The following is a 57671-nucleotide window of genomic DNA, read 5'->3' as shown; positions in this document are numbered from 1 at the left end:
AATAATTTGCTAAAAACAATCCATCCCGCCGATCAGCTTGACATTGCTTGTGCTACCTGGCCCCTAATGATTGCCACCTACGAATATTCATCTGGACAAAATGAAAATCGGGAACAAGCCTACATCGAGGGTCCAAATCGCGCTCCTGATTTTTCAAATAATAGTTATCTTTAAAATTGCCCTTCAAGTGAAAGATTGCTTTTAAATGGTCATCTGCATTTATAATTAGGGCTTAAATTATTTCTTTTTTAAAAAAGCCAACACACTACTGGCATGTTCATCACCTTTAAGCATACCTTTAAATTTGAATACTACTTTTCCATCCAGGCCTACTAAAAACGTTTCTCTACCGGTTAAAAACATTACGTCCTTAACACCAAACATTTTTAAAACTTCATTATTTGGATCACTCAAAAGGGTAAATGGCAAATTATGGTGTTTCTTAAAATCGGCATGACTTTGCAGGCTTCCAGAATTTATTCCGATAATTATAGCATCAGTTGATTTAAATTCTTCGTAACTATCCCTAAATGCACAGGCTTCTTTAGTGCAAACACTACTTTCGTCTTTCGGGTAAAAATAAATTACCAGTTTTTTCTTTCCGATATAATTGCTAACCTTAAAATCTTTCCCGGCATCATCTTTCAGTATAAAATCAGGAATTTTACTTCCTACCTCTATCCGTTGGGTTTTCATTTGTGCTTTTTCCTGAGCTTGAGTGGCTATACATACAATGCATATAAAGGTTAATACAAGGGTTGTTATCTTCGTTTTCATAAATTTATTAGGGTTTATAGTTACATACGTTAAATTATACCAAATGGATGGCAGTTTTCTGCACGAATCTATCCAATAATACTTTACAAATTTTATTACTTTTGGCTTAATCTGATTGATATGAAATTAACCTCTTTTCTTTACTTGATGGTTTTGTTAACTGCATTAAATGCTAAAAGCGTTGCACAAAACAAACTTGAATCTTCTTCATTTATTACATTTAATAATTTTAGCAGCAATACAGCCGAAAAACTGACCAAAAATGAGCCGGTAACTGTTGCATTTTTAGGTGGATCGATTACCAATATGGAAGGCTGGCGCGGTTTGGTATGCAATTACCTCAGCACAACCTATCCTCAAAACAAATTTAAATTTATTAACGCAGGTATCCCATCATTAGGAAGTTTACCCCATGCTTTCCGCTTGCAGCGCGATGTGTTGGATAGTGGAAAAGTAGACCTGTTATTTGTAGAATCGGCAGTGAATGACCATGTGAATGGAACACCGGAACAAACCCAAAAACGGGCGTTAGAAGGCATAATCAGACACACTTTAAGTAAAAATCCAAAAACCGATATTGTACTGATGGCATTTGCCGATGAAAATAAAAACGAAGATTTTAATAAAGGTACAATCCCCGCTGAAGTAAAAATACATAGCGATTTGGCCGAATATTATCATTTGCCATTTATTAACCTCGCTTTAGAAGTAGATAAACGCATAGCCAACGGAGAATTTACCTGGAAAAATGATTTTAAGGATCTTCATCCATCACCATTTGGCCAACAACTTTATTTTAACACGATAAAAACCTTTCTCGAAGAAAACCAGAAAAACACTAAAAAAGCATCAGCAGGGATTCCCAAAATCATTGATAAATTTGCATATACCAAAGGGCAGTATCTAAACATTACTGCTGCCGGAAATTTAAATACGTTTAACATCAATAAAAACTGGAAACCCAATGATGGCATCGATACCAGAACCGGTTTTGTAAATATCCCTGTTTTAGAAAGCACCACCAGAAACAGCACTTTCGATTTGGTTTTTAAAGGTAATGCGGTCGGAATTGCAGTATTATCTGGTCCCGATGCCGGCGCACTGCACTATCGGATAGATAATGGTGCTGAAAAAATGGTCGATCTTTACACCCAATGGAGTTCGGGCTTGCATTTACCTTGGTACCTGCTACTTGCCGATCAATTAGGGGCTGGCGAACACAAGTTAAGCATTCGCATCAGCGATATGCATAACCAAAAATCAACAGGTTACGCCTGCCGCATTGCCTACTTTTTAGTGAACGCTAATTAATTGCATTAAAACTTTCCATCCTTCGCGAATAGCAATCCAAAACCATTTAAAATGCAAATTTACAACCTGCATTAAATTCATTTAATCAAAATAGTTAATCGTTTTAGTAAAATCAGATTCCAATCAAACATTATCAATTTCCATTTGCTTATATAAACAAAAAACATCTCATGAAAAACATTAAATTAATTATCCCTGCTCTTTTATTATTGTTTTCTGCCTGTAGCGAAGCCACCAGAAATACAGCCAACAGCAAAAGCGAAAATGGTACAACTCAAAATGAAAGCGATTCATTGGTAGCTAAAATCAAAGTAAACGGAAACGTAACGCCCGGCGATCCATTATTATTAAGATTTGTGGTATACAATAATACAACCGCCACCAAAAGTTTTTGTATTTGGCATACGCCGTTTGAACCGCTAACGAGCAGTTACCTAAGTATAACCAATGAGAAAGGCGAAGAAGCGCAATACAAAGGCGCAATGGCTAAAAGGGTAATGCCACCTCCGGCCTCGAGCTATGCCAAGGTAAACCCTGGTGATAGCCTTGTAGGAAACGCTGATTTATTAAAAGCTTACGACCTAAAAAAAGGATCAAGCTATAAAGTAACCTACACTGGCGGCAACATTAGCGGATTGGTTTCTACAGATACTGTGATCTTTATTTATAACGAACTGCGTTAGCTAAGGATTTTTTGTTCAAGGATAGTAATTGAGGTTATTCTACACCCTTTTTTGTCGCATTAGCACTTTTGCACTTGTAAAAGTTAACATAACTTTACATATACAATTTAAACAAACAAAACATGGAAAATAGAACTTCAATTACTGTTGAAACCACTGTAAATGCGCCTGTAGAAAAAGTATGGGAATTTTGGAACAACCCTGATCATATTACTAAATGGAGTTTTGCCTCACCTGAGTGGCATACTCCATATTCGGAAAACGATTTAAAAGTTGGTGGTAAATTTAAAAGTACCATGGCTGCAAAAGATGGTAGCATGAGTTTTGATTTCGGCGGAACGTACACCACAGTTGATACCAACAAAAAAATAGAATATACGCTTGAGGATGGTAGAACTGTGAGCATTATTTTTGATGCATTAAGTGAACAAACCAGGATTACTGAAACTTTCGACGCTGAATCTACCAATCCTGTTGAAATGCAGCGTGGAGGATGGCAGGCCATACTTGATAACTTTAAAAGCTATACAGAACAGTAAAGCATATTCAGTACTTTTTGTAACATGTTATTAATATCAGTTTATAAGATTTCTCCACTACTGTCGAAAAGGACGAAATTTCACATCAAATTTGGTTCTTCTGCAAGCTATTACTAACGAACTCCGGTATAGCGGTCGGCATTGCGAGGCACGAAGCAATCTTTCTAGTAAGGAAGCAAAATCGTCATCCCGACCGAAGCACCGCGAAGTGGAGTGATCTTTAAACAATGTTTTCATTTCTAGAAAGGCCGATAAAATCACAATTTGCTTTTTGCGCCCATTAAAGCCTAATGTGGTTATGTTGAGTATGTAAAAACACGATTATATTCTATTTAACCTTTCGAAATAATTTACAACTTTGCTTAAGTAACAATTCGATGATTATTTGATTCGCATAATTTTTGATTTGAACCGAATACTTTGATATTGCTGCCATAATTTACATTTGCCGTGTAAATTATACACTATGCATCGTATATCTTTATTTTGTTTATCGTTATCACTTTTTTTTAGTTCCCCTTTCAGTGTAAGCGCACAAACGCTGAGTTTAAAACAGGCTGTAAACACCGCTTTAATTAATTATGGCACCATTAAAGCCAAAAATAATTATGCTAATGCATCAAAATCCTCCATCCAGCAGGCACGAAGAGAATATCTGCCAAATTTCAGCCTGAGTGCGCAACAGGATTATGGAACCATAAATGGCCAAAATGGTCCACAATATGGTTTAGGTGGCTTAGGAACTGCCTCATCTGGACCAGCTTTAGACAAACAAAATTGGAAAGCTGCCTTCGGCGGGTTGTACCTTGCGAATGTTAACTGGGATTTCTTCACTTTCGGAAAAATCAGAGAACGCATCAAAATTGCTGATGCTGCTTATCAAAGAGACAAAAATGACCTGGAACAGGAAAAGTTTCAACAAGAAATCCGTGTTTCTGCTGCATATCTTAATTTATTGGCCGCACAACGGTTAACCAGATCACAACAAAACAACCTCAATAGAGCAATTACTTTTAAAAATACTGCAGTAATCAGGGCTAAAAATGGCTTAATTGCTGGCGTTGATTCTTCTTTTGCAAAAGCAGAGGTTTCTAATGCGAAAATTGCGCTCACAAAAGCAAAAGATCTGGAACAGGAACAGGCCAACCGCTTAGGTGTTTTAATGGGCGTAACCGCAACATCCTATGATGTAGATACAGCCTCCATTACGCGAATACCTAACAATCTGCTCCAGGATACAGTCATCAAAACTTCGCATCCCCTGTTAAAGTTTTACCAGAACCGCGTGGATGTTAGTCAGCAACAGGTTAGCTATTTCAAAAAATTATACTATCCAACATTTACTTTCTTTGGTGTAATGCAGGGCAGAGGATCAGGCTTTGGCTCCGGCTATGCGCTAGATCAAACTGCTTATTCTACCGGTTATGCTGATGGCATTAATCCTACACGTGGAAACTATTTGATTGGCATAGGAATGACGTGGAATCTCTCTACATTACTTAAAAACCGACCGCAGGTACGGGCACAGGAATACATCAGTCAGGGTTTAAAAGAAGAATACAACATGGTTGATCAACAATTGAAAGCACAACTGGCCCTTGCAGAAACCAAACTCGCAAATGCCCTGGCGAATTACCGCGAAGCACCTATCCAGGTAAAAGCAGCATCTGATGCATACCTGCAAAAAAATACGCTTTACAAAAATGGATTAACTACACTGGTTGACCTTACACAGGCATTATTTACCTTAAACCGTGCAGAAACCGATCGCGATATTGCATTTACCAATGTTTGGCAGGCCTTGCTTTTAAAATCGGCAGCATTGGGCAATTATGACATATTTATCAATGAATTTTAATCTGGCTATATAAATGAACTTAATACGTTTCGCACTTCGCAAACCCATATCCATCCTGGTTTTAGTAGCAGGATTGTTCTTTTTCGGTATCGGGGCCATCAACCAGATTAAAGTTGATATTCTTCCACAAATGAACCTTCCGGTGATTTACATTGCCCACCCTTTTGGCGGTTACACACCCGACCAAATGGAAGCTTATTTTGGTAAACAATACGTTAATATTTTACTTTTCGCAAACGGTATCAAAAGCATCGAAACCAAAAACACGCAAGGTTTAATGTTGATGAAATTAACCTATTACGAAGGCACCAATATGGCTCAGGCCGCAGCAGAGTTAAGTGCACTTTCTACCAGGGCACAGGCCATTTTCCCGCCAGGCTCGCAACCGCCTTTCGTTATCCGTTTCGATGCCTCTTCTCTTCCCGTTGGACAGTTGGTATTAAGCAGCCCTATCCGTACCAATAATGAATTGCAGGATTTAGCCAATACCTATGTTCGCCCTAGTTTTTCGGCCATTCCGGGCTTGCTTTCTCCTGCTCCTTTCGGTGGTAGCCCCCGAACGATAGAGATAAACGTTAACCCTTCACTGCTACGTTCGCATAACTTAACGGTAGATCAGGTGGTGGAGGCCATTAGGTTAAACAACCAGACTGCGCCTTCAGGAAATGTAAGAATAGGTGATAAAAACTACCTTACCCCTACCAATTACACCATAAAAAAGGTTAAAGAGTTCGAAAACATTCCTTTATTTAAAGGCAGCGTACAAAATCTGCAACTGCGCGATGTGGCTACAGTGAAAGATGGGGCCGATTTAGTGGCCGGTTATGCCTTAATCAATGGCAAACGTTCGGTATATTTAAGTATTGCCAAATCTGGCGATGCATCAACCTGGGAAGTGGTTAAAAATTTAAAGAAAAATTTACCAAACATCCAAAGTTCCTTACCCGAAGATGTTAAGCTTTCTTATGAGTTTGATCAATCTGTTTATGTAATTAATGCGGTAAAAAGCTTAATCAGCGAGGGCGCAATTGGTGCAATATTAACCGGATTGATGGTTTTACTTTTCCTGGGCGATAAACGCGCTGCCTTAATTGTAATCTTAACAATCCCAACATCAATCATTGCCGGGGTGTTGTTCCTAAAGTTATTCGGACAAACAATTAACATCATGACGTTGAGCGGATTAGCTTTAGCTATTGGCATTTTGGTTGATGAATCTACAGTGACCATAGAAAATATCCACCAGCATTTTGATATGGGAAAACCCAAGGCACTGGCCATTTGGGATGCCTGTAAGGAAATTGCTTTCCCTAAATTATTGATTCTGTTCTGTATCCTTGCCGTATTTGCACCTGCTTTTACGATGACGGGAATTCCTGGTGCATTATTTTTACCATTGGCATTGGCAATTGGCTTTTCAATGGTGGTTTCCTTCTTGTTATCGCAAACTTTTGTGCCGATTATGGCCAACTGGCTTATGGTGGCACATCAAAAAAAAGGAAATGAAAACCATCCCGGCATTACACAGGATGAAGCTGATTTTAACGCAACAGGCATTACACTCGAATCGGAAAAAGATACCCTTAACCAGAAAAAGGTTTTGGTAGCACGTGAAGATTTTAGTGGCAACGGTAAAATTGGTTTCTTCGATAAATTCAGAAACCGTTTTATGCGTTTCCTTGATCGCATATTGCCACATAGAAAACCAGTGGTATTGGCTTATTTAGTGATCATTATTGGTCTGGCTGCATTATTATTGGTTAATATTGGTCGCGATGTTTTACCAAGAGTAAACTCAAGCCAATTTCAGTTGCGTTTGCGTGCACCAGATGGAACCCGTTTAGAACGTACGGAAGAAAAAGCAAATGTAGTATTGGCAGAGCTGAAAAAAATGGTTGGCGAAGAGCATATGGGCATTTCTTCAGTGTATGTTGGGCAGCACCCGGCGCAATTTTCGGTAAACCCAATTTACCAGTTTATGGCTGGTCCGCATGAAGCTGTTTTCCAGGTAAGCTTAAAGGATTTTGAGGAAGACATGGACGATTTTAAAGATCAGTTCAGGGCGAAAATTAAACAGGTATTACCTGATGTTAAGCTTTCTTTTGAACCGATAGAATTAACAGATAAAGTATTGAGCCAGGGCTCTCCCACCCCTGTAGAGGTACGCATTGCCGGTAAAAACAAAAAACTGAATGAAAAATATGCAAATAAAATTTTAGCAGAACTGAAGCAGATCCCCTACATGAGGGATGTTCAGATTGCGCAACCCATTAAATACCCGTCATTAAATATCGATATCGACAGAACGCGTGCTGCACAAATCGGAGTAGATATGGCTGATATTTCGCGATCATTAATTGCCTCAACTTCATCATCACGTTATACAGATAAAAACATATGGCTGGATGAAAAAGCCGCCTTACCATACAGCGTACAGGTACAGGTACCGCTTAACCAAATGACGAGCAAGGATGATATCGGAGAAATTCCTTTATTAAAAAACTCGGCCAGACCTGTACTAAGCGATGTAGCGAAAATTACACCCGATACCACTGCTGGTGAAAATGACAACATCGGTGCCATGCCTTTTCTATCAGTTACGGCAAACCTTTACCATACCGATTTAGGTGCAGCCTCAAAAGATGTAGAAAAAGCCATTAAAAACGTTGGCGAACTGCCGCGGGGATTAAAAGTTAACGCCATAGGGTTAAGTAAAGTTTTAACCGATACGTTAGACAGTTTGCAATCGGGCCTATTTGTGGCCATTGTAGTAATTTTTCTGATGTTGGCAGCCAATTTCCAGTCGTTTAAAGTGCCTTTGGTCATTTTAGCTACAGTACCGGCCGTAATTTTAGGTTCATTATTACTTTTAACCATCACCGGATCAACCTTAAACTTACAATCTTACATGGGAATTATCATGTCGGTTGGGGTATCTATTGCCAATGCGGTGCTATTGATTACCAATGCCGAACAACTGAGAAAACACAATGGTAATGCGCTCGAATCTGCACGCGAAGCCGCAGCATTACGTTTACGGCCGATTATAATGACGAGTATTGCGATGATTGCAGGGATGTTACCAATGGCAATTGGCCATGGAGAAGGTGGTGGAGCTGTTTCACCTCTTGGAAGGGCAGTTATAGGTGGGTTGTTGGCCTCAACATTCGCAGTATTAATTATCTTGCCACTGGTATTTGCATGGGTTCAAGGTAAACAGACTACCAATTCAATATCGCTCGATCCGGAAGACGAAGAAAGCATCCATTACATTAAAGGTTTACAAGAAAACGAATAAATCATCATCAACAAATGAATACGAAGATATTTTCAACAGGATTAATAAGTTCAGGATTATTAATGTTAACAGCTATTTATGGCTGCGGGCACTCAGAATCGAAAGTAGCACCCAAGAAGGAAAAAGAGGCAGCTATTGCAACTTTCGACCTTAAAAAGGGAAAGCTATCAACCAAATTGAGTTTACCAGGAGAACTAATTGCTTTACAACAGGTTGATTTATATGCTAAAGTAAGCAGTTTTGTAAAAAGCTTGAAGGTAGATATTGGATCAGAAGTTAGTAAGGGCCAGTTGTTGATGACTTTAGAAGCACCAGAAATGACCTCGCAACTTGCCGCAACTCAATCGAGAATAAAAGCACAGGAAGCCATTTATACAGCAAGCAAAGCCAATTACAACCGTTTGTACGAAACCAGTAAAACACCTGGTACGATTTCTACCAACGATTTGGATCAGGCTTTGGCCAAAAAGAATGCTGATTTAGCTCAACTCGAAGCAGCCAAAGCGGCCTATAAAGAAGTGGGCTCCGTGCAGGATTATTTAACAATCAGGGCACCTTTCAGTGGAATTATTTCTGCCAGAAATGTAAATTTAGGTGCCTATGTGGGCCCAACAGGCAAGGGTTCTGATTTGCCGCTGTTTACTTTACAAGATCAGAAAAACTTGCGTTTAGCGGTTTCCATTCCTGAGGTTTATACAGGTTATTTAAAAGCAGGAGATGAAATCAGTTTTACGGTTAAATCTTTGCCAAGTCAAATTTTTAAAGCAAAAGTGAAACGTTTATCAGGTGCTTTAGATCTCCGCCTTCGCTCTGAACGTATTGAAATGGATGTTCCAAATGCATCAAAAGTTTTATTGCCAGGTATGGTGGCCGAAGTAAATATTCCGCTTCCCGCCAATGCAAGTACTTTTATTATCTCCAAAAAAGCCTTGTTAGATACCAGCGAAGGATTATTTGTATTAAAAGCAGCAGATAATAAGGCGGTTAAAGTAGCTGTTAAAAAAGGCAGAGAAACGGATGATCAGGTTGAAGTTTTTGGGGATTTGGCAGAAGGTGACAAATTAGTTGCAGAACCTACGGAAGAAATGCATGAAGGAACGCTGATTAAACCCTAACTTTACGTATTAAGCACTTAAGTTATGTTATCAAAAAATCAAGAGCTTTCTACCCTTCAAAAAAAGGAAACCCTGGAAGATTTTTATAATAAATTAAAAATCACCCGTCCGGAAATTCCTACGCCAAGTTTAGGAATGATTAACGACATTGGCCATTTCAATGTTTTTAACCGCGGTACCGTTTGTACCAATGTACCATCAGCTTTTAGCCGGAGGGATTTCTATAAAATTTCATTAATCATTGGCAACGGGATTTTGCATTACCCTGATGCACAGATCGAAATTAAAGGCAGGGCGCTATTATTTACCAACCCGAATATCCCGTATTCATGGGAAAGTACTTCGCCAAAGCCTGCTGGTTTTTTCTGCTTGTTTACTGAAAATTTTATCCATAACCGCAACGAAACCCTTCGCGATTCTTTGTTATGGCGCATTAACGATAGTCCCGTAATACATATTGATGAGGAGCAGGAAATAACCTTAAGGGATATATTTACCAAAATGATGAAAGAAATGGATGGTGATTACATCCATAAATATGATTTATTGAGAAATTATGTTCAATTGATTGTACATGAGGCTTTAAAAGTAAAACCACAGGATGCTGTTTTCAAACAGAACACCGCCTCGGCAAGGTTAACTTCATTATTTCTTGAATTACTGGAAAGGCAGTTCCCCATTGGTTCTACAGAGCATATTCTGGAGTTAAAAACAGCTCATGATTTCGCCTGCCGCTTATTGGTACATGTAAATCATTTAAATCATGCAGTAAAAGAAGTAACAGGAAAAACCACTTCAGAGCATATTTCGAGGAGGATTGCAACTGAGGCTGTAGCTCTATTGAAACATACAGAGTGGAATATTGCACAGATTGCTTATTGTTTGGGTTTTGAATACCCGGCCAATTTTAACATATTTTTCAAACGCCAGATGCAGTGTACCCCGAAAGGTTTTCGGGCCAATTAAATTGCAAATGAGTTAAACTTTTAAACTAGTCGTTTAAATATCCAAAGCGCCAATCCTACAACGAGGAAATGGCGCTTTTTTATTTTATAATTTTAACGCGGTGTAAAGCAATTCCGAATCTTGTATTGGAAATCTATCCATTTAATTTTAAATTTTTATCAATAATGATCTCAAAAAAAAAAGCTGAAACATGTTCAGCACCACGCTGCTAAGGTTGGTAAAGTAGTCTTATTTAATGATTAGGAAGTCGTTTCTAACATTTATATTTGAAACCCCAAACGCGCTACTTATGCAAAACATTTTCCCCGCACAATACTCCACATTATCAGCAACTGCTTTAAAAGATTATTTAATTGAAGCTTATCATTTACAGCCCGATACAACCTGTAAGCTTTTGATTAGAAATGTAAGTGATGCGTATATCCTGGAAAATAAGAACAAAAAATACATCTTCAAAATTTACCGTGATGTACACAGAAAGCTGAACCAAATTGAAGCAGAAGTAGAACTGCTCAATATTTTAAAAGCAAATGGAAATTCGGTTTCTTACCCTATAAAAGATGTAAATGGTAAACAGATTCAGCAGTTTGATGCCATTGAAGGGATACGGAACGGCATACTTTTTTCTTTTGCTGAAGGAAAGGTTATTTTAGATCTTGAATCAACACAGCTCATTCAATTGGGAAAGGATATAGCCAAACTGCATCAAAGTACCTCTTCAATCAAGCTCCATAATCCACGTCCGGTATTCAATTTTGAAACTACCTTAGCCGGGCCATTGCAAACTTTAAAACCTCACTTTGCAGAAATGCCTGTAGAATTTAAATACCTTTCTGATGTTGCTGATAGAGTGGTAAAAAAATTCGAAGAATTTGACACATCCAAGTTCAGTTATGGTTATTGCCATTACGATCTCTTCCCTAAAAATTTCCATTTTGATGAAGCAGGGAACATTACATTTTTTGATTTCGATTTTGCGGGTGAAGGTTATTTGATCAATGATTTAATGACTTTCCTTAACCATTATTTCTTCCATCAACTGAATAACCTGATCGCTAAAGAACAGGCTGAAAAGGATTTTGAAGTTTTTTTAAATGCCTACCAACAAGTGAGGCCCTTAACTGATGATGAGTTAAAAGCCATTCCTTTCCTCGGCATTACCTTTCATATTTTCTTTTTAAAATTCTTTTACGACAACTATGATGATTGGTCGAATACTTTTTTAACGCCCAGATATACCAAACACCGCGTAGCAATGATTAAAAAATGGGAAGAAATGTATTGTAACTTTTAGGCAATGCGGCTAAAATCTCAACTCCCTTGTTTATCTTGTAAAGTAAATCAAAATCAATAAGATGGATCAGAAAATAATCAACCTGTATGATGAGTATACCCATAGTCAGATCGGCAGAAAAGATTTTATGAAAAAATTGGCTGTTCTTGCGGGCAGCACAGCACTTGCAATGACTATTTTGCCAATGCTCGAAAATAATTATGCTTCAGCTGCAGATTTCCAAAGTGATGATATTGAAGTTGAAAACATTACCTATCCAGGCATTGATGTTGATATGAAAGCGGTTTTAGCCAAACCAAAGGAAAAAAAGAACTTAGGCTGCGTACTGGTAATACACGAAAACCGCGGGTTAAACCCACATATTATTGACGTAACAAAACGTGTGGCTGCAGAAGGTTTCTTAGCTCTTGGAGTAGATGCACTTTCTCCATTGGGCGGTACACCTGCCGATGAAGATAAAGGCCGCGAACTGATAGGTAAGTTAGATCCTGAAAAAAACTTGCAGAACTATTTAAAAGGACTGGAATACTTACGCAATAGAAAAGATGGAAACGGTAAAGTAGGCTGTGTGGGTTTCTGTTGGGGCGGTGGAATGGCAAATAAATTAGCCGTTAACGATCCCAAATTGCAAGCTGCCGTTGCTTACTATGGCGCACAGCCAAATGCTGCCGATGTTCAGAAAATTAAAGCCAGTGTAATGCTACACTATGGTGGTTTGGATGAACGCATTAATGCAGGAATACCAGCTTATGAGCAAGCCTTAAAGGAAAATAAAATTGATTATAAAATATACATTTATGATGGTGTAAACCATGCATTTAACAATAACACCTCACCTACCCGATACAATGAAGCTGCAGCAAAACTGGCCTGGAGTAGAACAATTGAGTTGTTTAAACATAAGTTGGCGGTATTGACGAGGTAATTGTCGCATCTTAGAGAAAAGAAGTCAAGTTTTAAAAACTTGACTTCTTAATACCTTAACTTTTCTATTTAAGAAGATAACAAATTAAACACTTAAATAGCAATAAGCTTTTTACAAGCGGCGGTATTTCTTAATGATTGATGCAGAGACCATTCATTCACAGCCCCGATTGTAAGTAAAGCCCGGAACGAAGCATGATTGAGGACTTGGAGTAAAAGCGGGATAGTATTTTACCAAGCACCACTGGTTTTGCGCTTCAAAAAATACTGAAGTTATTAATCGCTTTAATTAGCAGGATAGCCCCTGAAATCAATTCAGTGTGACGAAAAAAATAATGATTGATTCCTTTGGCTAGGAATTAACCCTTAAAACAAATCCGTTTTAAGCATCGTTTTTAAAATATTTGATTGTACGTCGAAATTATTGAGGTGATTTAAGAAATTAATATCCGAAATTTTATGATAACTGTCTTCCAGTAAATTAACAACTTCTTTTGGGATAGCCGTTTTCAACACCGCAGCATTACTTTGCAGTTTATCGTTTTTATACTGCAGCTCCTGTACAATCCTTTCTCTTTCAGAAAGATTTGTAGACTTATCCAAATCGTTTAAAATGGTTAAATCGCAGAACAAAAACAGGTTCCTGCTCGGAAAAAACAGGTAATAACTATCTATATCCAAAAACTTATAAATTTCAATTACCAGCTCACCAGATTTTAATCCGATATAAAATTCAGTTCGAAAATCATATTTACACAACTTTCCCATCAGTTTTTTCTCAATAGTTGCATACACATTGGTATACACCTGCTTATCCTGAAAATTAATCAGTTTAGAAAATTGATCGGTGGTGAGATCGAAATAAAAATCGTTGGCGTATTTAGAACTAAAAACGTTAATGTTTTTTGAAAAAGGGAAATCAGCGCTTAAATCGGACAGTACACTAAATAATTTTCGCAGTGATAAATTAACTTTAAGCGATTGTCTTTGTTTATCCTGCTGGAAACTTTTCTGATCAACAAGTGCACTCGCCATACGATCAATCAGCTCCTCGTTCAGGTCGATTTCATCGTAAATGAGCGAAACATTTTTCTCATTGCTCTTTTTGATCTTTTTAAGCAGTTCGATTACACTATCGGTAAACTGAAGGTGAAAAAGATCTAATTTTTCAACCTCAAGTTCATCATTATTGGCAAAAAGCTGATGAATAACCTGGCTCCTTAAGTAGATTTTATAAATCACTTCATCATCAAAAAACACAGAGAGCAACTGTAAACGGTTGATCTCTGCGCTTGATTTTTTGAGAATATTTAAGCGGTATTCATCCATAGATTAAATTAGTTCACCCGCGTAACGTTCTTTTTCAACTCTGTTTCCAAAGTTTTAAGTTCGCCATCCAACACACGTCTGCTTTGTGCACCTGCCTCATGAATTTGCTTCACTTCATTTAGCGTTTCAATTAGTGATGATGTGGTACGTTTAAGGGTTTCCAAAGATACCACAGTTTTTTCATTTTCTTTGGCTACATCGATACTGTTCTGTTTCAGCATCTCTGCATTTTTTTGCAAAATGGTATTCGTCGTGTCCGAAATCTTTTTTTGCATTTCTACATTGGCTTTTTGCCTTTGTAAAGCAACTGCAATGGTTAATTGGTTTTTCCACACCGGAATGGTTGTAGAAACAATCGACTGTGCCTTTTCTGCAATTGAAGTATTGTTATTTTGTACCACGCGGATTTGCGCCAGTGATTGCAACATAATAAAACGAACAATTTTCATATCGGCCAGTCGTTTATCCAAACGACTGATGAAATCCCTTAAATCGGCAATTTCATAATCCTGGTAATCAGCCGGCCTTCCTTCCATTTCAGCAAGCTTAATATTCAGTTCGTTGTATTTTAGCTGTCCGGCAATAATCAGTTCTTCCATCTGGTGGATGTAACCAACATTACTATCGAACATGGTTTGCAATGAACTGTTATCCTTAATTGAATTTAACCTTCCTGCTTTGATTTTGTTGGTAATTTTATCAATATTATTCACCACCACATCATACTTCTGAAAAAGTTTTTTTACATCAACAACCAAACTCTTTAAGAAAGGAATTTTGGAAATAAAACTCTTAAAACCACTTTGTTCGAGTTCAGAAACATCGATATAGTTCAGTTCGGTAAGCAGTTCGTTAATTAAACCGCCTACTTCGCCGCTATTGTAGGTACGTACAGACGATAAGAATTCGTTACTGTATTTCTCCATTGAGTTTTGGGCATCGCTTCCGTAATTCAGGATCGAATTAACATCTGATGGTTCTAACGATTTTCCAATCTCTTTATATTTAGTCGTTTCCTCGGAAGTTATCTTCTCAAGATCCACATTGCCCTCTTTATCCAGTTTTACCGGAGTAAGGGCTTGGGTAACGTTTGGGTTGGTTTCCATAGTTTGATCAATTATCGGCTTTGCAGCTTATAAATAATTTTGGGTTACGGTTTTAACGGTATCTTCCAGCTTTCTATCTTTGGTTGGTTCGCCTATGGCATTAAATTTCCATTCGCCGTTTTTCTTGTAAAAAACACCCATTACCATTGATACATGCCCTGCAAAATTAGCTCCGTGCGCAATATCAAATTTAGCAAAAACTTCGTTTACACGCTTGGTTGTACCTTCATAAATGCGGATGGACGCAAATGGAATGCTCCCAAAATCGTGACCTCTAAAACTGTTCAATACAAAGGCAACATAAGCAACGTTTGCATCCAGTTGAGAAAAATCGAGCGTGATGATCTCATTATCCAAACCATCATCACCACCCATATCGCCTGTTAAATCGTCGCCGCTATGTTTTACCGAACCATTTTTAGATTTAAGGTTGCCAAAGTAAACCACCTCTAAAAGTTGTTTATTTTCGTTATATAATGCACAGCTTCCATCTAAATCTACGGCTTCTTTTGAAGATCCGAAACCGAATAAGCCCTTCTTTTCAATAGCACCCCAGTTAATGCCTACACAAACATTTTGAAGTTTGCTCCCGTTGCTTTTTTCCAGACTGATGCGCTGTCCTTTTTCAAGATTGATTGCCATAATATTATTGATATTTGTTTAAATAATCCTGTAAACCACCTTTCATACCTACGCCAACTGCTTCAAACTTCCATTTGCCTTCACGTTTGTAAATCCGACCAAACTCTACCGCTGTTTCGATAGAAAAATCTTCTTCCAACTCATATTTTAAGATTACTTCGTTGGTTACCGCATCAAAAATACGGATGAATGAATTTCTTACCTGACCGAAGTTTTGTCTTCTGCTTTCTGCCTCATGGATCGTTACCACAATACAGATTTCATTTACTTTAGCATCTGTTTTGGTTAAATCAATTTTGATCTGCTCATCATCGCCATCACCATCACCGGTTAAGTTATCGCCAGTATGTTCAACCGAACCATCCGGAGAAATCAGGTTGTTATAGAATACAAAGTTCTCATCAGAAACCAGTTTCTTCTGATCGTTTAATATAAAAATCGAGGCATCTAAATCGAATGCAGAACCTGTAGAAGAGCTGTTGGTATCCCAACCCAAACCTATTGTAAATTTAGGAGCATCGATATTTTCTCTTTGCCCCTTTTGCAAATTAATAGCCATATTTAAATTAATTTATAATTATTGTTTTTGATATAGTCTTTTATAAGATGTAAATTTTTAGAATAAGCTTCTATCGTATGGTAATTATTACCTAAAGACAGATCATAAAGCTGATTAATAAAATCAGTGCTCCTACGTTCTAAAAAGATGGTAAAACTGCTCGAAGTACTGTTTAAAATGTATTTCACAATGCGGGTATTGAAACTGAAACTTCCACCATCAATTATTTCTTCAAGGTCGAATATAGATTTGATCTGATGGTAGTTGAGGAAATTTTCTACATTGGGATGGATATTTTTATTCACCAGTTCGGCAAAATAAAGCATGTGCATTTCGTTTTTTAAGCCATAGGCTTTCGCCATTTTTAAAATCATGCGTTCATGGCTTCCGGTAATCCGGATATCATCCAGAAACAAAAGTGTTTTACCTGCCAGAAATTCCTTATCAATATGGAAAGAATCATTTCCGATTAGCGAAAGGCGTTCTTCGGCACTTAATTCACCATAATCTTCTTTGTAAGTAATGGTGCGGTGCACTTTCGTTTCCTGTACGGCCAAACCTCCATTTTCGACCAGCCAACGGTTAAGCTGGCAAACGAAATAGTTTTTCATGGCAAAAGTTGCCGTTGGAATAAAGCTGTAAGGACTGGAAATTACCACAATCTGATCGGTAATTAGGTTATCGGCGAGGTAATACCTGATAAAACCATCGGCTAGATCTTTCCCGAAAGAACGGGCAACCAGATCATCGCCAAATTTAAAGCGGCTATAATCATCTGGATTAAAGCCAAAATCGACGGTATTGTCAATTTTATGGAGTGAGAAATTAAACGGTATCATAGAGTAGGTTTGAGATAGATAGGTTGTTGGAATTGATCAGCATGCTGTTTATACCCATGGCTTCTGCCCCGCGTACATCTGCATAAGGGTTATCACCAACATGGATAACCTCTGTTAATAATAATTCAGGGTGTTTTTCCCTGTCGATGGTATCCAGCATCAACTGAAAAAAGCCAGCGCTGGGTTTCGACATGCGCACTTCATCAGAATATAGCTGAAAATCGATAAAGGCATCAATGCCTAAATGTTTAATTACTTTTTTTAAGGTTTTACCTTTAATAAAACCGGTGTTACTGAGTATGTTGGTAGAGCTTTCGCCCGATTCTTTAATTTTAGCAAGCACATCCAAACAATCGCTGCAATAGAGTTTGGGCATGTGGTTAAACACAATCTGTTCCATATCATGATCGAGCATTTTCAGGTCTATATCTCGAAAGTTGTAATCGTAATCATTGATTATACTGATGATCATTAGATACATTTCATCAGCATCAACATTTTTCCCTGCTTTTTCATTTATGGCATTCACCATTAAATCTACCTGCCGGAACGTAATGGCAATTTCATCAAGGGTTTTATGCTTGCCGTTATAATTCCTGTAAAAATACTGTACCCGTTCCTGCTTGTACGTTGGATTAGATTTAATCAGCGTTAACCAAAGATCGAATGAGTAATGTTTGTAAAAAGCCATCGCACCTTGTTTTCTAATCCGTTTTATAAATACTAAGCTTTAAGTACTAAGATTTATCCAATACTTCTTCTGCATCTTCCGAAATGATGATGTCGCTTTTATGCTTTTTAGGAAAGTTGAACAAAAGCGATGTTATTACTGGTATAATGAATATGGCTACTGTAAAAATAGACACGAAAAGATCTGTTTTTTCACCTTCTATAGCATGCGAAACAGGAGATTCGGGATAAAAATGTGTAAATAAAGATGAGGTAAGTTTAACACCAAGAACCCCGATTACTATAAAAGCAACTGTTTCTAAAAAGGTAAACTTCTCCATTAGTTTTACAAATGCCTGCGCTACAAAACGCATGGCAAGGATACCGATAAAAACACCGATATAAATTAACCAGATATGATCGGTAAAAGCAACCGCAGCAAAAACATTATCAATTGAGAAGGCTAAATCCATTACTTCTACCAGCGCAACGGTTGCCCAAAAAGTACCAACCAACCCAACGGTAGATTTATAAATCCAGCTTTTACTTTTATCTACTTCCTCTTCTTCCTCGTTCTTTTTGCTGCTCTTTTTTCTAAAATAATCGAAGGCCAGGTACAACAGGTATAAACCACCAAGTGGTTTCAACCACCAGATTTTTACCAGCCATGCCGCGAGGAATAAACAGATCCCCCTGAAAACATATGCACCAATAATACCATACTTTAAAGCCTTTTCTCTTTGCGACTTTGGCAAATCCATTACCATGGTAGCCAAAACTGCTGCATTATCAACCGAGAGCAAACTCTCAATCACAATTAAGTTTAAGATAATTAATAATCCGGCCTGTATATCGTCACCTAAAATCGTGTGCAAAAAATCCATTGAGTGAGTGTGTTTTTTAAATTAAAGTTTTAGTTAGACAACAAAGAAACAAAATTTTATCATTTCCGCTGTCTCATTCAGTTTTATTTATTGAATCGTTTTACGGATTAGATACTTAATCGATAAAACTGTTACGTACAGGATTGAAATTTATTAACGGGTTTACGCCAAATTTCACAACCTTTCGCCACCCTGAATCTATTTATTAGCAGTTTTTATTGTTTTAAAGGTCTGATAACTACTTCGTGGTCAGCGTCTTTCTTGCTAAAAGATGCTGAAATAAGTTTAGCAGGACGATGAGGTGAAATAAAAATGAATTTGTTATGCACCCCTTATCAATCAGTGGTTAACTGATAAATAGCACCCTTTTCTCCGGCCAGTAATACTACATTACCTTTTTTTGCTTTTTGAACGGCATTAAAGCTTTTATCAGCAATATGTTTCCAGTTTAAACCGCCATCCGTAGAAATATCGGTACCGGATGTACCTGTGGCAATTAATGTTTTCGCAGTGATGTAGCTTACGGCAGAACGAAAGCCCAAAACCGGACTAACGGGCTTATGCCAGGTTTTACCACCATCGTTACTTAAAAGTACATTATTTGCATTTTCCTTAACTTTAATATAATTGCCGCCTACAATAATACCTTTTTTCGCATTAAAAAAATCGATAGAGAAAGGTCCTGTACTTTTTTCGCCCTGTAAAATAGGACATTTAAATACCTGCCAGTTTTGACCATAATCAGGAGAGAAATAGATATTAGAAACCGTTCCGCCGGTGGCAATCCAGGTTTTACCATCTGCTAATGTTTTAATGGTAGTACCACTGGCCGCAAAACTCGCTTCGCCTTTGGCCATTTGGCTTTTTAGGTTTGCAGAAATATCCTGCCAGGTTTTACCCGCATCTATGGTTTTAAGCAATTGCAGTTTATCATTTATCGGATCACCGAAGATTATACCCTTGTTTTTCTCCCAAAAACTTACTCCATCCAAAAATATGGCAGAATCGACGTTTTTATAGTTTTCTGTCCAGGTTTCGCCCCCATCTGTTGTTTTAAGAATATAAGCTGGTGATGCAATACCTACGATAACAGCATTTTGCGCATCAAAAGCTTCAATATCCCTGAAATCGATTTTCTCATAACCTTTTGGTTTTATCCATTTCCAGGTGGTTCCGCCATCGGTAGTTTTACCCACCGAGCCGTTGCTCCCACTAACCCAGGCAACCTGATCTGAAACAACACTTAAGCCACGTATACTGGTTTTGGCACTTTCATTCAATGGTTTTATCGAATACGACTGTGCGGCGCAAAAAAAAGGTGCCAATAAAAGGCACCATAAAATTTTCTTCATCTATATATTATTTAACCCGTCTGAAAGTTTCCGATCTGCCTAAAAGTGAAATGCCTACATAACCACGGATGTTTAGTACGTCAGCACTTTTTAACGTCATGTTGCAGCTATAAGTTTTACCACTTTTCGGGTCATATATTGTTCCATCAGTCCATTTACCATCATCGTAAACAAAATCTTTAAGGATTTCGAGATTTAACAAAGCACGTTTCTGTAAACTGGCATCAGGGTTTTTAATATCCAGTTTTGGTTTACCATTGATATTAGGTTCCTTTATCCATGCCAGTTTTCCGAAAAACTTATCGCCTTTTTTATAGATTTCAATCTGTCCTTCTCCTGATGGATTAAGCCATTTGCCTACAATCGCATCTTTATTTTGTGCAAAGGCAGAAAATGATACCGCTACAAAGAGCAGCATTAAAAATGGTAACTTTCTCATATTTTTATTTCTAGTTAGTTTTTAAAGATAATTAATTAAGCTTTATATCGAAACACTAAATAAAGAGAAAAAGTATAAGAAAGTTTTAAAAACCCAAATTTACTTAGAAATGATTGGTAAATACTTAGCCCTGTAAGCATAAAACAGGAATAAGTTAAAGAGTAGCATTACTGCAACCATTGGTAATTGTTTCGGACCTAAAAATGCATGGTAAAGAAAAATGTTTAAGGTAACCGGAAAAATAAGGAGTGCAGCTAAAGGCGCAGTACGGCCAATAAGTAAGAGTACCCCACCTATTAACTCTGTAACCTTAATTAAGGGCATTAAATAAACTGAGGCCATTACCCCAGACATAAATGTGCTTTGTGCGGCCGACATTGCCGGAGCATCTTTAGGCATTAAATGGAGAAAAAAGCTTACGGATGCAAAAAGATACATGGCGCCCAAAAGAACGCGAACAATAATAACTGCAATTTTCATGGTGCTTAAAATTTTGGTTTATATAATTAAAAATAATAATTTATTAGATTATTTTATTAGTGCTTTGCTCAGGATAGTTAATTGGTTCATCAAGTCGAAAAGTCTAAATAAGCTAACTCTTTCATTAGATTCTGAAACAAGTTCAGGAGGACGATATATAATGAATGAACAATGCTATGGTTTAGTGCCAATTATTTATGAACCATAAACGAAGAGCCATGAACTATTAACCATTGACTATGAACCATTGACTATCAGCTATGAACTATCAACCATGAACCATTAACTATGAGCCATTGACTATGATTCATCTGCAAAATAATTAGGACTCAAGACTTCCGACTCAAGACTATTTATAATCATAATTCACCATCCACTGAATACCGAATTTATCAGTTGCCATACCAAACAGTGCGCCCCAGAAAGTTTTTTCCAAAGCCATGGTTACCTTTCCACCAGCAGAAAGGCCATCGAATAGGCGTTTTGCTTCTTCTTCGCTTTGTGCATCAACTGATAATGAAATACCAGTTCCAAAAGTAGCTGCCGGCATTGGGTCGGTGATATCTGTTCCCATTAAAATGTTGCCACCAATTGGTAAAGCGATATGCATTAATTTTTCCTGATCGCCAATTGGCATACCTTCACATCCGGGCGAATCTTTATAGCGTTGCACCACCGCAAACTCGCCTCCAAATACTGATTTATAAAAGTTAAATGCCTCTTCGGTATTGCCATTAAAGTTTAAATACGTGTTTACTGTTGCCATTGTTTTGTTGTTTTATCTTGTTAAGACTGGTTATTTATTATTTGTTTAATTGTTACACTAGTTGTTACCCTGAGGGATAATATATTTTATCAAATCAATATAAATGACAGGAGATAATGTTGGTAAATCGCTTCAAAGTATCGTCATCCATTAGCTATAGGATGCAAGAAGGAACGACGAAGCAATCTTTCATGTTTGGTAACCCAGCGATAAAGATTGCTTTACTGTAGTCCGTTAATAGTAGCGTAGTCGAACGGCTGCTTATCATAAGATTCTTCGCTACATCCAATCTATCACATCTAAATGAACAAGTACGGTTACGATACTAGCTTCGTCAACTTAATATCCATCCAGTCCACCCATTTTGTACCGTCAAACTGCTCCCAGGTACCTTCAATCGTATTGTGTTTGAAATTCCCTTTAAAACGTTCCTTATCAGCAAATATTAAAATGATATCATCAAAAATTTTAAGCGTAGCTATTGAAATATTTCCTTCATTATCGAAGGATTGTGACCTGAATACATCTTCCATGTCATCATAAAGCATAATCTCCAATGCCTGTACCTGCCTTTTACCGAACACTACCTCCACCCGATGAGTTAAGAAAAAACCTCCTTCAATCCATTCGTAAGTATCTGTTCCGGTAATTACTTCACCTGTTTTTGTTAAACCATCTGTTTTCCATTTACCAATATAAGGATTTAGCAGATCGAGTTTATTGTTTCTAACCATTTAGTTAAGTGAATTAACGGCAAGCTTTTGGTAAATATTCTTTAACTGGTGCACATGCCGCTGGGTATGATAAATTACAAAATAAACAGCCTCTAACCGTGTAAGATAACCATAGCCGGGCAATTTGTACGAAGCACAGGTTTTGGTTAAATCCAACCCGGTTACCGCATTAGATATTCCTGCTCTGATCTGCTTTAAATTTTGCAGTAATGCCAACTGGTTGTAAGCTTTATCTTCAGGGTAGATCTCTTTTGGCGAATTATACTTTACATTAAAATTTAAAAAATCCTTCTTTATTTCCGCTACCAATAAATCGGCAGGCTTATCTGTTTCTGTTACCGGACCATTAATTACCTGTAAAAATCCATTGTTAGCTAAAACGAGGTGCTCTGCCAACTGCCCTGCAGACCAGCTGCCTGCATAAGGGATTTGGTTAATTAAATTTTCTTCAAATTCCGAAAAAACACGCTCCAATGTCAATAATGTTTCACTGGTTTCATTCAATACCTTTTCCATAATTACATATAATTCATTCCAGCGTAGCCCAATAACCTGCGCCACAAAGCAATCTGCCCGATACAGTTGGCCTCGCGGTAGGTGGTAAAACCAATCATTTCAAACAGCGTAATTTCCATCCCGGGCATACTCAGTTTCTCTTCTAATTTTTCATCTGTAGCCTGGGTTAAAGCATCTTGCAATTGCGGCGAAATGCTTTTCCAATCTCTAATAAGTGCTTCCAATGATGGATAATCAGCATCATCAACAATGCCTTTGTTATTGGCAAAAAGTTCGTCGGTTATGGATGGCAGGTTGATACCGAATGATTTAGCGAGGAAATAACGGCCCTGCACAATACTCCCTGTAATCCACGCAATATGGTTGGCATTGGTATCCAATCTTTTTTGCTTATCCTTTTCCGCTATGCCATCAAGCGCCCTTAATAAAAAATCTGTATGCATTTCGTACAGCACTATAAAGCCATACATTCTGCTACTTGTTGGGGTGGTTTTCATATCGTTTATATTTAGCTGATGAAAGTAAAATAAAGTTAAAGCTAAATGCAGCTGCACAGCGTTGCCGTAAAAGTCAATCTTAAGGGGCATTTCAGACAAATTTTATATATTTACGATACCTAAATTTTTAACCAAATGATACAAGTAGGTGTTTTACTGCCCAAAAACTTCCGTTTATTAAGCATAGCGGCCATTTTAGACGTATTTGATACCGTTAACGGATTTTACAGGAAAGACGATCTTGAAATTCCATTTAACATTAGTTTAATCACATTAGATGATAAAGATTACCGTTTTAGCGATCATCCATGCGTGCCTTTACAAAAAGCGACGAACCTTAACCTCATTCTTGTACCATCGTTTGCAACTAATGACATTAAAGATTGTATTGCTGTAAACAGTATATACATACCATGGTTAAATAAACAGCACCAGGCGGGGGCAGAAATTGCCACCTTTTGTACCGGTGCTTTCCTGCTTGCGGCATCCGGCTTGTTGGATGGCAAAGCAGCTACCACCCATGTTGATGCCTGCAGTGCATTTACCTCGGCTTTCCCATTGGTAAATTTAAAGGCCGATAAAACGGTAACGCAGGATGGCAGATTATTTACCAGCGGAGGTGCAACCTCCACCTTCCATTTATTGTTACATCTTTTACAGCTTCATTGTGGAAAGGACATGGCCGTTAAAGTGGCAAAAATTTTCGCCATCGATATGGACCGCGTAAACCAATTGTACTTTAGCACCTTTCAGCCTATCCGCCACCATAATGATGATCTGGTAGCTTCGGCGCAAGAAAAAATAGAAAACAATTACCAGGATGTAGCCACAATTGAAGAAATGATTAAAGATATTCCATCGAGCAGGCGGAATATTGTGCGCCGGTTTAAACAGGTAATTGGCATTACGCCTATCGAATACCTCCAGCAAACCCGAATAGAAGCGGCAAAAAAACTCCTGGAGCAAACTGCACAACAGATGACGGAGGTGATTTACAACTCTGGCTATAACGACCCCAAAGCGTTTCGAAAAGTGTTCAGAAAATCAGTTGGGATGACACCAACGCAGTACCGCGATAAATTTCAGGCAAGGTAAAAACAGATAATATTAGGCTGAGATGGCCGAATAACTATAAATGAATGTTTAACTATACAAATAGTTTTCAACATTAAAATAAAATATGTTAATAATTAACATAAAATAAATGCACCACCATGCATAATTTAAGATAACTTAACGTTATAATTACACTAACCAAATAACTATTTATATGAGCACATTCCTTTTAATCACCGCGGCATTTTATATTATTTCCTTTGGATTAATGTTATACTGCTATTTCTCCGCTGAACAGATTTCCAGTGAAGACGAAAATTTTTAATCAGTTCTATTTCCCGTCATCAAAATTAACGTCTCCCTTTAATTAAAATACATTTGGCTTTCTCACAGAAAGACAATAAACTGTATGGCCAAACTTAGTCCACGTTCTTCTTTAAAAAATAATTGATTATTTATTTGCGATCCACTTAATTAAGTAGGGTGCTGCACCAGTGTACCATAAAACTGCTGAGATTAAAAATATAGCAATCAGGATCCACAGAATTGGCCATCCTTCAAATTTATGCTTTGAAGCCGGGATATAAGACTCATCAAGTTTATTATGGTCATTGTCCATCCTTTCACCCCTTTTTTCTGGTTTCGGATTAGATATATTGCTCATAAAATATTTAGTTAGGAATGCAAACTTAAGCTATAAACCTATAAATCAAAAATTAGTTTTAACATAAGTATAATTTAATTTCAAAAAGAAATTGAAAAAACTCAGAAAGCTACACAAAACAGCCCTCATTTAGTCAAATACTAACAAAAGCCAAATTCTTTGCAATTATTTTAAATACAGTGATCAAAATATAGGCTAAAAACCTGTAGCATAGTGAAGTCAATTTATTAAAATAAGGCCTTCGGGTATTTTATTGTTTGGAAAATGCCTGCTGGTATTTTAACGGGGTTTTGCCAGTAATTTCGCGAAAGTATTTATGGAAACTGGTAAAGTTGTAAAAGCCGCAATCGTAACAGATTTCTTTTACCGTAAGGTCGTTTTCAATCAGCAGTTTGCAGGCTTGTCCCACCCTGATTTCGTTCAGAAACTGTGTATAGGTTTTTCTGCTTTTGGTTTTAAAAAACTTGCAAAAGGAGTTGGGACTGATTTTCGCCACGGCGGCAATTTCTTTCAGTTCGATTTTATTTTTGTAGTTGCTAATGGTGTAATTGTAAATAGATTGAATCCTGTCTTTTTCATTCTCCAGGAAATTTGGTTTAAAACCTAATGAAACCAGGATACTTTTCTCCTCACAGTTGGCTATTTCGGTTAAAACCTCCAACAGCTTGATGATGCGCATGGTACCTGTAGCCGCAATAATCTGCGGCATTAAAGCAGCGATCTTTGTTTTAGAGGCACCCTCCAGTTTAATTCCCTGTTTAGATTGTGCGATAACTTTTTTGAGTTCCTGATTCTCGGGAAGGTCTATAAATTCCTTTCCCAAAAAATCTTCTTTAAAATGGATCGCATATACATCAACGGATTCATCGGTTGTTTGCTCAAAAAACTCAGGATCGAAACGCCAGTAATGCGGCAAATTGCTCCCAAGTAAAACAACATCGCCATCACTAAAATTTTTAATGCTATCACCGATAAACTGCGTGCCCCTACCCTTTTTGATGTAGATTAATTCCAAAGCAGAATGGTAATGCCACAGGTTGTTTACATCGGGCATAATATCTCTTCGAGCACTAAAAGAATCTACCGTATTGGTAGATACATTAAGTAAATGCGGTTTCATAAATTCTTAAAAAATCAATCTAATATGCAGTAATATTTCGCAATGTATAAAATTGAGACAATATCATTTAATAATTAGATCATAAAGTTAAATTTTTATTAGCACTTATCGGCTTAATTTGTAAAGCAACATCTCACCATCCTAGGCAGATTTTGCTTAACCAATACCATAACCAAATCAAATATGAGCCACACCACATCAACAAATTTTAAAGTCTCTGATGTACCAAAGAATGGTAAAGGATACTTATTTCCATTAATTTTGGTTACCAGCCTTTTTTTCTTTTGGGGCTTTGTACACAATCTCGATCCGGTATTAATTCCGCATTTGCGTAAAGCTTTCCAATTGAATGTTTTCGAATCTACATTGGTCGATTCTTCGGTGTTTATCGCTTATTTTCTTTTGGCCTTGCCTGCAGGTTACATCATGCGGAAGTATGGTTATAAAAGCGGTATCATATTGGGGTTGGTATTGTTTGCAATTGGTTGTTTATTGTTTATACCCGCGGCAAATACGGCACAATACATCTTTTTTTTAGGTGCCCTTTTTGTAATTGCATGCGGTTTAACCTTTTTAGAAACAGCAGCAAACCCTTACGTTACAGTATTGGGACCGCCAGAAACAGCTACACAGCGTTTAAACTTTTCACAATCTTTTAATGGTTTAGCAGCATTTTTAGCCCCTGTTTTAGGCGGCAAATTTATTTTTACCGAAGCTAAATACACTGATGCCGAACTGGCTAAACTGCTTCCTTTAGAAAAGCAGGCTTATGTGCTCGAAGAGGCTTCTACCGTGAAAGCACCCTATTTAATTTTAGGCATCCTGATTATTGTGGTTGCTGTGCTGTTTATTTTTACTAAACTGCCCGATATTAAAGAGGAGGAAACTGGAAATGAAAAAAGTTCTTTTGGCCATGTTTTAGGGCATAGGCATTTACGCTGGGCCATTATTGGGCAGTTTTTCTACGTTGGCGCACAGGTTTGCGTACTCAGTTTGTTCATCAGTTTTATCACATCATCTGCAGGAATCAGTCAGTACGAAGCGAAATGGTATGCCAGCGCGGCGGGATTAGCCTTTCTGCTGGGCAGATTTGCCGGTACGTTTTTTATGAGATTTGTTGCTCCCCACAAACTGTTAATGCTTTATGCCATCATCAGTGCAGCACTCACCCTGGTGTCCATTTTTGCAACCGGAATGATAACTGTGTATGCTCTAATTGGAGTAGCCTTTTTTATGTCGATCATGTTCCCTACCATATTCTCGTTGGGCATAGCAGGTTTAGGTAAAGATACCAAACTGGGTTCGTCGTTAATTGTAATGTCGATTGTTGGAGGAGCTTTTTTACCACCGGTATTGGGTTTAATATCAGATGCCACACACAACATACAATACGGCTACCTGGTACCTTTCGTTTGTTTTTTAGTGGTATTTTATTTTGGATGGAAAGGCTGGAAACCCAATCATATAGAAAAAGAAATAAGTATAGAAGTATAAGTAACGATGAAAAAATTAGTCATTAAGATTAACAGTGCAGATAATGTTTTGGTTGCGTTACAGGATTTGCCAGCACAAACCACAATAGTTTACGATGGGCATACCTACATAACCGTTGAAGAGATTGCAGCAAAGCATAAATTTTTTATGCAGGATATGAAAGCGGGTGATGAGGTTATAATGTATGGTGTTTTGGTAGGTAAGGTTCAGTTTGATGTGAAAGCAGGCATGCGGATGAATGTAGAAAATACCAAGCATGCTGCCGAACCCTTTGCGTATCGCAATGTTAATTTTATATGGGAAGCACCCGATGTAAGCAAGTATGCGCAAAGGAGTTTTAATGGCTATCACCGCAAAAACGGAGCTGTTGGTACAGCAAACTACTGGCTTTTCATTCCAACGGTGTTTTGCGAAAACAGAAACCTTGATATCATAAAGGAATCGTTATATAGCGAATTGGGTTATGCTGTGGATGCTCAATACAAATCATACACACACAAACTCGTTCAGGCCTTCGAAAATGGAGAAGACATTAACAACATCAGCTTTGAGCCTAAGGTAAACAGCGCCAACCGCACTTTTAAAAATGTAGACGGGATTAAATTCCTCACCCATAATGGCGGTTGTGGCGGTACCCGGCAAGATTCGGATACGTTGAGCAAGCTATTGGCCGCTTATGCCAACCACCCAAATGTAGCGGGCATTACCGTTTTAAGCTTGGGCTGCCAGCATTTACAGGTTGCAGACTTTAAACGTGATCTTTTTGCGCTTGACCCTCATTTTGATAAACCTCTTTTAACTTTTGAGCAGCAAAAAGCACAAAGTGAAGAACAATTGATTCAAAATTCGATAAAAAGTACCTTTGAAGGATTAATGTTTATTAACCAGCAGAAACGCGAAGCAGCACCTTTAAGCAAATTATGTGTAGGTGTAAAATGCGGTGGCAGCGATGGATTCAGCGGAATTTCTGCCAATCCTGCCGTTGGTTATTGCGCCGATTTATTGGTAGGCTTGGGCGCGAAAGTTTTGTCTGCAGAATTTCCTGAGTTGTGTGGTGTAGAGCAAGAGATGATCGATAGATCTGTAGATCGACCAACGGCAGAGAAATTTATCCGCTTAATGACAGAATATGACGATTTAGCGCATAAAGTTGGTTCGGGTTTCTACATGAACCCTTCTCCGGGTAATATTAAAGATGGTTTAATTACCGATGCAATAAAATCGGCTGGTGCTGCACGTAAAGCAGGTTCTTCGCCAGTTGTAGCTGTTTTGGATTATACTGAACCGGCAACCAAGCCTGGCTTAAGTTTGGTTTGTACACCCGGCAATGATGTGGAGGCCACCACCGGAAAAGCAGCCGCAGGCGCAACTTTAATTTTGTTTACGACTGGCTTAGGTACTCCAACAGGAAATCCGGTTTGCCCTACCATTAAAGTGGCAACAAATTCAATTTTGGCCAAACGCATGAGCGATATTATCGATATTGATACCGGCGCAATTATAAATGGGGAGAAAACCATTAACGAAATGGGGGAAGATATTTTAGAATACTGTATCAAAGTGGCCAGTGGTGAAGAAATCCCTAAAGCAGTACAACTCAATCAGGATGATTTTATTCCATGGAAAAGGGGTGTAAGCCTTTAGGTGATGGATAAGATCTTCGATATAATCTCAAAAGATTCATTGCTTATTTAAGTGAACGAATGTCATCATAAGCGTAGTCTAAGATCAATCTTTTATGGTTACTGAATAATAGTCTTCAATTACGCTCAAACTGACAATCATGACCTTCTTGCTATTAAATAGAACAACAAAACATTAACCAAATATGAATTTAAATTTAGACGGAAAAATAATACTTGTAAGCGGTGGTGCAAAAGGAATTGGTGCTGCTATTGTTAAGGCTTTGGCCATTGAGAAGGCGTTTCCAATCGTCATCGGCAGAAATGAGGATGATAATCAAAAAATGCTTCAAGAGGTTAAAGATTTAGGTTTAACAGCCGATTATTTCACCGCAGAACTTACCGCGCCCGAAAGCTGTAAAACTATTGTTGATGCTGTTTTATCAAAATACAACAGAATTGATGGTTTGGTGAACAATGCCGGTGTTAACGACGGTGTGGGCCTTGAAAACGGAACCTATGAAGCCTTTATGGAATCGCTGCATAAAAACGTAGTACATTATTATTTACTGGCCAAACATGCCTTGCCTGCACTAAAAGTAAGCAAAGGTGCTATCTTAAACATCGGGAGTAAAACTGCAGAAACCGGTCAGGGCGGAACTTCTGGTTATGCTGCATCCAACGGTGCCCGCAATGCGCTCACCCGCGAATGGGCGGTAGAATTATTGCAATTTAGCATTCGCGTTAATGCCATTATCGTTGCCGAAGCCTGGACTCCGCTATATGAAAAATGGATCGGTTCTTTCGAAAACCGGAATGAAAAACTGAAAAGCATTACCGATAAAATCCCATTCGAAAATAGAATGACAACCGTTGATGAAATTGCAAATACCGCTGTGTTTCTGTTGTCTGATAAATCAAGTCATACCACTGGCCAATTGATTCATGTAGATGGCGGTTATGTACATTTGGATAGGGCTTTGTTGTAAAAATCTCTCGGTCTGTGTTCTCACAGGCCGAAATGAAAATAAAGTTTAATGGTCTGTGAGGACACAGACCATGGATTTAACTACGAATTTATATTTATTTCATGCTTCCTCGGTCTGTGTCCCCACAGACCGAAATAAAAATAAAGTTAATGGTCTGTGAGGACACAAACCATGGATTTAACTACGGATTTATATTTAATTCATGCTTCCTCGGTCTGTGTCCCCACAGACCGAAATGAAAAACAAAGTTTAATGTTCTGTGAGGACACAGACCATGGATTTAACTACGGATTTATATTTAATTCATGCTTCCTCGGTCTGTGTCCCCACAGACCGAAATGAAAATAAAGTTAATGGACTGTGAGGACACAGACCATGGATTTAACTACGGATTTATATATTTCATGCTTCCTCGGTCTGTGTCCCCACAGACCGAAATGAAAATTAAGTTTAATGGTCTGTGAGGACACAGGCCATGGGTTTCCGTAAATAATCAAGTTGGGAATGAAACGTAACTAGCTAAGGAATATATTACTTTCTCTTCCTTTCTTCCAGGTAAACATACCATAAAAGCATAGTGGCGATGGTTCGGTAAGGTTTAAACTGATCAGCAGCAGCCAATACCTCATCTTTACTTGTACCCGCCGCCAGGCCCTTTACTTTTTTCAAAGCATTAACCGCTGCCAAATCACCTATCGGAAAAACATCGGTGTGGTGGAGCATAAAAATCAGGTAAATATCCACTGTCCAATCGCCGATTCCTTTAATTGTTTTGAGCTTGCTCCGGATGCTATAATCATCCATCTTTTCCAGTTCGCTTAATGATAATGATCCGCTGAGGAGGCTTTCAGCCAAATGGCGGACATAAACTGTTTTTTGTCTGCTAAAATAACAGTCTCTCAACTCCGGGTCGGTGAGTAATAAGAGCTTTGCTGGCGTAGGCTCACCTATTTTCTCTTTTAATTTATTTAGCGTAGCCAATGCGGAAGCCAAAGAAACCTGTTGTTCTAAAATGATATGTACCAACGATTCAAAGGTATTGGCCCTCGACCAAAATGGAGGATAACCATACTGATCTAAAATGGCTTGCAGATCTGCATCTCTGTTGGCCGTTAAATCGCAAAGTTGGTGGAAGTTGGCTTGATCAAAAGTTTCGAACATGAAAGTGATTTTATTCAAATTAAAAGCAAGAGTCAATTTACCACCGCCAACAAGTTAGCCTTAACAGCCAGTTGCCACAGATAGCGTTTGCAAGCTACATATAACTAAGAATTGTATATTTAGATGTATATCTAATAAATAAACGCCTTGCAAAATATTGCAAGGCGTTTATTTTTGGTACCCTCTCGGAGGAATACTTTGAACACTTAAGTGCTTTCTTACAAGTCCTCGGGCCAATTGTTGATGACTTAAAGAGCAAGCGATTTATATAAAAATCTAGTTTTTCTAAAAAGTGGCAACCGTTGTACTAAAAATTTAGAACACAAAAACTTGGCAAATATGAATGAGAGTAGTTTTGCTATTTTTCGATGACAAGGATGAACCAATGAATTCGACTGGAGATTTCGCTAGGATTAATCAAGTCATTTTGGAACCTAAGTGCACAAACCAATTAATTTAAGCCCTTTCCGCCAATTCAGTAAAATACAGGCAAACAAGACTTTAAAACAATTTTATTTCTGGTAAGACGGGGTCAATGTACACAGGTTTATTCACCAAGGATTGAAAGACAAAAATCGAGGCGTTTTGAAAGAAAATCTTGATTCCCTGAAACAGAAATTCTTTACCTATCGCTACTTCTTGCTCCCATACTCCAGTTCTGATTTACTGAACTAAAGCTTTAATAACTCTGTTTTTTTTTGAAATCAGTTGGACTCATTCCGTACTTACTTTTGAATAGTGTTGAAAAATATGTGGGTGAAGATATACCTATTTTGAATGCAATTTCCGAAATTGAAAGATCTTCATTAGCTAATAAATAACTTGCCTTTTTTAACCGTCGATTTAAAATATAGTCTGTGATGCTACAATTTAATAGCGCCTTAACCTTTCGGTAAAGCTGGATTCTCGATATGCCAATCATCTGGGCAAGCTTATCCACACTAAGTTTCTCATCACCAAGGTGATGTTCCACAAATCCTGCAAAATCATTTAGAAATTTTTTATCAAGAATGCTTAAAAATGTTTTTTTATCATTTCCAGAGCTGATATCGCTTACATAATGCTCTTTTAACAACATACGGTTCGAGAGCAGATTTTTTACGTTAGCCAAAAGGTAATCGAAATGAAAAGGTTTGGTCATATAGAGATCCGCCATGCTATTGATTCCATCTATCTGCTGCTCCGGACTTCCCTGAGCAGTTAACAAAATAAGCGGGATGTGAGAAGTTCGGAGATCTGTCTTGATTTTTTTTGCGATTTCCTTTCCCGACATGCCAGGTATTATCACATCAGAAATTATGATATCGGGGATTTTCTCAAAGGCTTCATTAAGTCCCTGGTTCCCCGTACTCGCTGTATATACCTCATAATGGTTTGAAAATTTCTCCACTAGATACTTTAATAAATCTGAATTATCTTCAATAATCAATATGGAATATTCCTTGATATATTCGGCTATGGGATTAACCTCTCTATCTTCTACGACCAAATCTTCTGTGATGAAAACTTTCACCTGTTCGGTTAATGAAGTGATGCGGTCTGCCTCTTCTAACACAGAAACCTCAGCAGGTAGCTGATTACCATACGGCATTGTTATTGTAAATGTACTACCTTGCCATTTGCTACTCTGAACATCAATAATACCACCGTGCAAATGCACCAGCTCCCGAGTGAGGGAAAGCCCAAGACCGGAGCCTCGTGACTCGCTTGTATTAGATTGATAAAACTGATCCCAGACTTGTAGCAATTCCTCCTGGGTCATTCCAGTTCCATTGTCAGCAACTGAAATGATGAAATGATCATCATCAGTAATCAAGTTCACGTTAATCCTTCCATGAGCGGGCGTAAATTTTAATGCATTACTTAGGAGATTAAGGATGATCTTGTCGAATATATTTAGATCAAAGTTGGCGATAACATCAGTTTTTGGGGCTGAAAACTTCAGGGTGATGTCTTTTTTCTGCGCTCCGTACCTGAAGCTTTCTACGATTTCATTTAAGAAAGACTGAACACTATTTGAGGTTGGATGAACATGGAATTTTTGATGCTCTAGCTTTCGATAATCAATGAGTTCGTTAATTAGTTTTAGCAATCGATATGCATTTTTTTGAATCCTGTTAAGTTCCCGTTTTTGCTCACTATGTATTTTTTCACTTTTCAGTAAATCTTCCAGAGGAGACAAAATCAAAGTGAGTGGAGTTCTGAATTCATGGGATATATTGGTAAAAAAATTTAGTTTTGCTTCAGTTGCAGCCTCAATCTTAGCAGATGCATCGATCAGTTTATTACGTTGATCCAATATTTGTGTATTTTTCTGCTCAAGACTTTTATTAATTTTTCGATTCTCCACTAACGAGAAAAAAGCTAAACCTCCGAATATTACCGCCAATACGAGGGTGATCACGATGACATTGAGTACTAGTTTTTGATTATCATAAATTCGGAGCTGATCCGCTAGAATCGTTTGCTGACGTTCGATATCTCGCTGTTGACTGGAGACCTTGGCCCATTGTAATTTCATGAGTTGCACTAAAGAACTATCAATGACTAAGCTTTGCAAAATATTTTCTTTTGAAAATGTTTCTTTATTCAAAATTTTAAAAGCAATACTAATGGCCTCTTTCCCTCCTGTTGGATAAAGCACGCTAGCGGCAATTTTCCCATCACTAATGAGTTGCAGCCCGCCGCCTGATCCTGGAAGTGCATCTACCCCAATTACCTTAATGTTCTTTGAATCCTTATGTTGGCGAAGAAAATCTTCTGCACTGGCGGCCATTACGTCGTTATGTGCGAAGATCGCATCAGCTTGTAGTATTGCATCTTTATTCTTTTCTAATTCTTGAAAGGTACTATTGGCAATCCAATTTCCGTAAACCTGAGTTATCAGCTTTATTCCCGGTGATTTGTGTAATTCAGTATTAAAACCTTTGTCACGCTCCATTGCGGGTGAAGATCCCGGCAGGCCCAAAATCTCCACCACTTTGCCATTTCCTTTGAGCAGCTTAGAAATATACTGGCCCGCCATTCTGCCAACCTGAAAATTTTCAGCGCCAACATATGCCGTGTATTGAGAAGAAGATGTTTTCCTGTCGAGCACAATGACAGGAATACCCATATTATATACTTTTTCCACGACATCTGTCAATGGTGACGCTTCATTGGGAGATATGATTAAAATGTCAATATGGTTATCGATTAATTCTTTAACCTGCTCGATCTGTTTTTTGCTGCTGTTGTTCGCATCCCTATAAATGAAATTGGTGCCTGAGCGAAGGGAAAGTTCCATTTTCATCTCTTCCAGCATTGTCTTCCTCCACAAATCCGATCCTACACATTGAGAAAACCCTATCGTAAATTTTTTCTCTTCATGATTTTTGGTACAGCCAGAGAAAAACAGGATAATGGTCAGCATCAGAAACCACAGTTTTGATGCCTGAATAAAAAATAGTTTCAAAGATATTTGGTTATTCATTTACTAAAGCTATATATATCTTTTGGATAATGGAAATGAACCTCAAGCAGGCTCTTGATACCATGTAACCAGATTTAATATTCTATGTTACAATATTTAAAGTATACAGTATAAGCGACCAAATCAAAGATACAATCAATTAATAATCAGTAACTTAATTAAATGTATTTTTTTTAACGTTTTTGAAAGATTTTTAATAGTTGGCTTTAGCCATTTGGCCTAATTTGCAATCATTAACCAATAATAAACTTTTTATGAAAAAACATTCTGTCCTCGCCTGGTCGATGGTTGTGGCCTTAGGTGGCTTTTTGTTCGGCTTTGATACAGCTGTAATATCGGGTGCTGAAAAATCGATTCAGCAGTTCTGGAACCTTTCGGCTTTTGCACACGGCCTTACAATTTCCATTGCCCTTATCGGAACGGTGATTGGCTCTCTTATAGGCTCTCGTCCTTCAGACCATTTCGGTCGGAAAAACACGCTTTACTTTGTGGCATTAGCTTATCTATTGTCCTCGATTGGAACAGCATTAGCCGATAATTGGTATGTATTTTTAGTATTTCGCCTACTTGGAGGTCTTGGGGTGGGCATCTCATCCGTAACTGCTCCAATTTATATTTCCGAAGTATCACCTGCGCACAGAAGAGGTTCGTTAGTTGGTCTTTTCCAGTTCAATGTAGTTCTGGGAATCTTAATTTCTTATTTATCGAATTACCTGTTGAGTCAGGGAGGAGATACCTCCTGGAGATGGATGCTTGGTGTACAGGCGTTTCCATCGATCGTCTTTTTAGTATTGATTTTCTTTATACCTGAAAGTCCGAGATGGCTTATTTTAAAAAAGGGTGCTACTGAAAAGGCTTTGGAAATTTTAAGGATCATCAACCCATTGAACTGCAATGAAGAACTGGCATCCATTAAACAATCCAGCCTTGGTTCAGTTGCTGGCAGCAAACAGGAAGGGTTATTTTCAGGCAAATACAATAAACAGGTTATTTTAGCTGTTTTATTCGCTTTCTTCAACCAGGTCTCAGGCATAAATGCGATAATTTATTATGCACCAAGAATATTTGAGATGGCTGGTCTGGGTGCGCATTCTTCCCTTCTTTCTACTGTAGGTATTGGAATGGTGAATTTTGTTTTCACGTTACTGGCTATAAATATTATCGATAAGGTAGGAAGAAAAACACTGATGCTGATCGGTTCAATCGGACTAATTGTATCCCTGGGACTTGTTGCTGTAGCTTTTTTGAAAACGGATGCAACAGGATTTGAAATTCCATTTTATGTGATGCTTTTCATTGCCTTTTTTGCTTTTTCTCAAGGTGCAGTTATCTGGGTATTTATATCAGAAATCTTTCCGAATAAAGTAAGGGCAAAGGGCCAAACACTTGGAAGTTCTACACACTGGGTGATGGCGGCTCTGATTGCGTTTTGCTTTCCATACCTGGCAGAATCTCTTGGTGGCTCTACTATTTTCTTCTTCTTTTGCGCCATGATGGTTTTACAACTGATTTTTGTATGGAGAATGATGCCGGAAACGAAGGGAAGATCACTTGAACAGATTGGAGAAAATGTTGTTTTGATGCACTAAATAATATGAATACTATGATAAATAAGTCAAACTATAGCCCTACTCCGGCCACCTGTTATGGAGAAATTCTTTGGGATGTATTGCCAGACGGGCCACAGCCTGGAGGAGCACCATTAAATGTTGCCTACCACCTCAATAAGCTGGGCATGGGCACAAGCCTGATCTCCAAGATTGGCAGAGATGAAAACGGACAGAAACTATTCGATTTGATGGAAAAATGGGGAATAAATACTGGGCTTCTGCAGATTGATGAGCAATATGAAACCAGTCAGGTTATTGCAAAAATGAACAATGGAAATGAAGTGAGTTATGAGATCGTTTTTCCGGTGGCCTGGGATTTTATAGATCAAAGCGAACACTTTGCCAGAAACGCAAAGCCATCTAATTACCTTATATATGGGAGTTTAGCTTCGAGAAATGAAACCTCACGTAATACCCTTTATAATTTATTGGAAACAGATGCTATTAAAGTCTTTGACATTAATCTTCGCCCGCCATTTATCAATCAGGTTCAGTTAAGTCATCTGTTATCCAAAACAGATATTGTAAAGTTTAATGAGGCGGAACTTGGCATGGTGCAAATCATGTTTGGCGGATCACTTAAAGGAGAAACCGAGAAGGTAAAATTTATCCAGGACCGGTTCAAAATTCCAGAAGTTATTGTAACCAAAGGGGAGTTTGGTGCTTCGTACTATAAATATGATAAATCCTACAATGTTTGGGGAAATGAGGTAAAGGTTAACGATACCATTGGAAGTGGTGATTCCTTTTTGGCTGCCTTTATTGCCAGTCATCAAATGGGTCTGCCACCAAAAACCATTATAAAGAATGCAATCGGGATGGGCGCTTTTATAGCCACCAAAAAGGGGGGCTGTCCGGAATATGAGATTGAAGAATACAAAAAATTTACTGAACAAATATTTTAACCAAACTTAATACTAACCAAATTTTAATTTTATGAGAAAAATTTTCCTTACCTGGCTTTTAGCCTGTATGGTAACAGGCCTGGTTTTTGGCCAGACCAGGCTAATCACCGGCGTTGTCACCGACAATGAATCCGTGCCCTTGGAGGCTGTAACTATTGTAATTGTAGGTTCTCAGAAAAAAGTGACGACGGATGCCAATGGCAGTTTTAGAATCGATGCTTCTACCGGGCAGTCGCTCAGGTTTATTTATATCGGAGCAGAACCGTTAACCATTCCAATTACCGCAGAATCTACCAATCTTAAAGTTAAGCTTGACATCGCGATCAATAAACTAAACGAGGTTGTAGTTACGGGTTATCAAAAGGAACGCAAGAAAGACATTACTGGGGCAGTAAATGTTGTCGATGTATCTAAGATCAGGGACATCCCGTCTGGTAATGCGGTAAAATCCTTACAGGGAAGGGTTCCTGGAGTACTCATTACCACAGATGGTTCTCCAACCGGCCAGGCCAATGTCAGAATTCGCGGCATTGGTACCCTTGGTAATAACGATCCACTATACGTCATCGACGGTGTACCTACTAAGAACGGACTTGAACAGCTTAACCAAAATGATATCGAATCCATTCAGGTACTAAAAGATGCATCTTCTGCAACCATTTATGGGTCTCGGGCTGCCAATGGTGTAATCATCATCACTACAAAAAAGGCTAAGAAAGGTTATTCAAAGATCGACTTCAATGCATCGACATCCATTCAAAATTATGCAACGAAGCTTAAAACACTTAATGCTGAGGAACGGGGTCGTGCCTATTGGCAAGCAGCCGTAAACGACAAGGCGAACCCAAATAATAACCAGATTTATCAGTATGACTGGAACAATAATTTCAACAACCCGGTACTCAACAGTGTAATCTTTCCTGAATATATTGATGCGGCAAAGACTATGAAAGCTGCAGATACGTATTGGTTTGATGAGATTGCGCAAAATTCAATCATTCAATCCTATGACGCAGCGCTATCAAATGGCGGGGAAAAGGGCAACAGTCTCTTTTCGTTAGGCTATTATGACAACAAAGGTATCGTAAAGGGATCGCAAAGCCAAAAATATACGGCAAGATTCAATTCCGATTATAATTACCTCGATAATAAACTAAAAATTGGTGAGAATTTTTCGGCAAGCTATATCAGAAATGCCCAGATTCCGGCAAGCGATATTCTTTTCGCATCGCTCGTACAGCAACCTGTTGTTCCTGTATATACAGTGAACGGAGGTTGGGGAGGTCCTGCGGCAGGAATGACAGACAGACAAAACCCAGTTAGACTTATAGAAGACAATAAGCAGAATACCTACAATTTCTACAGGTTTTTTGGGAATGCATACGCAGACTACCAGATCATTCCAGGTCTGAACTTTAGGACAAATTTTGGTGTAGACTATAATGGGAGTTATCAGCGCCTGTTAAAGAAGTCATATGTTTCTGGCTTCTTGGCTGATCCTGCAAACCAGGTAAGCAACTCACAAACTTATCAGGGCAATATCATCTGGCAAAATACCCTGAACTATAAAATCACAAGGGATAAACATAACCTGGAGGTACTCGCTGGCCAGGAATACATCAAAAACATCAGCCAGGAGTTTTCAGCAAGCAGACAGGGGCTCGCGCTCGAAAATATCGATTATGCCTATCTTAATGCAGGAACTACAAATACCCTCAATGGAGGAAGTGGCGCCGGGAACAGACTGTTATCTTATTTTGGAAAGGTCAACTACAGTTACAACGATCGTTATATCGCCTCTGTAACCTTGAGGAGAGATGGATCGTCGCGTTTTGGTAAAGAAAACCGTTACGGTACCTTCCCTGCTTTCTCGCTGGGCTGGAGGATGAGTGAAGAAAAGTTTATAAAGGATTTAGGTTTATTTTCTGATCTAAAACTGAGATATGGCTGGGGCCGATCTGGAAATCAGGAAATCCCCAATAATGCCACACGCTCCCTGTATTCCGCTATTTACGGTACGGATCCAACATGGGACTTTGACAAAGGTACTGCATACGATATCACCGGCGCGGGTACAGGCCAGCTGCCGTCTGGTTTTGCCCTTATCCAGCAAGGGAACGATAACCTGAAATGGGAATCGCTTAGAGAGTCGAATTTTGGTCTGGACTTTGGTTTGTGGAACAATAAGCTTACCGGATCTGTTGATTATTTTATTAAGAAAACATCAGATATTTTAATCAGTCCGGCTTACCTGGCTGTACTTGGAGACGGTGGAAATAGCTACAGTAATGGTGCTTCGCTACAGAACAAGGGGCTTGATGCGATTCTTACTTATGAGGACAAAATTGGCCAGGATTTTAACTTCAGCCTGACCGGTAACTTTTCGCTTTACAGGAACAAGGTGACCTATTTACCCAAAGATGTATTGGCATCCTATCCTGGTAATGGCACAGATAAAAACGTATTAGGAAGACCCATAAACTCCTACTTTGGATATGTTGCCGATGGCCTATTTACCTCTCAGGCAGAAGTAGATGCCTATGCAAACCAACCTGGGAAGGGATTAGGGAGGATTAAATACAAGGATCTTAACAATGATGGGGTGATCAACGATCTGGACCGCGATTTTATAGGCGATAATAGCCCTAAGTTCACTTACGGATTGAATGTTTCCCTCAGCTACAAAAACTTCGATTTGAGTTTCTTCCTTCAGGCGATCAATGTTGATGTAGTAAACGATTTTAAGACTTATACTGATTTTTCTTCGCTTTGGACCGGTACAAACTGGGGCAGCAGGACACTTGATGCCTGGAGTCCTTCAAATCCTAATTCAACTATTCCGGCGCTCACACTGGTTGACCGCAATAACGAGGGCAGGTTCTCAACCTATTTTATAGAGAACGGATCTTACCTCAAGCTACGCAACCTGCAGATTGGTTATAACCTGAAAAAGGCACTGAACATGAAAATACAAAACTTCAGAATATTCGCACAAGGAAGTAACCTGTTTACCATCAAGACCAAAGCCTTTACCGGTACCGATCCGGAAATCCCTAATTATGGTTTTCCTGTTCCTGTTGTCGGAACTATTGGTGTTAATATCACATTGTAAAATCAGCTATAGAAAAAATGAAAAAATTAATATATACACTTGCATTCTTTGCTACGCTTTTCCTGTCATGCGAAAAAGCCCTTGACGAACCAGCACAGGGCGTGGTTTCAGGAGATGATTTGAACACTCCGGAGAATATTGATAAAATGGTAATTGCGGCTTACTCAGCCCTTGGAAATGATCATTACACCTCGCCCTACTCCAGTATGTGGCCTTATGGAAGTGTCCGTGGAGGAGATACCTATAAAGGAGGTGATGGTCCCGGTGATCTTTCGGAATTCCATCTTTTTGAGACATTTTCGTTGAACAGACCTGATAATGGGCTTATCGACCAGGTGTGGTTCAGGTTGTATGTTGGTGTCGGACGTGCTAATGATGCGCTGAGAAGAGTCGATGCCATGTCTGCTACTGATTATCCCAACAAGGTTCAGCGCCAGGGCGAACTCCGGTTTTTAAGGGGACACTTTTACTTCCTGCTCAAAATCCTTTTCAAATATGTACCCTTCATCGATCAGAATACACCGAAGGCAGATTACCCTACAATTTCCAACAGGGCGTTGAGCAATGATGTACTCTGGACAAAGATTGCAGATGATTTCAGGGCGGCTGTAGCGGCACTGCCGGTAGATCAGGCTGACAAAGGCAGGGTGAATAAAAATGCTGCGAAAGCTTATCTGGCCAAAGTACTGTTGTACCAGGCTTACACCCAAAGCGAAAATAATGCGGTAACCGGTATTGATGCTTCTAAATTAAATGAAGTAAACGCTTTATGTGATGAGATCATCGCATCGGGTAAATTCAGCCTAAGTACCGATTTTGCCAATAACTTTTTAGCTGCTTTTGATAACAGTCCGGAATCTGTTTTCGCCATCCAGTATTCAAAAGATGATGGTACGACAAAGGGTAGACTGGATTACGGGCATGCGCTAAACTATCCGATGAACCAGGAATACGGCTGCTGCGGTTTCAATGTACCCAGCCACGATCTGATTAATGCCTTTAAAACAGGAAACAACGGCTTGCCGCTTTTCTCTACTTACAACAATAATGATGCTGCGGCTTCCTTAGATTTTCAAAGCAGTTCATTTGATCCACGCCTTGACCATACCGTAGCCAGGCCAGGTGCGCCCTTTAAATACAAATCAACCTTTCTTTTCCAGCGTTCATGGTCAAGGGCGCCTGCCATATATGATGCATTTGCCAGTATGAAAGAGGCTGTGCTTCCTGACGACCCTTCTTTTCAGAAAGTTCCGCCATTCATCGGAAGTTCCAAAAATTGGGAAATTATCCGTTATTCTGATGTTCTGCTCTGGAAGGCGGAAGCGCTTATAGAGCTTGGACGGCCATTAGAGGCGGTTCCATTGATCAACCAGGTTAGAAACCGCGCAAACCTGAGCCGAAACCTTTTGAAAACTGCTGCAGGTAGTCCAACCTCAAACTATAATGTGCAAACGTATCAGCCTGGGGTAAACTGCGACTGGACAGCCGATTTTGCAAAGCAGGCATTAAGGTTTGAAAGGAGGCTGGAGTTTGCCACAGAAGGTTATCACTTTTTTGATCTTGTGCGGTGGGGTATTGCCTCCCAAACTATGAATGCGTATTTTACGCTTGAAAAATCAAGAGTAAGCCACCTTTCAGATGCTAGGTTCACTTTAGGAAGAGATGAATATTTCCCAATTCCTTTGAACCAGATCAACTTTAGCGGCGGCGTATACAAGCAGAATAATGGATGGTAGCATTTAAAATGCCCGGCAATTTTTTTACCGGGCATTGCTAAAAAATTAAAATAATAAATTATGAAAAACAAATTTATAAAACCGGCAATCTTTCTGCTTCACACGCTGTTTGCTATCGGCGCCAATGCCCAGTCAAACCAAACTGAAAAATACAGACCTGCTTTTCATTTCTCGCCAAAGGCACACTGGATGAACGATCCGAATGGAATGGTTTTTTTGAATGGAAAATACCATTTGTTTTTTCAGTATAATCCCGATTCCACAATTTGGGGACCTATGCATTGGGCGCATGCAATAAGCAGGGATATGATCCATTGGAAAGAGCAGCCGATAGCACTGTATCCGGATAGCTTGGGCACGATATTCTCTGGCAGCGCGGTCATTGATAAGGATAATACGGCGGGATTTGGTAAAAATGCGATGGTGGCAATCTTTACCCATCACAACAAAAAAATTGAAGATCAGAAGACAGGACTTCATCAATATCAAAGTCTCGCTTTTAGTCTTGATGAAGGTAAAACCTGGACGAAGTATAAAGGAAATCCGGTTCTTCCCAATCCGGGTATCTGGGATTTCAGAGATCCGAAAGTGATGTGGCATGCCGCTACCGGTAAATGGATCATGACCTTAGCTACGAAAGACCGGATCACATTTTATTCCTCTCCTGATTTAAAGAAATGGACCAAGGAAAGCGAGTTTGGCGAAAAGCTGGGTGCTCACGGTGGTGTTTGGGAATGTCCGGACTTATTTCCACTCGAGCTTAATGGTAAAACACATTGGGTACTGCTTGTAAGTATAAACCCGGGCGGACCGAATGGTGGTTCAGCCACACAGTATTTTACGGGTGATTTTGACGGGAAAACGTTTAAGCCAGATGCTGAAAAGCAAAAATGGATGGATTATGGTACAGACAATTACGCGGGTGTTACTTTTTCTAATACGGGCACAAGAAAAGTGCTGATCGGTTGGATGAACAATTGGAACTATGCCAATGTCGTACCTACCGGAACCTGGCGTGGTGCTACTACCCTCCCCCGCGATTTATCACTTAAAAAAGTTGGTGAAGAGACTTACCTTGCTTCTACTCCTGTTGATGCATTGTCGAAACTGGAAAAAGTGGTATTTGAACGTAATGGATTGAATGGAATCAATTCGTTAGATCTTTCAGCAGGTTTAGTAGAAGGAAAAGGTACTAAGATTGAGATGTGGGTTAATGGTACGGATGACTGCAGCATTGAGCTTGGAGATGGAAAAAACCAGAAGCTAATTATCGGTTTTGAACAGAACAAAGGCTATTTTATCGACCGTAGTAATGCAGGTGATGGTGAATTTGAGAAAAATTTCGCTAAAAAGCATTTTTCACCGCGGATTTCAAATGTAGATTACCAAAAAATAGTCATTTTTATTGACGCAGCATCTGTAGAACTATTTGCAGACGATGGACTTACAGCGATGACTGAGGTATTTTTTCCAGTTCAGAAAAACACCTCATTGAAGCTGAAAAGTTCAAAGATGATGAATTTGAAAAGCATTAAAGTGTCTACAGTTTCCCCGGCGGACTGAGTTAAATAAACGATAAAAATCTAAGAATCTATCACTAGATTAATGATACTCATTTTAATCAGGAAACAAGATATGTATATTTGTTTCCATTTTCCATCACATTCAGTCAGTGTTATTGTTGGGTGAGCCCTCAAATCGCATCTGCCAGAGATATTTGCGTTAGCGTGTTGTAAGCCCAAGTCAAAAACAATTGTCTCATCCTCATCATGAAAACTAAGCTTCGATTTAAGATTCAAATATTTTTTTAGCAATAATTAACCTGACAAGTTTTTCAACAAAGCATACTGGGGAATCGCTAAAAATATCTCACCTTGTCGCGGAAATATAGATCTCAAGAAACTAATTATAAATCTTTTGTTTATTTAAGATAGATATATGGCATGCATAGCGCACAGAAAAAAATCCCGGCCTTTTGAGCCGAGATTTTTATTTCCCAAAACAGTGATTTTTTACTTATCGCTATTTTTCTTTTCTGTCACTTCTGCTCTGATTTCCTGAGCTAAAACTTTAAGATCCTGCATGGCTTACGAACACGTGTACCCGCAGTAGCATTACCACCGTCATAAAATTTAGTAGCATCGGCTTCGATCGCTGACACCAATTCTTTTACTTTTTCAAATTTTTCCATAATTGTTTTATTATCGGCCAAACTCAACCAATTGCTGTAAATCAAATATAATAAAAATAGTAGCGTGATTGATTACGGGAAACCGTAAACCTATTTGAATTCAATCTTTTTCTTCAATTACGCATTCATCAAAAAAATTTATATATGAATGCAGTATGTTATTTAAGATTGAGCACTAAAGATCAATCTAAATCATTGGAATATCAGGAAACCATTGTCCGTGATTATTGTAAACGAAATAAACTGAAGATCCTAGAAGTCTTTAGAGATAATGGAGAAAGCAGCTATACGTTTAAAAGAAATAATTATTTGGCTCTGGAGGACTTCATTAAAAAATATAAGAAGAAATGCCAATATCTTGTGGTACTCGACCACGACCGCTTCAGCAGAAACTTACCTGAAGCATTAATCAAAATTGCTGAACTAGAACGAAAGTATGATGTCAAGGTCATCTCGACCAATGAGCCAATTAACCTAGACACATCCGACTCGGATGTCTTTATGAAACGTGCTTTTGTATATTTGATAGCACATAGAGAACTTCTTACCATAAAAAACAGAACTAGACTAGGTATCTTAAATGCGAAAGAAAAAGGTCGATTTTTAGGTAAGGCGCCATTTGGTTACACAAACATCAAAATGCCATTTGACGATCAAACAATAGAAATCAATAGCTCGCAAAGCTTCATCATAAGGAAAATCTTTGCTGATTTTGAAACAGGTGTTCCGCAAAAGACAATACATAAAGAAGTATTGGAACTCGGATTTAAAAATAGAGGAAGTAACGCTATCAATGATATCCTGAAAAACCCCGCATATGCAGGGTTACTAAAAAGTAAAGCTTTTAAAAACACCACAGAAAAGTACGTAAAGGCTCTCCACGAACCTATAATATCAGAAACAGATTTTTGGCGTATACAAAAAGCATTGGATAAAAGGCCAAAAAGACAAACTAGGGCCAATGAAGAATTTCCATTAAGAGGCGTTATCAAATGTCCTTGTGGTCGCAACCTTACTGCTGGATGGACAAAAGGAAATCGGAAATATTACTTGTATTATAAATGTGTTGATCATCCCAGCATAAATATTCCTGGAGAAACCATGCATAGGAAATTTGAAGAATTATTAAAGAAAATTACACTGCAAAAACACCTAGTTAACTTGCTGAATAGTTCAGTCCTAAGCTTATCAGATGAACTATTAAATGACGAAAACAAGAAACACAAAGAAAAAACAAGGCAGCTTCGACATCTAAAAGAAAAGACTATAAAGTTAGACCAAAAATTCATAGCTGACCAAATTTCAGTTTCCGTATATCATAGATGCAGAGAAGAGTTTAAAACTGAAAAAAATCTCATCGAAAGTATGTCTAATAACCTATTGCTCGACAAAGTATATATTGAAAATGTATTGAAGGTATTTAAGTCTGGCAGATTCAATTTCTACAAATTGTATAGAAGATCCGATACCCTACAAAAGCATTTTTTGGTTAAGATGATATTTAAAGATTACTTAACATGGAACCAAGGAGTATTTACTTCTTGTTATTTTAATGAGCTCCTACAAAATAATCTTAAAAAAGCAGGTATAAAAAAGCTACTGGTGATAAAATCAACAAATGAGATGTTAAGTAATGGCTGCAATAGGAAAACGAATGTTACACAAATAAGAAGAGCGTTAAGAAAACCGACATTGAAAGCAATTGAAATTAACGCCATCGAAGACTGTAACTTTATAGGCTCGATACGCAAGATTATGTATGAAATTTTAAAATTCAACTCCAAAAATGAACAAAAGTGTTCTAAAGTTGAAGCCTAAGGTTATTAGCATTCATCTAATTTTGAATAAGAACAACAGAAATCTTAACTAGTTGTCTATCAAAACCATAGAAAAAACTAACTTAAAAAACCTAAAAAACATAGATTTATAAGCGCTTGAAGATCAAAATATTAAAAAATTAGAAAGCTGAAAAATAAGCGAGATAATACTAAAATGCAACAATTCATAAAAGATAAATAGCTAACAATCTGATTGTTAGCTATTTTAGGCGGTACCCAAGAGGAGATTCGAACTCCCACACCCATACAGGCGCCAGCCCCTCAAGCTGGTGCGTCTACCAATTTCGCCACCTGGGTTTGTATTGCACAATATATAAATTGCTATTAAAATAGCCACCTAATTTGTGCTGCAAATATAATTTAATTTTGGATTTTAAAAAGCCTTTAAACTTCTATTTTTAAACCATCGTAAGCCAGTTTTATATTTCCTGGTAAATCTTTATCTACATCGGCATGTTTACCCAAATTATGGCTAATGTGTGTAAGGTAAGTAGTTTCGGCCCCTACCCTGTTTGCAAAAGCAATAGCTTCGTTTAAGGTGAAATGAGAAATATGCGGCTCATTTTGCAAGGCATTAAGCACCAATACCTTTGAGCCTTGTATTTTTTCGAAACTTTGCGCTGATATGGTTTTGGCATCAGTGATATAAGTAAAATCGCCAATCCTATAGCCGGTAATCGGTAGTAAATGGTGCATTACCTCGAAAGGAATAATGGTACTTTGGCCAATTTTAAAATCTTCTCCATTGTTTACCGTATGCAGGTTAATTTGCGGTAAACCATGGTATTTGGTTTCGGCAAAAATGTAATAAAACTCTCTTTTTAAAGCCGTTTGTACCCTTTCGGTGGCATAAACATCTATTACCTTATGCAATAAATAATTAAACGGCCTAATATCATCCAAACCGGCAATGTGATCTTTATGCTCATGAGTAAACAGCACGGCATCAAGATCTTTTACCTGCTCACGCAAAAGCTGGTAACGAAAATCTGGTCCGCTATCTACCACGATGGTTTTATCGGCTGTTTCAATTAAAATAGAAGTTCTTAAACGGTTATCTTTCTTATCAGAAGATAGACATACCTCACAGCTACAAGCAATTACAGGAACGCCTTGTGATGTACCGGTACCTAAAAAAGTAACTTTCATCTGCTCAAAATTTCCTTTCTATAATGGCTGTGCTGTATCTTCATTAAAATAATTCGGTTTGTTGTAAGGATTGATAAAACTGACGCTGTTTTTCGTCTAACCCGTTTTCATCTGTATTGGTTTGTTTTACAAGTGTAACCAATGCGGCAATTTTTCCTTCCAGGTTAGAAAATTTATTCACTACTATTACCTTATTGTGCTCGAGCAAACAAGAACCTGTTTTAAAGTTCCCTTTCTCGTAGCGCACCTTATAACCCATTGCGAAAAGCAGGGCTTCTAATTTCTCTAAAGTATGGTTTGTTAGTGATAACGACATTGGAAACAAACTTAGATAAATCTGCGCAGCATTCATAAACACATGATGAAAAATTTATCAACCACTATGTTCATTTCGAAAAATCAGCGTCATCTCGACCGGAGCAAAGCGTAGTGGAGAGATCTTTGAACTAGACGAAAAGATCTCTCCTCCAAAGGAGCTCCTTTGGAACACTACGGTGGAGACAATTCATTGTAAAACCTGTCATCGAGTTCCTGTGTTTTAGCCAAACACTAACTTCTATCAGTGTTCAGGAAACGCGTTCGCTCCCTACCAGTTTTATTGAAATGTGCTTACCTTATTATTCTAAAGAATTTATTCGATTTTTTGAATGTTGCTAGAAAACCATTGTTTCTTAAAAGGACCGTGCCACTTAAACCCGACAGCAGCGGCAGCGCACGATTCTTCATCGGGCCTATAGAGAATGGCGGGACTAGTGTAACCTAAGAATTACTGTAAATGCTTTCCAAAAAAGCAATATATGGCCTGCGATATGCCTAAAAATCTGATTTCAATAAAACTAAAAAAGGTTCAGTTGTTTCCAACTGAACCTTTTATGTTTCATCCGCTTGGCGCAGAAATTATGATTATCTTAAATCTACCACTTCAACACCAGGATATTTCTTTGCATCGAAAGCAAAAGTAGTTTCTGGCACATTTACATTAGGTGAAAAAGTTTTCACGTTGTAAGTATACTTATTCCCGTTCTTATCAAATAAAACAACATTTGCAATTTGCTTAGCAGCTTTATCAATACTTAAACGCACTTTAAAAATCGATTTTTTTGCATCCACAGGAGTTAAATCAATCATTTGATAAGTTTTAGCACCAGCTTTTTCTTCGCCGGTATAAACATATTTAAATCCTTTTTCATAAACCGTAAAAATCTTTGCAGGGTTAATGGCATCGCCGCTGTTATCTACATTGCTTACCTGCACTTCTTTATCTTTTTTTAGGTAAGTCCACTGGCTTTTACCATCGCTAAACAACTCCTGGTTAGTCATGGCAACTTTGTATTTGTTAGAGTTGGCTTTAACATATAAAGTACCTTGTTGTGTTTCTTTTACTTTAGCTTTTGGATTATCCAGGGTAAAGGTAAAATCAGTTTTCACAACATTATACGATTTGTATTTTTTACTTACCTCAGCTAAAATTGCTTTAGCTTTCGCATCAGTTTGAGCATAGGTTGATGTTGTAAAAGCAACTACAACCATCAATGCTGAAATTAATTTCTTCATCTTTTCTTTTTTAAGTTTTTTCTTTGAAACGTTAGAGTAGATTTTTTGGTATTGGTTTAATCTAGTCTTTGTCGTTCATGCTATTCAAGAACTGTTCCAAAGCGTATTCATCAGGATATAAAACCTCGCGGGCCTTACTTCCTTCAAACGGACCAACAATACCGGCAGCCTCCAATTGATCGATAATCCTACCTGCCCTGTTGTATCCTAACTTAAGTTTACGCTGTATTAACGACGTAGATCCTTGCTGATGCATCACAATCAATCTTGCAGCATCTTCAAAAAACTTATCGCGCTCATTTGGGTCGAAATCAGCTTTGCTTCCCTCGCCTGCTTCATCAACATATTCTGGCAGCTGATAAGCATCTGCATAACCGCGCTGGTTACCGATATATTCAGAAATACGATCAACCTCAGGTGTATCAACGAAAGCACACTGTAGCCTGATTAAGTCGCTCCCCGTAGATAAAAGCATATCACCACGACCGATTAACTGATCTGCACCACCACTATCTAAAATGGTACGCGAATCGATTTTCGACAAAACCCTAAACGCTAACCTTGCCGGGAAATTGGCTTTAATTGTACCCGTAATAATATTTACCGATGGCCGCTGTGTAGCCAAAACCAGGTGAATACCGATTGCCCTTGCCAACTGAGCCAAACGTGCAATTGGGGCTTCAACTTCTTTACCGGCCGTCATCATTAAATCGGCAAACTCATCAACCACTAACACAATGAAAGGTAAAAACCTGTGCCCGTTATTAGGGTTAAGCTTGCGCTTGATAAACTTATCGTTGTACTCTTTTAAATTTCTTACCTGTGCATCTTTCAATAAATCGTAACGCTGATCCATTTCAATACAGAGTGAATTTAAAGTATTTACTACTTTTTTGGTGTCGGTGATAATCGCATCGGCCTCTCCAGGGAGTTTGGCCAAAAAGTGCCTTTCTATCCGGTTAAATAAAGTTAACTCTACCTTTTTCGGATCGACCAATACAAATTTTAACTGCGCAGGGTGTTTTTTAAATAACAGGGATACCAGAATGGCATTAATACCTACTGATTTACCCTGACCGGTTGCTCCGGCCACCAATAAATGGGGCATTTTAGCCAAATCTGCTATAAAAACCTCGTTACTAATGGTTTTACCTAAGGCAATTGGTAAATCCATAGTGGTTTGGCTCCACTTTTCGGTATTTAAAATACTGCGCATCGGCACCATTTCAGGGTGCTGGTTGGGCACCTCGATACCAATTGTACCTTTACCGGGCATTGGAGCAATAATACGGATCCCTAATGCGGCCAGGGAAAGTGCAATATCATCTTCAAGGTTTTTAATCTTCGAAATCCTAACCCCTGGCGCAGGAATAATTTCGTAAAGGGTAACCGTTGGGCCAATTGTTGCCTTAATCTTATCAATTTCGATATTGTAATGGTTAAGGGTTTCTACAATTTTATTCTTATTGGCTTCTAATTCTTCGGCATTAACCGAAATTTTATTGGTACCATAGTTTTCCAGCAAATCGATTGTAGGGTATTTATAACCTGATAAATCTAATTTCTCGTCATAATTACCAAACTGCTCAACCAGATCTTCTGATTTTTTTTCTTCTTCTGTTTTCTCAATGGTAAAAGCAGGTTCTTTTTCTACTTCTATTGGTGGCTCAACCGTTAATGGCAACGAAGCAGCCGCAGCAGTGGCCAGAGGTAAATTTGTAGCCAATGGAGACAATACAACCGGTGGAGCTATTGCTTCTTCCTCTTCTTTTTCTTCGTAACGGCTAGGCTGTAAAACTACGTTCTGTTGTTTACGCTCATTACTTACAGGTGCTTTATCGCGCACGGGGAATTCAATTGGCTCAGTTGGGTCTTCAAAAGTTTTGCTTTTTACCGATTGTTCCCTGATATCGTTAACATAATCTGGTGTCTCATTATCCAGGTAAACTTCTTTCTCTTTACGCTCAGGAAATTTAAAATCGATATTGTATGCAATTATTAAAATGGTTAAACCAGCAAAAGCAATTAAGCCGGCAACTCCAGCTGCCCCAACTTGGGCGCCCAATAATTTATTGCTCCAGTAACCAAATTCGCCCTCTAAATAATGTGGTGATTCTGACCAGAAACTGTGTGCAAAACCTAACGTTAAAGAAATAAACAATAAAAAGAAAAAGCTATAGCCCAATGTTTTAGAAATGGAAAGGATTTTAACCTTAAATAACAAACGGTAGCCGATAATAAAAAAAGCCAGTACAAATAAAAATGAGGCAATACCGAACCATTCGTAAATAAACTGGTGCGATAATAAAGCACCAAATTTACCCAACCAGTTTTGTACAACTGGAGTGGTTACCCCGGCTTCTTTAAGCTCATCGGTTGTTTTAAAAAGATTGCTCCACCCACCATTGGCATCAATTACATAACTCTGATCATCTTGCCAGGTAAATAAATATGAAGTAAAAGCAATTAAAAAATATAGCGACAATATCACAAAAAACAGACCTACAATTTTAATTGCACGCCCATCAGCCAGATCGAAGCTTGGCAAAAATTCTCGTTTTTCTTTTGCCTGGCGGCCTGATGATGATCTGCCGGGTGCACTTTCTGCACCTTTATCTCTGAATGTATTGGTTTTAAACTGGTTACCCCTTACCGACATTTTCTATCCTAAATAATTTAATATTGAACAAACTTAGATAAAACTGCGCAGCATTAACGAAAGCCTTACAAAAAAAATAATCACTTATCGCAACTGATACTGTAATAAGCAGTTTTACTACCTCATTTATTATAATTACATCTAATTAACCACGATAGAAACATTAACTATCTTTAATTTAGTGTAATTCTATAATCCGCCTTAAATTAAATAAAAATATTCATCGGGCATTAAACCTTAAACAGAAATTAGCGTCTTTTATTTTAACAACGCACAAGTTGTTACGTTTTGTCAAATGAGACGGATTTTGTTTTAGGTTTTATCCCGTTTTACCTGGAGAGGTTAAACGGGATTTTTATTGTAGGATATAATTAAACATACTTGGGTTAATAGTTGGCTTATTTTAGAAAAGCAGGGTTCGGTGCTTTTGGGTTATAACAGTCCTGCTACCGCTCCAAGTCCTCTCCCGATGGAAAAATCGGGATCCGGGCTTTCCGCTTTATCAGGTTTATTTTACTTAAAATGGTAATTCTTAGGTTTCTAACTAAGTATAACAAATGATTTTTGGGGCACGAATCATAGCGGCAGGTATTAAAACCATGCCTAAAACCGTGGGTTTTGCGTTAGGGATTGTAAGGGTTCAGTACCGATTTTTCATCGGTACCGGAGCGCAGCGCAGCCCTGAAAAGCCCGGCCCTTGCGTAGCTTGGGTAACGCCCAAATCAATTAACAGTTTTCAGTTAGCAGCTTTCAGTTAAAAGCTTTTCAGTATACAGCTTTTTAAGGTACTATATTTTGATAGATTGCTTTACACTATATATATTTAAGCATTAATTTAACATTTTCTTATTTTTTGTTAATTTAAAGCGATTTATGAAATAATACTATGAGCATAGCGCAACTTGAGGAGCAAATAGAAACAGGAAATCTACAATCGGTTAAAGAAATCCTGATTGAAAATCCAAAACTGGCAAATGTTGACACCTCTCATCACATTTCTCCGTTATTATTGGCCTGTTATTACAAAAAACAGGATATAGCCGATTTAATTGCAGAATTTGTTGATAATATTACCTTATTTGAGGCATGCGCAGTTGGCAAATTTGATGCCGCGTCACAATTAATTTTTCAAAACCCTGATGTCATTAACCAATTTTCGGAAGATGGTTTTACTCCACTAGGCTTAGCTTGTTATTTTGGGCATGAGGATTTAACCCGCTTTTTGGTATTAAAAGGCGCAGATGTTAACCTGGCATCTAAAAATGGTTTTAATGTTTTTCCAATCCACTCGGCAGTTGCTGCAAATAATTTCAACATCACCAAAATGCTTTTAGATGCTGGTGCGTATCCTAATGTTTGTCAGAAAGCGGGATTGGCTCCTTTGCACACGGCAGCACAATTGGGAAATATAGAGCTGATTATTTTATTGCTTGAACACGGCGCTGAAGTTTCTTTACGAATGGAAGGTGGAAAATTGCCAGCAGATTTAGCCGCAGAAAAGGGTTTTAATGAAATAGCCGAAATTTTGAGAGATGATGATTAGTTTCAAGTTAACAGTTTATAGTTTACAATTGATTTTACTGCAAATCAAAATTAGAACTTTCAACTAAAATCATTCCCAAATTCTAAGTCGCATTCTTTTCATGTATGTCCTGATATCAAGTACTACTGCTGCTAAAAAATAAAATAATATCGGGAAACCTACCGCTAAAAAAGAGGAGTAGATAAAAAACAAACGGACTTTGGCAGTGCTCATATTTAACTTATTGGCTAAATAGGTAGAAACCCCAAAACTCTGTTGCTCAAAATAAGTTATAATTCTCTGGAACATATTAAGCTTATTTTAAAAATTATAATAACGGCAATATTAAATCAATTATTGCAAACCCTAATCTAACAAAATTAATCGGTTAACGGTGCGATTAATTTTTAGTCTGAAGTTTATGCCAACACGAGTTTTTCAAAATCCTGTTTATCTTCATGTTTTATAAAAAGCGTTTGTTGCTCTTCTAAATCTGAAAATTTATCGATCAAATCTGCTTTAAATTTATGAATGTCGACATCTTTGTTCAAAATAACAGTTAATGCATCTGCATTTCCTCTTACTTCTATAATCTGATTTGGATAAAGTTCTTTTAGTTCGTGTGGGAATTCCATAATTTAAAAACAGATTATAAGGTAGAAAGTTTTGTGCGCAATTGTTATTGGTTAGGCTTGCTTTAAAATTTTAATTCCAATACCACAAGATAAGCATTTTTTCTGATCACAATATTGCTTTTTTAACTGCAAAATTCCTTGTGAAGCAAAAGCGTGTTCCATTTTAACGCCTGCACTCATAAATTTATCAGTAATGGCATTTTGCTCGGCGGGCAGACTTTCTAACAATTTTATCGAACTATTGATATAAAACTGTGTGGCTATATGTTTTCCGTAAGCAAATAAAAACAGGGCAACAGTGTTTAACAGGATATTATCTACAGATGTTTTTCCAATTTGGATACCAACAGCAGCAGTTTCTTTTTTAAAATGATAATGCGTTTTCCAGTATTCATTTACAGGTAAATTTTCGAACAGCATGCGCAATTGTGCTACATCTTTAATCTCCATAACCTTTGAAAAAAGATGATTGGTTTTTACAATTAATGCTGCAAACTGTGCCAGCCGGATGGTTGGGAAATTTTGCGGGCGCATTCTCATAAATTTCCAAAGCGAAACTTCTACAGGCTTGATGTTATATTTCTTTCGGAGAAATTGAAATTCAGCCTTTAATTTATTCGGATACTCTTCCTCAAAATCATCACTTAAAAAGCCAGCAGCACCAAATACCAATGCCTCTATTTGGTATGGATTATTTTTATGCTTGGCATAAATTTGTTGTGGAACAGCTTTCGCCAACAGTTCGAATGGAAGTGCATTTACTTTGAAACCAAAATTACGCGCCATAAAACGGTAAAAAGTTTCATCCCAATTGCCTTTAAGTTCATTTAGCGTTTCGGTAACAGCACGCGTTTTTTCTTCAAAACGCTCTATTAAAGTGCGGGATAAAAAGGAATTGACTATTAAATTATCTACCGTTCCAATTTGAGCAATACATGGAAAATCAGTTAATGTAAGAAACAGGTTTTCGTATTTTTGAATGAGTGCCTGAGAAACCCTGTTCTTTAATTCTAAAACCGGTACTGTAGAATTATCTATTCTCTTAATATCTATATCATGCTCAAAAACAACATGCAGAATTACATTTTCGTATGCAGGATTAATTTGATGATTGTGTTTTAGCCAATCTGATGATTTGAGATGAATTTCTACATTCCCTGCCCATGTGGTTGTACCAATCTCAACTTTTGCGTAAAAAAAATCTGGACCTGCGTTTTTATTAAGTAAACCCGGATTAATAATTTTAAGGCTTTCTCCATTGGTAGTTTGCAGCCCATTGTTATCAAACGAACTGAACTGCCATACATAATGAAGAAAATCTTCAGGAAAATTCATCCCTAAAAGTAATGAAATATTCTTTAATGTAGTATTAAATAAATTTATTTGTCGTAGTAAAGTATTATTAAGTATCTATTATAATACAATTCATGTTTATGCTTCTATAACTTTTATTTTCTTTTTATAATTGGTTATAAATACCCCGGCAATAATCAAAGCAGTGGCCACCACTAAATCCAACCCTACTTTTTCATTTAAAATGAGCCAGCCTAAAAAGATTGCAATGATGGTATTGAAATAAGTAAGGATAGAAACTTCGGATGCAGAAACTTTTTTAAGCGCGTAATGGTAGCAAAAATAGCCCAAAACGGAACCAAAAACTGCCAGGTAAACCGTTGCAAATATGCTTTCTATCTTCCACGAACTTACATCGGCTTCGCCAGAAAAAATCTTGGCTAAACCCAATTGAATGATGGCTGAAAATACAAATTGATAAAATAGATTTAAGAAAATATATTGTGGTTTACCGCTATGTTTTTTTGAATAGATGGTGCCGATTGTCCAGCCTGAAACAGCAACAACCAAAGATAAAATCCCGTTCCGGTAACCGGGCTCAAGTAAATCATTCAAACCATCTCTAAAAATAAAAACGATACCTAAAAAACCTATAAATACGCCAATAAAGCCCTTTAAACTTGCTTTTTGAATCCCCAAAAACACACAACCCATAAATACAAGCAGTGGAGAGGTTGCATTAATCAGAGAAGCTAATCCGCTTGGAATGATTTTTTCTGCTACAGTAGTCATTCCGTTTGCAATTACTACCATTAATATCGATAAAAGTATCTGCCTTTTAAAGCTTGTCCATCCGATCCATTTTAATTCTTTCTGTTTAATTAAAAGCACAAAAATAATTAAAGATGCTATTGCCTGACGGATAGCGGTAACATACCAGGCAGGAATACTTTTTACAGCTACGCTAATTCCTAAGTACGTTGTACCCCATATCAGCGCTACGCCAAATAAGGCGAGAATAAGTTTAAGATCTATTTTCGATTTCATGATTGATATATGTTTAACCAGAGATGGACACAGATAAACACAGATAGTCTAGAGGTTGTAACCGCTGAGCATTCTTTTTATTTCGACTCTGGGCATACCAAAATTTATGATTAAAACACATTGTCTGTTACAAGCGATCAAATAATTTATTAATTGTGCCTGGTGAATATCGGTTATTACTTTAGCTGTTTTTAATTCAATCACAACTTCATTTTTAACAAACAGGTCTACAAAATAATCTCCAACAACCTGATCATCATAAAAAAACTTGCAATGCATGTTATTTTGTGACGATTAATCCAGCTTTTTTAATTTCAACAAACAGTGCATTTTCATACACCTTTTCTAAAAAACCACTACCCAAAGTATTTGAAACGTTATATGCAGCTCCAATTATTTTTTCGGTGATTTCATTTAAATTATCCATAAAACCCATTTATTAGAAATATTTCAGCACAAGTGATGAAAACCCAAATATGTGTTTATCCTTTTTATCTGTGGTTAACTAGTTCAGCAGTAATGAGAATTTGCTCCATTTCTTTTTGCAGTTTCAATGCTTCTTCCCTTGCTTTTTCGGCAAAATCTTCTCCATTACCGGCATAAATAATTCCTCGAGAAGAGTTGATCAGTAAGCCACATTGCGAATTTAATCCATATTTACATACTTCATTTAAATCGCCACCTTGTGCGCCAACACCTGGTACCAAAAGAAAATGATCTGGTGCAAGTTTTCGTACATCGCCAAATGCGGCACCACGCGTTGCCCCTACAACATACATCATCTGTTCATCTGTGGCCCAGGTTTGGGAGGTTTTAATTACTTTTTCGAAAAGTTTATCCTCACTAATCTCCTGCAATTGAAAATCGGCATGGCCTGCATTTGATGTTAAAGCCAATAGAATTACCCATTTATTTTTGAAAGTTAGAAACGGAGTAACCGAATCGCTTCCCATATAAGGTGCTACAGTTACCGAATCGAAACTCATTTCGGAAGATGCAGCATTAAAAAATGTTTCGGCGTACATGGCCGAAGTGTTGCCAATATCGCCACGTTTTGCATCTGCAATAGAAAAAATATCTTCCGGAATATATTTCCAGGTTTCTATTAATGTTTCCCAACCCTTTTTTCCATAACACTCATAAAAGGCAGTATTTGGTTTGTAAGCTACGCACAGATCTTTTGTTGCATCGATGATTTGTTTATTGAATTCCAAAATTGGATTTTCGTACTTCAACAGGTGTTTTGGAATCTTATCTAACGAAGA

General features: G+C 37.9%; 51 protein-coding genes, 1 tRNA gene and 1 pseudogene (1 of these 53 running past the window's edge). 21 read left to right on the top strand and 32 right to left on the bottom strand.

All coding sequences use genetic code 11. The features are described from left to right. Positions 1–237: 237 nt before the first annotated feature. Positions 238–777: a peroxiredoxin gene (locus ASE74_RS03050; protein WP_082458625.1), complete on the bottom strand. Its 540-nt coding sequence runs from the start codon at positions 775–777 to the stop codon at positions 238–240. 120 nt (positions 778–897) lie between these two features. Between ASE74_RS03050 and ASE74_RS03045 the strand changes: the two genes are divergently transcribed. From ASE74_RS03045 to ASE74_RS03005, 9 genes are all read left to right on the top strand, one after another. Then, entirely contained in the window at positions 898–2088 is a 1191-nt protein-coding gene (locus ASE74_RS03045) for an SGNH/GDSL hydrolase family protein (protein ID WP_055903953.1), read from the top strand. A 170-nt stretch (positions 2089–2258) separates the two neighbouring features. Next, complete coding sequence (locus ASE74_RS03040; protein WP_055903949.1) at positions 2259–2771, top strand: hypothetical protein; 513 nt, start codon at positions 2259–2261, stop codon at positions 2769–2771. Positions 2772–2893: 122 nt separating this feature from the next. Then, positions 2894–3310, top strand: coding sequence for an SRPBCC family protein (locus ASE74_RS03035; protein WP_055903946.1), 417 nt, complete (start codon positions 2894–2896; stop codon positions 3308–3310). A 466-nt stretch (positions 3311–3776) separates the two neighbouring features. Next, on the top strand, positions 3777–5168 hold the full coding sequence (locus ASE74_RS03030) for a TolC family protein (protein ID WP_055903943.1): 1392 nt from the start codon (positions 3777–3779) through the stop codon (positions 5166–5168). Positions 5169–5181: 13 nt separating this feature from the next. Continuing rightward, positions 5182–8466 carry an efflux RND transporter permease subunit gene (locus ASE74_RS03025; protein ID WP_055903941.1) on the top strand — a complete coding sequence of 1095 codons (3285 nt, stop codon included), beginning with the start codon at positions 5182–5184 and terminating at the stop codon, positions 8464–8466. A 14-nt stretch (positions 8467–8480) separates the two neighbouring features. Beyond that, complete coding sequence (locus tag ASE74_RS03020) at positions 8481–9581, top strand: efflux RND transporter periplasmic adaptor subunit (RefSeq protein ID WP_055903938.1); 1101 nt, start codon at positions 8481–8483, stop codon at positions 9579–9581. A 24-nt stretch (positions 9582–9605) separates the two neighbouring features. Further along, a complete protein-coding gene (locus ASE74_RS03015; protein ID WP_055903935.1) occupies positions 9606–10547 on the top strand; it encodes an AraC family transcriptional regulator in 942 nt (313 codons plus the stop codon). Between the two features lie 289 nt (positions 10548–10836). Further along, the gene (locus ASE74_RS03010; protein WP_055903931.1) at positions 10837–11841 is read left to right on the top strand and encodes a phosphotransferase enzyme family protein; all 1005 of its coding nucleotides are present in this window, start codon (positions 10837–10839) and stop codon (positions 11839–11841) included. A gap of 61 nt (positions 11842–11902) precedes the next feature. Then, positions 11903–12766 carry a dienelactone hydrolase family protein gene (locus ASE74_RS03005; protein ID WP_055903928.1) on the top strand — a complete coding sequence of 288 codons (864 nt, stop codon included), beginning with the start codon at positions 11903–11905 and terminating at the stop codon, positions 12764–12766. A 365-nt stretch (positions 12767–13131) separates the two neighbouring features. Here the strand turns inward: ASE74_RS03005 and ASE74_RS03000 are convergent, their stop codons facing one another. The 14 genes from ASE74_RS03000 to ASE74_RS02935 form a co-directional block, all read right to left on the bottom strand. Continuing rightward, the gene (locus ASE74_RS03000) at positions 13132–14094 is read right to left on the bottom strand and encodes a hypothetical protein (protein WP_055903925.1); all 963 of its coding nucleotides are present in this window, start codon (positions 14092–14094) and stop codon (positions 13132–13134) included. A gap of 8 nt (positions 14095–14102) precedes the next feature. Next, positions 14103–15200: a toxic anion resistance protein gene (locus tag ASE74_RS02995; RefSeq protein WP_055903923.1), complete on the bottom strand. Its 1098-nt coding sequence runs from the start codon at positions 15198–15200 to the stop codon at positions 14103–14105. Positions 15201–15227: 27 nt separating this feature from the next. Next, positions 15228–15842 (bottom strand): TerD family protein, encoded by a 615-nt coding sequence (locus ASE74_RS02990; RefSeq protein ID WP_055903920.1) that lies wholly within the window; start codon positions 15840–15842, stop codon positions 15228–15230. 4 nt (positions 15843–15846) lie between these two features. Then, positions 15847–16401: a TerD family protein gene (locus tag ASE74_RS02985; protein ID WP_055903917.1), complete on the bottom strand. Its 555-nt coding sequence runs from the start codon at positions 16399–16401 to the stop codon at positions 15847–15849. A 2-nt stretch (positions 16402–16403) separates the two neighbouring features. Further along, entirely contained in the window at positions 16404–17240 is an 837-nt protein-coding gene (locus ASE74_RS02980) for a phosphoribosyltransferase family protein (protein ID WP_055903913.1), read from the bottom strand. After that, entirely contained in the window at positions 17227–17931 is a 705-nt protein-coding gene (locus ASE74_RS02975; protein ID WP_055903910.1) for an HAD family hydrolase, read from the bottom strand. The genes ASE74_RS02980 and ASE74_RS02975 overlap by 14 nt, the downstream gene beginning before the upstream one ends. A 46-nt stretch (positions 17932–17977) precedes the next feature. After that, positions 17978–18793 carry a DUF475 domain-containing protein gene (locus ASE74_RS02970; protein ID WP_055903906.1) on the bottom strand — a complete coding sequence of 272 codons (816 nt, stop codon included), beginning with the start codon at positions 18791–18793 and terminating at the stop codon, positions 17978–17980. 335 nt (positions 18794–19128) lie between these two features. Beyond that, entirely contained in the window at positions 19129–20145 is a 1017-nt protein-coding gene (locus ASE74_RS02965; RefSeq protein WP_055903903.1) for a YCF48-related protein, read from the bottom strand. A gap of 7 nt (positions 20146–20152) precedes the next feature. Next, positions 20153–20584 carry a DUF2147 domain-containing protein gene (locus ASE74_RS02960; protein ID WP_055903901.1) on the bottom strand — a complete coding sequence of 144 codons (432 nt, stop codon included), beginning with the start codon at positions 20582–20584 and terminating at the stop codon, positions 20153–20155. Between the two features lie 99 nt (positions 20585–20683). Then, positions 20684–21064, bottom strand: coding sequence for a DoxX family membrane protein (locus ASE74_RS02955; RefSeq protein ID WP_055903898.1), 381 nt, complete (start codon positions 21062–21064; stop codon positions 20684–20686). A 349-nt stretch (positions 21065–21413) separates the two neighbouring features. Beyond that, a complete protein-coding gene (locus tag ASE74_RS02950; protein WP_055903895.1) occupies positions 21414–21830 on the bottom strand; it encodes a VOC family protein in 417 nt (138 codons plus the stop codon). Between the two features lie 317 nt (positions 21831–22147). Further along, positions 22148–22564, bottom strand: a complete 417-nt coding sequence (locus ASE74_RS02945) for a hypothetical protein (RefSeq protein ID WP_055903892.1) — start codon at positions 22562–22564, stop codon at positions 22148–22150. After that, positions 22565–23080, bottom strand: a complete 516-nt coding sequence (locus ASE74_RS02940) for a DinB family protein (protein ID WP_055903889.1) — start codon at positions 23078–23080, stop codon at positions 22565–22567. 2 nt (positions 23081–23082) lie between these two features. Continuing rightward, positions 23083–23577 carry a DinB family protein gene (locus ASE74_RS02935; protein WP_055904007.1) on the bottom strand — a complete coding sequence of 165 codons (495 nt, stop codon included), beginning with the start codon at positions 23575–23577 and terminating at the stop codon, positions 23083–23085. A gap of 135 nt (positions 23578–23712) precedes the next feature. On the opposite strand from ASE74_RS02935, the gene ASE74_RS02930 reads away from it, so the two are divergent. Further along, on the top strand, positions 23713–24672 hold the full coding sequence (locus ASE74_RS02930; protein WP_055903886.1) for a GlxA family transcriptional regulator: 960 nt from the start codon (positions 23713–23715) through the stop codon (positions 24670–24672). 412 nt (positions 24673–25084) lie between these two features. On the opposite strand, the gene ASE74_RS02925 is transcribed toward ASE74_RS02930, so the two are convergent. Together ASE74_RS02925 and ASE74_RS02920 are read right to left on the bottom strand one after the other, a co-directional pair. Continuing rightward, positions 25085–25297 (bottom strand): hypothetical protein, encoded by a 213-nt coding sequence (locus ASE74_RS02925; RefSeq protein ID WP_055903882.1) that lies wholly within the window; start codon positions 25295–25297, stop codon positions 25085–25087. A 250-nt stretch (positions 25298–25547) separates the two neighbouring features. Next, the gene (locus ASE74_RS02920) at positions 25548–26417 is read right to left on the bottom strand and encodes an AraC family transcriptional regulator (protein WP_055903879.1); all 870 of its coding nucleotides are present in this window, start codon (positions 26415–26417) and stop codon (positions 25548–25550) included. A gap of 183 nt (positions 26418–26600) precedes the next feature. Between ASE74_RS02920 and fucP the strand changes: the two genes are divergently transcribed. The 3 genes from fucP to ASE74_RS02905 all read left to right on the top strand — a co-directional run bounded on the left by fucP (position 26601) and on the right by ASE74_RS02905 (position 30522). Next, the gene (gene fucP, locus ASE74_RS02915) at positions 26601–27911 is read left to right on the top strand and encodes an L-fucose:H+ symporter permease (protein ID WP_082458623.1); all 1311 of its coding nucleotides are present in this window, start codon (positions 26601–26603) and stop codon (positions 27909–27911) included. A 6-nt stretch (positions 27912–27917) separates the two neighbouring features. After that, positions 27918–29555: a UxaA family hydrolase gene (locus tag ASE74_RS02910; RefSeq protein ID WP_055903876.1), complete on the top strand. Its 1638-nt coding sequence runs from the start codon at positions 27918–27920 to the stop codon at positions 29553–29555. Positions 29556–29739: 184 nt separating this feature from the next. After that, positions 29740–30522, top strand: a complete 783-nt coding sequence (locus ASE74_RS02905) for an SDR family oxidoreductase (RefSeq protein ID WP_055903873.1) — start codon at positions 29740–29742, stop codon at positions 30520–30522. 531 nt (positions 30523–31053) lie between these two features. Here the strand turns inward: ASE74_RS02905 and ASE74_RS02900 are convergent. Both ASE74_RS02900 and ASE74_RS02895 read right to left on the bottom strand, forming a co-directional pair. After that, positions 31054–31683, bottom strand: a complete 630-nt coding sequence (locus ASE74_RS02900) for a DNA-3-methyladenine glycosylase (RefSeq protein ID WP_055903864.1) — start codon at positions 31681–31683, stop codon at positions 31054–31056. A 679-nt stretch (positions 31684–32362) separates the two neighbouring features. Next, positions 32363–35155, bottom strand: a complete 2793-nt coding sequence (locus ASE74_RS02895; RefSeq protein ID WP_055903861.1) for a substrate-binding domain-containing protein — start codon at positions 35153–35155, stop codon at positions 32363–32365. Positions 35156–35409: 254 nt separating this feature from the next. On the opposite strand from ASE74_RS02895, the gene ASE74_RS02890 reads away from it, so the two are divergent. The 5 genes from ASE74_RS02890 to ASE74_RS02870 are packed head-to-tail and all read left to right on the top strand — an operon-like array spanning position 35410 to position 44081. Then, on the top strand, positions 35410–36744 hold the full coding sequence (locus ASE74_RS02890; RefSeq protein ID WP_055904002.1) for a sugar porter family MFS transporter: 1335 nt from the start codon (positions 35410–35412) through the stop codon (positions 36742–36744). Between the two features lie 14 nt (positions 36745–36758). After that, positions 36759–37670, top strand: a complete 912-nt coding sequence (locus ASE74_RS02885) for a PfkB family carbohydrate kinase (RefSeq protein WP_055903857.1) — start codon at positions 36759–36761, stop codon at positions 37668–37670. A gap of 31 nt (positions 37671–37701) precedes the next feature. Beyond that, positions 37702–40782 (top strand): TonB-dependent receptor, encoded by a 3081-nt coding sequence (locus ASE74_RS02880; RefSeq protein WP_055903854.1) that lies wholly within the window; start codon positions 37702–37704, stop codon positions 40780–40782. 17 nt (positions 40783–40799) lie between these two features. Further along, entirely contained in the window at positions 40800–42518 is a 1719-nt protein-coding gene (locus tag ASE74_RS02875; RefSeq protein ID WP_055903852.1) for a RagB/SusD family nutrient uptake outer membrane protein, read from the top strand. Positions 42519–42578: 60 nt separating this feature from the next. Next, complete coding sequence (locus ASE74_RS02870; RefSeq protein ID WP_055903849.1) at positions 42579–44081, top strand: glycoside hydrolase family 32 protein; 1503 nt, start codon at positions 42579–42581, stop codon at positions 44079–44081. A 449-nt stretch (positions 44082–44530) separates the two neighbouring features. On the opposite strand, the pseudogene ASE74_RS02860 reads toward ASE74_RS02870, so the two are convergent. Beyond that, positions 44531–44709, bottom strand: a pseudogene (locus ASE74_RS02860) (histone H1). Between the two features lie 144 nt (positions 44710–44853). Here ASE74_RS02860 and ASE74_RS02855 point away from each other — a divergent pair. Further along, positions 44854–46527, top strand: coding sequence for a recombinase family protein (locus ASE74_RS02855; RefSeq protein ID WP_055903843.1), 1674 nt, complete (start codon positions 44854–44856; stop codon positions 46525–46527). 233 nt (positions 46528–46760) lie between these two features. Here the strand turns inward: ASE74_RS02855 and ASE74_RS02850 are convergent. The 5 genes from ASE74_RS02850 to ASE74_RS02830 form a co-directional block, all read right to left on the bottom strand. Continuing rightward, positions 46761–46844, bottom strand: a tRNA-Leu gene (locus tag ASE74_RS02850). 87 nt (positions 46845–46931) lie between these two features. After that, the gene (locus ASE74_RS02845; protein WP_055903840.1) at positions 46932–47696 is read right to left on the bottom strand and encodes an MBL fold metallo-hydrolase; all 765 of its coding nucleotides are present in this window, start codon (positions 47694–47696) and stop codon (positions 46932–46934) included. 43 nt (positions 47697–47739) lie between these two features. After that, positions 47740–48012 (bottom strand): hypothetical protein, encoded by a 273-nt coding sequence (locus tag ASE74_RS02840; RefSeq protein ID WP_055903999.1) that lies wholly within the window; start codon positions 48010–48012, stop codon positions 47740–47742. 587 nt (positions 48013–48599) lie between these two features. Further along, positions 48600–49250: an outer membrane lipoprotein carrier protein LolA gene (locus ASE74_RS02835; protein WP_055903838.1), complete on the bottom strand. Its 651-nt coding sequence runs from the start codon at positions 49248–49250 to the stop codon at positions 48600–48602. A gap of 61 nt (positions 49251–49311) precedes the next feature. Next, on the bottom strand, positions 49312–51909 hold the full coding sequence (locus ASE74_RS02830) for a DNA translocase FtsK (RefSeq protein WP_055903833.1): 2598 nt from the start codon (positions 51907–51909) through the stop codon (positions 49312–49314). Positions 51910–52508: 599 nt separating this feature from the next. Here ASE74_RS02830 and ASE74_RS25040 point away from each other — a divergent pair. Continuing rightward, the gene (locus ASE74_RS25040) at positions 52509–52667 is read left to right on the top strand and encodes a hypothetical protein (RefSeq protein ID WP_235525990.1); all 159 of its coding nucleotides are present in this window, start codon (positions 52509–52511) and stop codon (positions 52665–52667) included. Positions 52668–52795: 128 nt separating this feature from the next. Beyond that, the gene (locus ASE74_RS02820) at positions 52796–53452 is read left to right on the top strand and encodes an ankyrin repeat domain-containing protein (RefSeq protein ID WP_055903827.1); all 657 of its coding nucleotides are present in this window, start codon (positions 52796–52798) and stop codon (positions 53450–53452) included. Positions 53453–53521: 69 nt separating this feature from the next. Here the strand turns inward: ASE74_RS02820 and ASE74_RS24295 are convergent, their stop codons facing one another. The 7 genes from ASE74_RS24295 to pyrF form a co-directional block, all read right to left on the bottom strand. Further along, on the bottom strand, positions 53522–53740 hold the full coding sequence (locus tag ASE74_RS24295) for a PspC family transcriptional regulator (RefSeq protein ID WP_029277136.1): 219 nt from the start codon (positions 53738–53740) through the stop codon (positions 53522–53524). Between the two features lie 110 nt (positions 53741–53850). Beyond that, positions 53851–54066: a hypothetical protein gene (locus tag ASE74_RS02815; RefSeq protein WP_055903824.1), complete on the bottom strand. Its 216-nt coding sequence runs from the start codon at positions 54064–54066 to the stop codon at positions 53851–53853. A gap of 51 nt (positions 54067–54117) precedes the next feature. Next, entirely contained in the window at positions 54118–55401 is a 1284-nt protein-coding gene (locus ASE74_RS02810; RefSeq protein WP_055903821.1) for a DUF2851 family protein, read from the bottom strand. A 96-nt stretch (positions 55402–55497) separates the two neighbouring features. Next, a complete protein-coding gene (locus ASE74_RS02805) occupies positions 55498–56406 on the bottom strand; it encodes a DMT family transporter (protein ID WP_055903819.1) in 909 nt (302 codons plus the stop codon). A 48-nt stretch (positions 56407–56454) separates the two neighbouring features. Then, positions 56455–56685, bottom strand: a complete 231-nt coding sequence (locus ASE74_RS25430) for a GxxExxY protein (RefSeq protein ID WP_200912250.1) — start codon at positions 56683–56685, stop codon at positions 56455–56457. 1 nt (position 56686) lies between these two features. Continuing rightward, entirely contained in the window at positions 56687–56833 is a 147-nt protein-coding gene (locus ASE74_RS24945) for a GxxExxY protein (RefSeq protein WP_200912249.1), read from the bottom strand. Between the two features lie 64 nt (positions 56834–56897). Next, on the bottom strand, positions 56898–57671 hold the 3' portion of the coding sequence (pyrF, locus tag ASE74_RS02795) for an orotidine-5'-phosphate decarboxylase (protein ID WP_055903816.1). The gene runs 66 nt beyond the window's last position; only the last 774 of its 840 coding nucleotides appear in the window; its start codon lies beyond the right edge, outside the window; it ends in the stop codon at positions 56898–56900.

The organism is Pedobacter sp. Leaf216 (assembly GCF_001421515.1).
In the GTDB taxonomy this organism is placed as follows: domain Bacteria; phylum Bacteroidota; class Bacteroidia; order Sphingobacteriales; family Sphingobacteriaceae; genus Pedobacter.
This window is presented reverse-complemented; position numbering and strand designations above follow the sequence as displayed.

Excerpts from the sequence above, each read along its gene's own strand:
- ASE74_RS02835 (WP_055903838.1), bottom strand. The coding sequence starts at position 49,250 with ATGAAGAAATTAATTTCAGCATTGATGGTTGTAGTTGCTTTTACAACA.
- ASE74_RS02925 (WP_055903882.1), bottom strand. The coding sequence starts at position 25,297 with ATGAGCAATATATCTAATCCGAAACCAGAAAAAAGGGGTGAAAGGATG.
- ASE74_RS02985 (WP_055903917.1), bottom strand. The coding sequence starts at position 16,401 with ATGGCTATTAATTTGCAAAAGGGGCAAAGAGAAAATATCGATGCTCCT.
- ASE74_RS24945 (WP_200912249.1), bottom strand. The coding sequence starts at position 56,833 with ATGGATAATTTAAATGAAATCACCGAAAAAATAATTGGAGCTGCATAT.
- ASE74_RS25040 (WP_235525990.1), top strand. The coding sequence starts at position 52,509 with ATGCCTAAAACCGTGGGTTTTGCGTTAGGGATTGTAAGGGTTCAGTAC.
- ASE74_RS02895 (WP_055903861.1), bottom strand. The coding sequence starts at position 35,155 with ATGAATAACCAAATATCTTTGAAACTATTTTTTATTCAGGCATCAAAA.
- ASE74_RS03035 (WP_055903946.1), top strand. The coding sequence starts at position 2,894 with ATGGAAAATAGAACTTCAATTACTGTTGAAACCACTGTAAATGCGCCT.
- ASE74_RS03015 (WP_055903935.1), top strand. The coding sequence starts at position 9,606 with ATGTTATCAAAAAATCAAGAGCTTTCTACCCTTCAAAAAAAGGAAACC.
- ASE74_RS03025 (WP_055903941.1), top strand. The coding sequence starts at position 5,182 with ATGAACTTAATACGTTTCGCACTTCGCAAACCCATATCCATCCTGGTT.
- ASE74_RS03020 (WP_055903938.1), top strand. The coding sequence starts at position 8,481 with ATGAATACGAAGATATTTTCAACAGGATTAATAAGTTCAGGATTATTA.
- ASE74_RS02905 (WP_055903873.1), top strand. The coding sequence starts at position 29,740 with ATGAATTTAAATTTAGACGGAAAAATAATACTTGTAAGCGGTGGTGCA.
- ASE74_RS02810 (WP_055903821.1), bottom strand. The coding sequence starts at position 55,401 with ATGAATTTTCCTGAAGATTTTCTTCATTATGTATGGCAGTTCAGTTCG.
- ASE74_RS03040 (WP_055903949.1), top strand. The coding sequence starts at position 2,259 with ATGAAAAACATTAAATTAATTATCCCTGCTCTTTTATTATTGTTTTCT.
- ASE74_RS03005 (WP_055903928.1), top strand. The coding sequence starts at position 11,903 with ATGGATCAGAAAATAATCAACCTGTATGATGAGTATACCCATAGTCAG.
- ASE74_RS02900 (WP_055903864.1), bottom strand. The coding sequence starts at position 31,683 with ATGTTCGAAACTTTTGATCAAGCCAACTTCCACCAACTTTGCGATTTA.
- ASE74_RS02880 (WP_055903854.1), top strand. The coding sequence starts at position 37,702 with ATGAGAAAAATTTTCCTTACCTGGCTTTTAGCCTGTATGGTAACAGGC.
- ASE74_RS02855 (WP_055903843.1), top strand. The coding sequence starts at position 44,854 with ATGAATGCAGTATGTTATTTAAGATTGAGCACTAAAGATCAATCTAAA.
- ASE74_RS02995 (WP_055903923.1), bottom strand. The coding sequence starts at position 15,200 with ATGGAAACCAACCCAAACGTTACCCAAGCCCTTACTCCGGTAAAACTG.
- ASE74_RS24295 (WP_029277136.1), bottom strand. The coding sequence starts at position 53,740 with ATGTTCCAGAGAATTATAACTTATTTTGAGCAACAGAGTTTTGGGGTT.
- ASE74_RS02960 (WP_055903901.1), bottom strand. The coding sequence starts at position 20,584 with ATGAGAAAGTTACCATTTTTAATGCTGCTCTTTGTAGCGGTATCATTT.
- ASE74_RS03050 (WP_082458625.1), bottom strand. The coding sequence starts at position 777 with ATGAAAACGAAGATAACAACCCTTGTATTAACCTTTATATGCATTGTA.
- ASE74_RS02980 (WP_055903913.1), bottom strand. The coding sequence starts at position 17,240 with ATGATACCGTTTAATTTCTCACTCCATAAAATTGACAATACCGTCGAT.
- ASE74_RS02950 (WP_055903895.1), bottom strand. The coding sequence starts at position 21,830 with ATGGCAACAGTAAACACGTATTTAAACTTTAATGGCAATACCGAAGAG.
- ASE74_RS02955 (WP_055903898.1), bottom strand. The coding sequence starts at position 21,064 with ATGAAAATTGCAGTTATTATTGTTCGCGTTCTTTTGGGCGCCATGTAT.
- ASE74_RS02815 (WP_055903824.1), bottom strand. The coding sequence starts at position 54,066 with ATGGAATTCCCACACGAACTAAAAGAACTTTATCCAAATCAGATTATA.
- ASE74_RS02940 (WP_055903889.1), bottom strand. The coding sequence starts at position 23,080 with ATGGAAAAGGTATTGAATGAAACCAGTGAAACATTATTGACATTGGAG.
- ASE74_RS02965 (WP_055903903.1), bottom strand. The coding sequence starts at position 20,145 with ATGAAGAAAATTTTATGGTGCCTTTTATTGGCACCTTTTTTTTGCGCC.
- ASE74_RS02820 (WP_055903827.1), top strand. The coding sequence starts at position 52,796 with ATGAGCATAGCGCAACTTGAGGAGCAAATAGAAACAGGAAATCTACAA.
- ASE74_RS02930 (WP_055903886.1), top strand. The coding sequence starts at position 23,713 with ATGATACAAGTAGGTGTTTTACTGCCCAAAAACTTCCGTTTATTAAGC.
- ASE74_RS02885 (WP_055903857.1), top strand. The coding sequence starts at position 36,759 with ATGATAAATAAGTCAAACTATAGCCCTACTCCGGCCACCTGTTATGGA.
- ASE74_RS02910 (WP_055903876.1), top strand. The coding sequence starts at position 27,918 with ATGAAAAAATTAGTCATTAAGATTAACAGTGCAGATAATGTTTTGGTT.
- ASE74_RS03030 (WP_055903943.1), top strand. The coding sequence starts at position 3,777 with ATGCATCGTATATCTTTATTTTGTTTATCGTTATCACTTTTTTTTAGT.
- ASE74_RS02845 (WP_055903840.1), bottom strand. The coding sequence starts at position 47,696 with ATGAAAGTTACTTTTTTAGGTACCGGTACATCACAAGGCGTTCCTGTA.
- ASE74_RS25430 (WP_200912250.1), bottom strand. The coding sequence starts at position 56,685 with ATGCATTGCAAGTTTTTTTATGATGATCAGGTTGTTGGAGATTATTTT.
- ASE74_RS02935 (WP_055904007.1), bottom strand. The coding sequence starts at position 23,577 with ATGAAAACCACCCCAACAAGTAGCAGAATGTATGGCTTTATAGTGCTG.
- ASE74_RS02920 (WP_055903879.1), bottom strand. The coding sequence starts at position 26,417 with ATGAAACCGCATTTACTTAATGTATCTACCAATACGGTAGATTCTTTT.
- ASE74_RS02890 (WP_055904002.1), top strand. The coding sequence starts at position 35,410 with ATGAAAAAACATTCTGTCCTCGCCTGGTCGATGGTTGTGGCCTTAGGT.
- ASE74_RS02805 (WP_055903819.1), bottom strand. The coding sequence starts at position 56,406 with ATGAAATCGAAAATAGATCTTAAACTTATTCTCGCCTTATTTGGCGTA.
- ASE74_RS02975 (WP_055903910.1), bottom strand. The coding sequence starts at position 17,931 with ATGGCTTTTTACAAACATTACTCATTCGATCTTTGGTTAACGCTGATT.
- fucP (WP_082458623.1), top strand. The coding sequence starts at position 26,601 with ATGAGCCACACCACATCAACAAATTTTAAAGTCTCTGATGTACCAAAG.
- ASE74_RS02830 (WP_055903833.1), bottom strand. The coding sequence starts at position 51,909 with ATGTCGGTAAGGGGTAACCAGTTTAAAACCAATACATTCAGAGATAAA.
- ASE74_RS02945 (WP_055903892.1), bottom strand. The coding sequence starts at position 22,564 with ATGGTTAGAAACAATAAACTCGATCTGCTAAATCCTTATATTGGTAAA.
- ASE74_RS02870 (WP_055903849.1), top strand. The coding sequence starts at position 42,579 with ATGAAAAACAAATTTATAAAACCGGCAATCTTTCTGCTTCACACGCTG.
- ASE74_RS02990 (WP_055903920.1), bottom strand. The coding sequence starts at position 15,842 with ATGGCAATCAATCTTGAAAAAGGACAGCGCATCAGTCTGGAAAAAAGC.
- ASE74_RS02840 (WP_055903999.1), bottom strand. The coding sequence starts at position 48,012 with ATGTCGTTATCACTAACAAACCATACTTTAGAGAAATTAGAAGCCCTG.
- ASE74_RS02875 (WP_055903852.1), top strand. The coding sequence starts at position 40,800 with ATGAAAAAATTAATATATACACTTGCATTCTTTGCTACGCTTTTCCTG.
- ASE74_RS03000 (WP_055903925.1), bottom strand. The coding sequence starts at position 14,094 with ATGGATGAATACCGCTTAAATATTCTCAAAAAATCAAGCGCAGAGATC.
- ASE74_RS03045 (WP_055903953.1), top strand. The coding sequence starts at position 898 with ATGAAATTAACCTCTTTTCTTTACTTGATGGTTTTGTTAACTGCATTA.
- ASE74_RS03010 (WP_055903931.1), top strand. The coding sequence starts at position 10,837 with ATGCAAAACATTTTCCCCGCACAATACTCCACATTATCAGCAACTGCT.
- ASE74_RS02970 (WP_055903906.1), bottom strand. The coding sequence starts at position 18,793 with ATGGATTTTTTGCACACGATTTTAGGTGACGATATACAGGCCGGATTA.